The sequence below is a fragment of the Neisseria sp. HMSC075C10 genome, assembly GCF_001815615.1.
Taxonomy (GTDB): Bacteria; Pseudomonadota; Gammaproteobacteria; order Burkholderiales; family Neisseriaceae; genus Neisseria; species Neisseria subflava_A.
On record NZ_KV821259.1, the window covers coordinates 31,295 to 88,965 of the forward strand.

Here is a 57,671-nt window from a genome sequence, read left to right on the forward strand (position 1 = left end):
GGCCGTCTGAAATCTTTCAGACGGCCTTTTGCTATGCTTTCATTCTTCAAACAGATTGCCTTGTGCCAATAAGGTTTTGACCGGTGCGAAATCGCGGCGGTGTTCCGGCAATACGCCGTATTGTTTCAATGCGGCCAAATGTTGCGCCGTGCCGTAGCCTTTGTGGCGGTCAAACCCGTATTGCGGATAGCGTTTCGCCAATTCATACATTTCTGCATCACGCGCGGTTTTGGCCAAAACCGAAGCGGCGGAGATTTCAATAATTTTGCTGTCGCCTTTGACCACGGCCTCTGCAGGGACATTCAAATCTTTCGGCACACGGTTGCCGTCTATCCATACTTTGTCAGGCACGACCGACAACCCCTCGACTGCGCGCTTCATCGCGGCCATGGTTGCGTGCAGGATGTTCAGTTGCAGGATTTCGTCGGGATCGGCAAAGGCAATGCTCCATGCAACCGCCTGTTCCTTAATCATCTGCGCCAACATATCGCGCTTTTTTTCGCTCAGTTTTTTTGAGTCGGTCAAACCCGGCAGGTCAAAATGTTCCGGCAAAATCACTGCCGCCGCAAATACGCTGCCGACCAAAGGGCCGCGCCCCGCTTCGTCCACGCCTGCGCTTAAAACCGTCGCCATTTCTTCACCGCCTGTCTGATTCAAAGCCGCCATTATATCCGCTTGCGGCAGATAAAATCCGCAATAGGACAAGCCGTTTGGGAGCAGTTCAAATTTCATCTGCTTTACCAATCAGTTATAATTTACATCCCCACATACCCATACGTCTTACAACATGCCTGCCCAATCCGAACGCCTCCATTTTTCCGAACGCTGGCTCAACGCCTACGAACGCTACCGCTATCGCCGCCATATCCACGCCTTCCGCCTCGGCTTGGCAATCGTGTTTTCCACCCTGTTGGCCAAAGTCTTCCACCTGCAACACGGCGAGTGGATCGGCATGACCGTCTTTGTCGTCCTCGGCATGCTGCAATTCCAAGGCGCGATTTACTCCAAAGCAGTCGAACGCATGCTCGGCACGGCCATCGGTTTGGGCGTCGGTTTGGCCGTTTTATGGTTGAACCAGCATTATTTGCAAGACGGCGTTTTCTTCTATCTGATTATCGGTGCCGCCAGCGCGGTGGCCGGTTGGTCTGCGGTCGGCAAAAACGGCTACGTCGCCATGCTTGCCGGTTTGACCATGTGTATGCTCATCGGCGACAGCAGCCACCATTGGCTCGACAGCGGTCTGATGCGCGCCATGAACGTTTTGATTGGTGCCGCCATCGCCATTGCCGCCGCCAAACTTCTGCCCCTGCGCTCCACCCTGATGTGGCGCTTCATGCTTGCCGACAACCTCACCGACTGCGCCAAAATGATTGCAGAAATCAGCAACGGTAAGCGCATGACGCGCGAGCGTTTGGAGCAAAACATGATTAAAATGCGCAAAATCAACGCCCGCATGGTCAAAAGCCGCAGCCATCTGGCCGCAACATCCGGTGAAAGCCACATCAGCAACAATATGATGGAAGCCATGCAGCATGCCCACCGCAAAATCGTCAACACCACCGAGCTGCTCCTGACCACAGCCGCCAAACTGCGCGCGCCCACGCTCAACGAAAGCGAAATCCGCCTGCTCGACCGCCATTTCAACCAACTCCAACGCGAGCTTCGGCTGACCGTCCGCCTCATCAAAGGCCACTACGCCCGCCGCATTCGCATCGATACTTCGCTCAATACCGAACTAAGCAAACCGGCCGCCCGCCTGCATTACGACTGGCAAGGCTTCCTCTGGCTCAGCACCAATATGCGTAACGAAATCGCCGCATTGGTGATCCTGTTGCAACGTTCGCGCAATAAATGGTTGGACAAAAAAGAATTGCAACGCTTGAAAGAATACCTACGCAACGATACCGATCCGGAGTAACAATAGGCCGTCTGAAAAACGCAAACTCACAAAATAAAAGCGAATTAGCCGCTGATGACATCAGCACATAAAAAAGGCCGCCTGAAACCCAATGGTTCAGACGGCCTCTTTCAATCAATCCAAGCAACAATAAATACCGCATAAAGCAAAATCCCCTGCGATTGCAGGGGATTTTTATATTTGGTTGCGGGAGCAGGATTCGAACCTACGACCTTCGGGTTATGAGCCCGACGAGCTACCATGCTGCTCCATCCCGCGTCAGAAGTTGTAACTATACGGAAAGACGGAATCGCTGTCAAGCGTTTTTGACAGAAAATGCGAAAAACGCCGCTTTACAAAAAACCATCCGCATGGTTTAATTTTTCGTTAATAAAGAAACAGGGGTGCTGCTTTCAAACCGAGCGGCTGAGAAATACCCTTTACACCCGAACAGGATAATACCTGCGTGGGGAGTTTCGGCAAATGTGTTTTTAGACGGTTGATTGAAGATATCCACAAGGCCATCTGAAAAAAAAGCAATGCTCCTGTTTCCATTTCATAACCGAAAAACAGGAGCAATTTTTTATGACTACCGCTAAAAAAACCGGCGATGAGGCGCGCCGTCTTTCCGACTTGAGCGAAGACATCGGCATCCGCTTCCAATATCCCAATTCCAACCGCGTCTATATCCCGGGCAGCCGCGCCGACATCCGCGTGCCTTTGCGCGAAATCCGTCAGGACGATACCTACACGGCACAAGGTACGGAAGCCAATCCGCCAATTCCAGTGTACGACACCAGCGGCTCATACGGCGACCCGGCGGCACACATCGACTTAAAACAGGGTTTGCCACACGTCCGCACCGCATGGCTGGATGAACGCGACGATACCGAAATCCTGCCCAAGCTTTCCAGCGAATATGGCACCGAACGCGCACACGATCCGAAAACCGCCCATCTGCGCTTCAACCAAATCACCCGTCCGCGCCGCGCCAAAGCAGGCCGCAATGTAACCCAGCTCCACTACGCCCGCCAAGGCATCATTACGCCGGAAATGGAGTTTGTCGCCATACGCGAACGCATGAAGCTGGACGAACTTTTCAGACGGCCTGAATACGCCAAGCTCTTGAAACAACACGCAGGGCAAAGTTTCGGCGCGAATATCCCAACCCATCCCGACCAAATCACGCCCGAATTCGTGCGCCAAGAAATCGCCGCCGGACGTGCGATTATCCCTGCCAACATCAACCACCCCGAACTCGAACCGATGATTATCGGCCGCAACTTCCGCGTCAAAATCAACGGCAACTTGGGCAACTCCGCCGTAACCTCCAGCCTGACCGAAGAAGTCGAAAAAATGGTATGGTCGCTGCGTTGGGGCGCGGACACGATTATGGACTTATCCACAGGCGCGCACATCCACGAAACGCGCGAATGGATTATCCGCAACGCGCCCGTCCCCATCGGCACGGTGCCGATTTACCAAGCTTTGGAAAAAACCGGCGGCATTGCCGAAGACCTGACTTGGGATTTGGTGCGCGATACCTTAATCGAGCAGGCAGAACAAGGCGTGGACTATTTCACCCTGCACGCAGGTGTATTGCTGCGTTATGTACCGATGACGGCCGACCGCCTGACCGGCATCGTATCACGCGGCGGCTCCATCATGGCGAAATGGTGTCTCGCCCATCATCAGGAAAACTTCCTCTACACACATTTCGACGAAATCTGCGAAATCATGAAAGCCTACGACGTATCGTTCAGCCTCGGCGACGGCCTTCGTCCCGGCTGCATTGCCGATGCCAACGACGAATCCCAATTTGCCGAGCTGCACACCTTGGGCGAATTGACCGCCAAAGCATGGGAACACGACGTACAGGTTATGATCGAAGGCCCCGGCCATGTACCGCTGCAACGCGTGAAAGAAAACATGACCGAAGAGCTGCAACATTGCTTTGAAGCACCTTTCTACACCCTCGGCCCGCTCGTTACCGACATCGCCCCCGGCTACGACCACATCACCTCGGGCATAGGCGCGACCAACATCGGCTGGTACGGTACGGCCATGCTCTGCTATGTTACCCCGAAAGAGCATCTCGGCCTGCCCGACAAAGAAGACGTGCGCACCGGCATCATCACCTACAAACTCGCCGCCCATGCCGCCGACCTCGCCAAAGGCTGGCCGGGCGCACAGTTGCGCGACAACGCCCTGAGCAAAGCGCGTTTCGAGTTCCGCTGGCGCGACCAATTCCGCCTCAGCCTCGACCCCGAACGCGCCGAGAGCTTCCACGACGAAACCCTGCCTGCCGAAGGAGCAAAAATCGCCCACTTCTGCTCAATGTGCGGCCCCAAATTCTGCTCGATGAAAATCACGCAGGAAGTGCGCGACTACGCCGACAAGCAAAAAGCCCAGCGGCAGGGTATGGAAGAAAAAGCGATTGAGTTCGTCAAAAAAGGGGCGAAGCTTTACAGTTAAAACGTAACGCAAGAAAAGGCCGTCTGAAAATATTTCAGACGGCCTTTTTAGCGAATAGCCTTTAAGCCAAAGCAATACGCACTACGGCTGCTTATTTTTCCACCCTGCGGAAATGGTGCGGACGAAAACCGAGCGCGGCGAGGGAAACGAAGTAGAGGCCTCCGCCCAAGGCAATCAGGACGCAGAGTTGGCCTGCTTTTTTAAAGCCGCCGACGTGCACCCATTCAAACGGCAGATAATATTGCGCCAGCCACAAACCGCCGCCCATGACGACCAAAGAGATGGCCATTTTAACTAAAAACGCTGCCCAACCTTTGCCGGGGCGGTAGATGCCGTGTTTGCGCAAAAGGAAAAACAGCAAGCCTGCATTCAGACACGCGCCCAAACCAATAGCGAGGGACAGACCGACGTGTTTGAGCGGCGAAATGAAGGCAAGGTTCATCAGCTGCGTGCAAATCAGCGTGAAAATAGCGACCTTAACGGGGGTTTTGATGTTTTGGCGCGCGTAGAAGCCGGGGGCCAACACTTTAATCATAATCAGCCCGATCAAGCCAAAGGAATAGGCAATCAGCGCGTGTTGGGTCATTTGCGCGTCGTGCAGCGTAAATTCACGGTACATGAACAAGGTCGTAACCAACGGGAAAGACAACACGGCAAGGCCGACGGCGGCAGGCAGGGTCAGCAGCATGCACAGGCGCAAACCCCAGTCGAGCAGGCCGGAAAACTGCTCGGTATCCTGACTGGCGGCGTGTTTGGACAAGGTAGGTAGCAAGATTGTACCGAGTGCCACGCCCAAAACGCCGGTCGGCAATTCCATCAGTCGGTCGGCGTAATACATCCATGACACGCTGCCGGACTGCAAAAATGAGGCAAAAATGGTGTTGATAACCAAGGAAATCTGCGCCACGCTCACGCCCAAAATAGCCGGCGCCATCTGTTTCATCACGCGGTTGACCGCTGCGTCTTTAAAGCTGAGTTTGGGCATTTTCAAGAAGCCCAGTTTCGCCAACCAAGGCAGTTGGAACACCAGCTGCAACACGCCGCCGACAAATACCGCCCACGCCAAAGCCATAACAGGCGGATCAAAATACGGTACAAAAAACAGGGAAAAGACGATAAAGGAGATGTTCAAAAAAGTCGGCGTAAAGGCGGGAATACCGAATTTATGATAGGAGTTGAGTATCGAACCGACAAAAGACGACAAGGAAATCAAAAAGATATAAGGAAACGTTACCCGCAGCAGGTCGATGGAGAGCTGAAACTTATCGGCATCTTTGGCAAAACCGGGTGCAGAAACATAAATCACCCACGGCGCGGCGAGTATGCCCAGCGCGGTAACGATGACCAACACAAACGACAACATACCGGCTACATGACGCACAAACGCCTGCGTGGCTTCGGGAGAGCGGGTTTCTTTGTATTCCGCCAAAATCGGTACGAAGGCTTGGGCAAATGCGCCCTCTGCAAACACGCGTCGCAACAAGTTGGGCAGTTTAAACGCGACAAAAAACGCATCCGTCGCCATGCCGGCACCAAACGCACGGGCAATAATCGTATCGCGCACAAAGCCTAAAATGCGCGACACCATCGTCAGGCTGCCAACCTTGGCCAAGGCTCCCAATAAATTCATGTATTTTCCTTACTTGTCTTTCAGGCCGTCTGAAAATCCGGCTTCTTCCAATACTGCCGCCGCCGCCAATGCCGCCGTATCTTTTTTCAGCAGCAGATGCAAGGCGTGGAAATCTTGTTCCAACGCGGCCACGGCTTCAGGGTGGTCATACCAGTCTGCCACGGCCTGCGCCAGTTTTTCAGGGACGGCATCGTGTTGCAGCAGCTCGGGAACGGCGGCTTTACCCAACAGAATATTGGGCAAACCGACATGCGGCACTTTGATTTTATTTTTCACATACGCATAAGTCAGCGGCGAAATTTTGTAGCTGATGACCATAGGCCGTTTACACAAAGCCACTTCCAAAGTCGCCGTACCACTGGTAACCAATACCACGTCGGCAGCGGTGCAAACCGTATCCGACTGCTTGTCGGTCAACGTGATGGGAAGAGAGGCAAACTCGGGCTGCGCCAAAATTTCGCTAATGCGTTTGCGCGTTGCAGCCGTTGCCACAGGCAACAAAAACTGTGCCTGCGGATAACGTTTCAGCAGCAATAAGGCCATCTGAAAAAACACCGCCGCCATGTAATCAATTTCGCTCACACGGCTGCCGGGCAATATGGCAAACACGGGCACGTCCGCAGGAACGCCCAGCTTCTGCCGCGCCGCCGCCCTATCCGCTTCCACCGGCATGGTTTGCGCCATCGGATGGCCGACAAACTCAGCCTTGCCGCCGGCATCGATATAAAGCTGTGGCTCCATCGGAAACAGGCACAACACGCGGTTGACCTGATGCACGATTTTATTGACCCGTTCGCGCCGCCACGCCCAAACCGACGGGCTGACGTAATGAATGGTATGAATGCCTGCCTGCTTGAGTTTTTCCGCCACGCCGAGATTGAAGTCCGGCGCATCGATGCCGATAAACACATCCGGCTTGAGGCGGATTAAATCGTTCACCAGCCCTTTGCGGATTTTCAAAATCTGCGGCAGGCGTTTGATGACCTCAACAAAACCGCGCACCGCCAGCTTTTCCTGATCGTACAAACTCTCAAAACCCTCCGCCTTCATGCGCTCTCCGCCGATACCGGTAAACTGCGCATTCGGGCAACGCGCCTTAATGGCACGGATTAAATGTGCGCCAAGCAAGTCGCCGGAAGCTTCACCGACGCTGATGGCGATAAGGGGGGAAGAATTGGGGTTCATGTTGTTGAAGTTCGGAAGCTAAAAGATTTTGGGGCGGACATTTGCCCACCCGTTTTCAGACGGCATCGGCAGCAAACGGACAGGAAACCTGCCCTACGCGCGGATTTTTGCAATCCAAAGGCCGTCTGAAAAAGTTTCAGACGGCCTTCAATCCATCAATCAACGGATAATGCCGCGTGTGGATTGTGCAAAAAAGTCTTTAAATACCGCCAATTCGCTTTGGGTTTCGGCACGTTTCAGAATGTCTGCCTTGGCCTCTTCAAACGGAATGCCGCGATGGTAAATGGTTTTATACACATCTTTGACGGAGGCAATCTGTTCGGCCGTGAAACCGTTGCGGCGCATACCTTCGCTGTTGAGGCCGGCCGGTTCGGCGCGGTAGCCTGCAGCCATGAAGTACGGCGGTACGTCTTTGTGTACGCCGGCAGCAAACGCGGTCATGGCGTAGTCGCCGATTTGGCAGAATTGGAACACCAGCGTGTAGCCGCCCAAGACAACGTAGTCGCCGATGGTCACATGGCCTGCGAGTGAGGCGTTGTTGGCGAAGATGGTGTGGTTGCCGATGACACAGTCGTGCGCGAGGTGGCAGTACGCCATAATCCAGTTGTCGTCGCCGATACGGGTTTCGCCGATACCGGTAACCGTACCGAGGTTGAACGTCGTAAATTCGCGGATGGTGTTGCCATTGCCGATAATCAGCTTGGTCGGCTCGTCGCGGTATTTCTTGTCCTGCGGAATTTCGCCGAGGCTGGCAAATTGGAAAATGCGGTTGTTTTCACCGATGGTCGTATGGCCGTTGATGACGACGTGCGGGCCGATTTCGGTATTCGCACCGATTTGCACATTGGGGCCGATAATGCTGTATGGGCCGACTTTGACGCTGGAGTCGAGTTCGGCTTTAGGGTCGATGACGGCGGTCGGATGGATAAGGGTCATGCTGTCTCCTTGCTGTCTGATACAGGTATTGCCTGCAAGATGCCGTCTGAACTTTCAGACGGCCTGTCCCATTTTTACACCACGCGTTTGGCGCACATAATCACGGCTTCAACGGCAACTTGGCCGTCAACTTTGGCAACGGCGTTGAATTTGCCGATACCGCGTTTGTTGGTCAACAGCTCGACTTCAAAAACCAGTTGGTCGCCGGGAATAACTTGGCGTTTGAAACGGGCGTCGTCGATACCGGCAAAAAAGAAGAATTCGTTTTCTTTGCGGCCGCCTTCGCTGAGGATGGCGAGTGTGCCGCACGCTTGCGCCATGGCTTCGATAATCAGCACGCCAGGCATCACGGGCAGGTCGGGAAAGTGGCCTTGGAACTGCGGCTCGTTCATGGTGACGTTTTTAATCGCAGTCAGGGTTTTCATCGGTTCGAACGCAGTAATGCGGTCGAGTTGCAAAAACGGATAACGGTGTGGGATAAGTTTTTGAATGTCTTTGGCTTCGATCGGGAGTTGTACGTCCATGATGTTCGTCTTTCCTTATTTGTATTGGGTTTAAACGTATTCGGATGCGGGGCGCGGACTGTTTGCGCCGCCTTTAGGCTTCGTCGCTGTCGGCAAGCTGTTTTTCCAGCGTTTTGAGGCGTTTGTTCATTTCGCTCAAACGGTGGATATAAACGGCATTGCGCGCCCAGTCTTTGTAGCCCGACATCGGGAAAATACCGGCCAGATGCTGGCCGCTTTCGGTAATGCTGTGGGTAACTGATGTACCGCCGCCGATGGTGGTTTTATCGGCGATTTCGATGTGTCCGACCGTGCCGACGCCGCCGCCGATAATGCAATAATTGCCGATGGTGACGCTGCCGGAAATACCGGTTTTGGCGGCGATAACGGTGTGCGAACCGATTTTGCAGTTGTGGCCGATTTGGACTTGGTTGTCGATTTTGGTGCCGTTGCCGACGGTCGTGTCGCTCATTGCGCCACGGTCGATATTGGTGTTCGAACCGATTTCCACATCATCGCCCAGCGTGACTGCGCCGGTTTGCGGAATTTTAAACCATGAATCGCCGGCGAAGGCTAAGCCGAAACCGTCCGCGCCGATGACGGCGCCGCTGTGGATTTCGACACGGTTGCCCAAAGTGCAGCCGTAATAGATGACGGAGTTGGGATGCAATACGACTTCATCGCCCAACGTGCAATCGTGTTGAACAACGGCATTGGCCAAAATACGGCAGCCTTCGCCCAATACGGTATTCGCGCCGATATAGGCATTCGCGCCGATTTCGCAGCTTGCCGGTACTTTGGCGCTGGCCTCGATAACGGCAGTCGGATGTATGCCGCCCTGTGCTTTGACAATCGGCGAGAACAATCGTGCCACTTTGGCAAAATAAAGATAAGGGTCGGCAGCCACAATCAGGTTGCGGCCCGCAAATTCATCTGCGGCTTTCGGCGACACAATCACTGCGCCTGCTTGGCTGTCGTGTACTTCGGCTTTGTATTTCGGGTTAGCCAAAAAGCTGATGTGTTCTGCCTGCGCCTGATCCAACGGACGGACGGCGGTAATGGCGATGTCTTCGCCTTTCCATTCGCCGCCGAGTTGGGAAACGATTTGGGACAGGGTGTATGCTTGTGAAGTCATGATAATCTGCCGTCAAGATGTCAGGCCGTCTGAAAGATGCCGGTTTGGGTTTCAGACGGCCTTAGGTTTGTCTGTATGGTTACATTCGCTGCCGAGCAGGGTCAGTGAGCATTTAGGGCTTTAATAACGCTGTCGGTAATGTCGTAGCGGCCGTTGACGTAAATCACGTCCTGCAAGATGAAGTCATAACCTTCGCGTTTGGCTAAATCGACGATGACGCGGTTGGCATTTTGCTGGAGCGCGGCGAATTCTTCATTGCGGCGCAAGTTGTAGTCTTCAGCCAACTCGGTCTGCTGTTTGCGGAATTTTTGTACCAGATTGCGCCATTTTTGGGTTTCCGCTTCCCTTTGGCTGTCGCTGAGCTTGTCGCTGCTCAGTTTTCGCTCCAAAGCCTCGCCTTCCTGCTGCAGCTTTTGCAAGGCGGTTTGACGGCTTTTGAACTCTTTTTCCAAAGTCGTCTGAATGCTTTGTGCCTGCTTGGATTCCTGATAAACGCGCTCGGTATTGATAAAACCGATTTTCTGTACGCCATCTGCCGCCGCTTGCGGCAACAGCACGAAACCCGGCAGGGCTACGGCGAGGACACGGAGGGTGCCGGCTATTTTACTCATGATAAAAATCCTTGCTTGAAAACAGACGGGCGGTTGGCAATAAGCCTGCCGCCAATCTGCCATGAGGCCGTCTGAAACGGACAAACCCGGTTTCAGACGGCCTAAACATCATCAGAATGTCGTACCGAGTTGGAATTGGAAGCGTTGGATTTCGTCGCCTTCTTTTTTCTTAATCGGATAAGCATAACTGAACTTCATCGGACCCAGCGGAGAGAGCCAGGTCACGGCAGCACCGGCAGAGTAACGCAATTCGTTTTTGAATGTCGATTTGTGCGTTGTGCCTACACCGTACACGTTTTGGAGCGCGCCATTGGTGTAATAAGTATTGCTGCTGCTGTCGTTGTAGGTTTTATCGTCCCACACGCTGCCTGCATCGGCAAACAGGCTCAGACGGACGGTACGCGAGTCTTTAATGCCCGGCATCGGGAAGAGCAACTCTGCGGAAACGTTGGCTTTTTTGTTACCGCCGTAGCTGATTTTCTCGCCGTATTCGTCATAGACTTTCGGGCCCAGCGTACCGCTTTCGAAGCCGCGGACGGAGCCTAAGCCGCCGCCGTAGAAGTTTTCAAAGAACGGCATGGTTTTGGTTTTGCCGTAGCCGTTGCCATAACCGACTTCGCCACCCAGCATCAGCGTGAAATCTTTGCTCAACGGGAAGAACCAAGTTTGGTTGTGGGTCAGGGTGTAGTATTGCAGGTCGCTGCCCGGCAGTGCGATTTCGCCGTTTACGCCGGTCAGGTAACCGCGGGTCGGCCACAAGGCATTGTCGGTTTTGTTACGGCCCCAGCCGATGGTGCCTTTATACAACCAACCTTTGAAGTTACCCACGCCGTTGCCGTTGCCTTTACCGTATTGGTTGATAAAGTCGGCATAGCGTTTAGGCGCGCCTTTGTAGGTGTTCACGGTCAAGCGTTCTGCAGCCAAACCGAAGTTCACACGGTCATATTCGGTAACCGGAATACCGATACGCAAACCGCCGCCGAAAGTCGTGGTTTTATATTGTTTCGCGCTGGAAGAAGCTTTACGCGGGTCGTAAGTCTTGCCGTAAATATCGTAACCCAAGCTTACGCCGTCCGGTGTGAAGTATGGGTCGGTAAACGACAACGAGCCGTTTACTGTGGTTTTACTGCGGGACGCGCGCAGGGCAACGGATTTACCCGTACCGAACAGGTTGTCTTGAGCCACGCCGGCAGACATTACCAAACCGGTATCCTGAACCCAACCTGCGCTCAAGTCGAGCGAGCCGGTCGAACGTTCGGTCAGGCTCATGTTCAGGTCAACTTGGTCAGGGGTATTTGCCACAGGAACCGCATCAAATTGAACGTTGTCGAAGTAGCCCAACAACTCAACGCGCTCTTTAGAACGTTGCAGTTTGGCAGAGTCGTAAGGCGCCGATTCCATTTGGCGCAACTCGCGGCGGATAACTTCGTCGCGGGTTTTGTTGTTGCCGGTAATGTTGATTTCGTTTACATAGATTTTGCGGCCCGGTTGAACGGTCAGCACAAAATCAACGGTATGCGTTTCTGCATTTGGAATCGGTTGGACATTGATTTCGCTGAATGCGTAACCTGCCTGACCCATGCGGTTTTGAATGGCTTCGAGCGAATTGGACATTTGCGCGCGCTCGTACCATTTACCCGGCTTCATGGTCAGCAGTTTTTCCAAATCTTCTTTCGGCACTTCCAGCGTATCGCCTTCGATGCGTACATTGCCCCAGCGGAAGCGGTCGCCTTCGCTGACGGTTACTTTAATGGTCTGCTTGGTTTTGTCTTCGTTGGTTTGGATGTCGGTATCCAAAATACGGAAGTTGAAGTAGCCGTTGTTTTGGTAGTAATTGGTGATTTTTTCCATGTCCTGAGCAAATTTTTGCTCATTGAACTGGTTGCTCTTGGTCACCCAAGTCCACATGCCGCCTTCGCTCAGGGACATTTGTTTCAGCAGGCGGCGGTCGGAATAAACTTCGTTGCCTTCAAAGGAAATATCGGTAATCTTGGTAGATTTGCCCTCTTCGATGGCAATGTCGATAGACACGCGGTTGCGGGCGAGTTTGGTGACGGTCGGCGTGATTTTGACCGACTGTTTGCCACGGCTCAAATACTCTTCTTTCAAACCGGCGACGGCTTGGTTCAGTGTTGCTTGGTTGAAGTATTGGGATTGCGCCAAACCGAAGGCTTCAAGGTTTTTCTTGATGGCATCGTTTTGCAGCATTTTCGCGCCGGTAATATTGAGCGAGCTGATGGTCGGACGCTCAATTACGGTCAGCAGGACTTGATTGTCCATGGTCTCGACGCGTACGTCGTCAAAGAAACCGGTTGCATAGAGTTTTTTGATGATTTCTTCACTGCGCGCATCATTGAAATTATCACCGACTTTAACGGGCAGATAGTTGAAGACGGTACTCGGCTCGGTGCGTTGCAGGCCTTCGACGCGGATGTCCTGAATGGTAAAGTCAGCCAATGCCAGCGGAGACAGGCTCAATACCATTAAAGCGGAAGCAATCTGGTTCAGTTTCATAAATTATCCAAACAAACGGTTGATGTCATTAAAGAAAGCCACAGCCATCATCAAAAGCATGGCTGCCAGTCCGAAGCGCAGGCCGACTGCCTGTATGCGCTCGCTCAAAGGCTTTCCGCGTATCCATTCGGCAGTATAGAAAACCAGATGTCCGCCGTCTAAAACGGGTACGGGCAAAAGGTTCAACACGCCTAAGCTGATGCTGACCAAGGCCAGAAATTCGAGGTAGCTCTGCAATCCGAGTTTGGCGGATTGTCCGGCGACATCGGCAATGGTCAAGGGGCCGGAAATATGGTTCAAAGAGGCATTGCCTGTAACCAGTTTTCCGAAAAATTTGAGGGTCGTCCACGAATAGTTGACGGTTTTGTTCCAACCCAATTCAAAGGCTTGGGCAACGGAAGGCGTATAACGGTAGCGGATGGTTTTATCCCACTCTTTATCCGCCTGGGCGGCGAGCCCTGCTCTACCCACCAGCACACCTGCCGACTGCTCGACGCTGTCCGGCCGGATAGCGGTCGCCAGTATTTTACCGTCGCGCTCGTAAGTCAGTTCGATTCGTTTGCCGGGGCTGGCGCGGAAGAGTTCCGTCCATGCCTGCCAGCTTTCGATGGGCTTCCCATCGGCGGTCAGCAGTTTGTCGTTTTCCTTCAAACCTGCTTTTTCGGCCGGACTTTTGGCCAAGACTTTGCCGATGCGGTTAGTAATTCTAAAAGGCAAAAGGCCGATGTTGCCTTGGTTTTTCGCAACTTTACCTGCTTCAGGCGTGCCGGCGGCATCAATTATGCGGATGGCTTGGGTATTTGAGGCCGTCTGAACAGCAACTTTTACAGGACCGGCTTCAAGGTTCAACACCATCTCGGTTTGCGCATCGCTCCAGTCTTTTACGGAGATTCCGTTGACCGATACAATCTTATCGCCTGCCTGAAAACCTGCTTTGGCGGCAATACTGGCAGGCTCGACCATGCCAACATAGGGGCGCAACTCGGTCACGCCGAAGGAAAAGCTCAAGCCGTAAAGCAAAACGGCCAAAATCAAATTGGTCAAAGGGCCGGCGGCGACAATGGCGATGCGCTTGGCCGGATGCTGCTTATCAAAGGCGTACGGCAAATCTGCCTCTGCCACCTCGCCTTCGCGCGTATCGACCATTTTAACGTAACCGCCCAGCGGAATCGGGGCAAGACACCACTCGGTATCGCCGCGTTTTCGGGTGAAAAAGGGCTTACCGAAGCCGACGGAAAAGCGCACGACTTTAACGCCGCACCAGCGGGCAACAATATAGTGTCCGAACTCATGCAGGCTGACCAAAATCAGAATGGCGACGATAAAGGCTAAAAAGGTTTGCAAAAAAATCCCCTGAGTGGAATGTGATCATCAACGGATAAGGCCGTCTCAAAACCGATTATAAAGGCAGTTGTTCCATTTTGTCTGCCTAAATGCCAAGCGGTTGACGTTTCAGACGGCCTGTCATTGAAGCTTTATTGTTTGCCGATAAAGGCTTCTGCCTGCCTGCGTGTTTGCGCGTCTTGCGCCAGCAGGCCTTCGATATCGTGACGGCCGTCTGAAAAATCTTGGGCAAGGCAGTGGGCAACGACTTTGGCAATATCGGTAAACTTGATGCGTTTATCTAAAAAAGCGGCCACGGCAACTTCGTTGGCAGCGTTCAACACGCAAGGTGCGGCGCCGCCTGCATTCATGGCCTGATAGGCAAGTTTCAGACATAGGAAACGGTCAAAGTCAGGTTTTTGGAAGGTCAATGCGGACAACGCGCCGAAATCCAGTTCGCCCACGCCGGAATCGATACGTTCGGGCAGGCCCAAGCAATAAGCAATCGGCGTACGCATATCGGGATTACCCAACTGCGCCAATACCGAACCATCGCGATAACGCACCATGCTGTGAATCACGGATTGCGGATGGATGACGACTTCCAGTTTTTCCGGCGGACAGTTAAACAGCCAATGCGCCTCAATCAACTCCAAACCCTTATTCATCATTGACGCGGAATCGACGGAAATTTTGCGCCCCATGCTCCAATTCGGATGCTTGACCGCCTGCTCGGGCGTAATACTGTCAAATGTACTTAAATCTGTATTAAGGAAGGGGCCACCCGATGCGGTCAGGATAATCGAATTGATACCGTGCTCATTCAGATGGCCTGTGTAATCCCTTGGCAATACTTGGAAGATGGCGTTGTGTTCGCTGTCAATCGGCAAGACGGTAGCGCCGTTTTGGCGGGCGGTTTCCATAAACAATGCGCCAGAAACCACCAGCGTTTCTTTGTTGGCCAGATAAATAGTTTTGCCTTTTTGAGCGGCAGCTAAAGCCGACGGCAAACCGGCCGCGCCGACAATGGCACACATCACGCCGCTGACTTCATCAGCCGAAGCCACATCAATCAGGGCTTGAGCGCCATATAAAACCTGTGTATCGATGCCTTCTTGTTTGAGTTTCTTTTCCAGCTCGGCGGCATGGCCGGCATCGCCGACAACGGCATATTCCGGACGGAACTGTTTGCATTGCGCCGCCAGCTTGTCCACCTGCCTATGCCCTGCCAGCGCGAACACGCGGAATTTTTCGGGATGGCGGGAGACAACGTCTAAAGTGCTTTCGCCTATGCTGCCGGTACTGCCTAATATGGTCAGAACTTGTTGTGTCATGGTGTGTTCTTTATGTGCTGTGCAAACGGTATTCATTGTGTTTGAAATAGATTTCTTTGCCGTTTCCAATTTTCAGACGGCCTTTTGCCTCCCAGCTGAAAAGGCCGTCTGAAAGAATTACTCAATGCCGTATTCGATGGTAACAACCAATCGGACTTGTTTGCCGACGGTACTTTTATCGTAAGAACCGCCGTACTCGTCGTCCTCGCTGCTACCGGTGTCGGCATAGATATTGAACGAGCCTTGCGAAGCAGAACGCATGGCGCCCACTTTGCCGCCGCCGGTTTTGGCAAATTCGGCCGCGCGTTTCTGCGCATCCTCAGTCGCCTGCGTGATCAAATCGCGTTTGATGGTTTCCAAATTGCCCAGCAAATATTGCGGATTGTCGAAGCGGATAAATTCGTTTTGCGCACGGAAATTCAAAATGGCGCGCTGTGCTGCTTGGATTTTGTCCAATTTTTTGGTGTTGACCACAATATTGAGGTCGCCATCGTAGCCGTTGGGCGTGCGGGTTACGTTGCCCAATTCGTCTCGGGTTTCATTGAAAACGCGCGACACTTCAGGCAGGCCCACTTTCATTTCAGCCGCCGTAAAGCCTTGCTCGCCCAAAAACTTAGACAGCTTCTTGCGTCTTGCCGTCAGCAAATCCAAAACTTCCTGATAGCTCTCGCCGTGCGCGTTCACGCCCGTATTCCACGTTGCGCTGTCGGATTGGAAGTTTTTCTCCGCCAAACCTTTTACGGTAATCGTCCCCGGTTGGCGCAGATTCTTAAACTGCACGCCCAAAATAAACGCAGCAGCCATCAATCCCAGTGCCAACAATACGCCCAAGATCGATAAAGATGAAATCTGTTTTTGTTCGGACACAATCAGCTCCTCCAACCACGTAAGACAGGTGGTTTAAAACAAATATACAAAGGCGGCATAAATGCTGATAACGGCAATCAGACTGTCCACACGGTCGAACACGCCGCCGTGTCCCGGCAACAGATTGCTGCTGTCTTTAATACCGGCCGCACGTTTGAGCCAGCTTTCCAGCAAATCACCGCACACGCTGACAACGGTCAAAATCAAGCCGATCAAAATAGTTTTTAACCAACCGGCTTCAAAAGCCAGCCAACCGGCTTTCCATACGATAGTCATGTACACGGCAACGCACAATGCGCCGCCGATCGCACCTTCCCAGCTTTTACCCGGGCTGATGGTCGGCGCAATTTTGCGCTTGCCAAACGACTTGCCGCAAAAATACGCGCCAATATCGGCCACCCACACCAAACCCATAATCGCCAATAAAGACAGCGCGTCTTCAGGCTGAGGACGCAGGTAAACCAGTGCGAACCAAAACGGCATCACCAACAACCAACCGACCGTATAAGCCTGCCAGCCGCCGTTTAACTTCCATTTCGCCTTCAGCCACCAAGGCATGACAATCAGCCAAAACGCCAATACGACATACCAAACCAAATCAGGCAACTGCCAACCGCCTGCATAGGCAATCACGCCAAACACCAGCGTTGAAGCCAAATAATGATTGATTTTCAGCTTGTCCAAGCCGCTCATACGGGCATATTCCCACAAAGTCAGCATGGCAATCAGGCCGCAAAACGCCGCCCACAGCCACATAGGTGCATAAAACAGCATGCCCAGCATCAGTGGCAAAAGCCACAGCGCCGTCAAAATCCGTTGTTTCAACATAATTCTCAACCCCGTTGCTGCTCAACCGGCAGCTGTTCGGAAGTCCGCCCGAAGCGGCGCTCCCGTTGTTGGAACGAAGCAATCGCCTCGTTCAGCGATTTCTCATTAAAATCAGGCCACAGCGTATCCGTAAAATACAATTCCGCATACGCCATCTGCCACAGCAGGAAATTACTGATGCGCGTCTCCCCGCCGGTGCGGATAAACAAATCCGGCTCGGGTGCATCGCCCAACATCAAATAGCGCGACAACGCCTCTTCCGTAATCTCAGTTACTCCCTCGGCAATCAACTGATTTGCCGCCTGTAAAATATCCCAGCGGCCGCCATAATCGGCGGCAATGCTCAAAGTCAAACCGGTATTGTTTGCCGTTAACGCCTCTGCCGCCTCGATCCCCTTCAGGATTTCAGCGTTAAACCGCTCACGGCTGCCGATGACTCTCAAGCGCATATTGTTATCGTGCAAACGGCGCACCTGCTTTTGTAAAGCCTGCAAAAACAGCCCCATCAGAAAAGAAACCTCTTCCTCGGGGCGTCGCCAGTTTTCAGTCGAAAAAGCAAACACGGTCAAATACTGCACACCCAGCTCAGCACAATGCTTCACCATGTTCTCCAGCGCATCCAAGCCGCGCTTATGCCCCATCACACGGGGAAGAAAACGCTTCTTTGCCCAACGTCCGTTGCCGTCCATAATCACAGCAATATGTCGGGGGATGGCAGAGTGTTCCAAAATTGTCTGCGTACTGCTTTTCATGTCTGCCTTTCAGGGAGCAAACCGTCCAAAGGCCGTCTGAACGGTTTGCACACAGGATTAAATCGCCATCAAATCTTCTTCTTTGGCAGCCAAGAGCTTGTCTGCCTCAGCAATATATTTGTCGGTCAACTTCTGAACCGCTTCCTCGCCACGGCGGGCTTCATCTTCAGAAATTTCTTTGTCTTTCAACAATTTTTTGATGTGGTCGTTTGCATCACGGCGCACATTACGGATAGACACACGACCCTCTTCTGCCTCGCTGCGTACCACTTTGATCAGATCCTTACGGCGTTCCTCAGTCAGCATAGGCATAGGGACACGGATCAAATCGCCGACAGAAGCAGGGTTTAGGCCCAAGTTGGAATCACGGATCGCTTTCTCAACTTTTGAAGCCATATTGCTCTCGAAAGGTTTCACCCCAATCGTACGCGCATCCAAAAGCGTCACGTTCGCCACTTGGCTCACAGGCACCATGCTGCCCCAGTATTCCACTTCCACTTGGTCAAGCAGGCCGGTATGCGCACGGCCGGTACGCACTTTAGCCAAGTTTTCTTTCAACACTTCCAGAGAACGCTGCATTTTGCCTTCAGCTGTCTTTTGAATATCATTAATCATCTTATACTTTCAATTTCATAGGAATAAAACAGGATTAACCGAGAATAGTACCGTTAAACCGCCCCCACGACAAGGCTTTACGCCCCAACAGCCTTGTTTTCTAACCGATATTTAACATCAAACAAAATAAAGGCCGTCTGAAAATCTTTCAGACGGCCTTTTCCTTATTCAAATCCAAATCCTACTCTCTATTTCGCTCATTCCAAAAGTAACGCCATACGAAGCATGGGAAGGCAAAAATCAGGTAGAGGCAGACAACAGTCGCGTAAAACTCCCAATCTTGGGCATGTACGGCTCCAGCGCGTGATTCAAGGATATAGGCGAGAATCGCGGTAAGAAGGAAGCCTGCCAGCAATTCGATCAAGTGATGGCCGATGTGTTTGCGTTTCAGGGCGATGATGCCGAAGAATTTGGTGGTAATAAAGGGTGCGTTGGCAAAGATAAGTGCCAACAGCAAAAGAATGTACATGGATGCGGTCATGATGGTCTTTCTGTTTTCAGACGGCCTATGTGTGATTTTAACATGTTAAATGGGCATTCTTGCCCATCATTATCCGTGGAATATTCAATATCTTGATGATACCTGCTTGATGATTGTTCAAAGGCTTGAGGCCGTCTGAACTTTGGGTATATTTCATCCGAATGCGAATCCTAACAAAAACGGCGACTTTGGAACAGCCGCCGTTGGTTTTGTTTGACGCTTACAGGGTATTTTCCAATGCTTTGGCACACCAGTCGATAACGGTTTGCGGCATGATACCCCAGAGGAGCAGCAGGAAGGCATTGACCGTCAGGACAAATTTGGCGGCATAGCTGCTGCCGACCGGCTGGTCATGGTCAGGCGCATCGAAGTAGATGACTTTGACCACGCGAAGGTAGTAGAACGCGCCAATCAGCGACATGATGACGGCAAACACTGACAACCAAACATAGCCTTGTTTCAAGAGCGCCATAATCACGCCAAACTTAGCGTAGAAGCCCATCAGCGGCGGAATACCTGCCATAGAGAACATGGACAGCAACATCAGGAAGGCAAACCATGCATGGCGGTGGTTAAGACCAGCGAGGTCTTTGATTTCTTCACACTCAATGTCTTTGGTAGACAATACCATCAAAACACCGAAGCTGACTGCCGCCATCAAAGCATAGGTAATGGCGTAATACAAACCTGCGGTAAAGCCGACCGCACCTGCCATAAACGCCAACAAGATAAAGCCCATGTGCGATACGGTGGAGTAAGCAAGCATACGTTTGATATTGGTTTGCATAATGGCAGCAAGGTTACCGACCACCAAAGAAGCAACGGCAAGAATGGCCAACATCGGCGCCCAGTCTGAATGTATGGTACCCATGCCGGTAACAAGGATACGGAATGCAAAGACAACGGCGGCGATTTTCGGAGCCGTACCCACAAAGGCGGTAACAGAAGTCGGCGCGCCATCGTACACGTCGGGTACCCACATATGGAATGGAACCGCACCCAATTTAAATGCAATGGCTACTACAATAAACACCATACCCAATTTCAACAACCACTCATTGGCCTGCTCATTGAAAGCAGAAGCCAAGACGGAAGCAAAATCAAGAGAACCGGTGGCGCCGTAAACCATGGAAATACCATAAAGCAGCAAACCGGAGGCCAACGCGCCCAATACGAAGTATTTCAGCGCAGCCTCGGCAGAACGACCGGAATCGCGACGCAGGGCAATCATGGCGTACAGTGACAAAGACAACAATTCCAAACCGATATACGCAGTAAGGAAATGTGCCGAGCTGACCATGACGCTCATACCCAACAGGGCAAACAGCGACAGGGTATAAAACTCGCCTTTGAAGATTTGGCGGTCTTGGTTGTACGGTTTACTGTAAATAAACAGACCAAACGTCAGCGCATACAGCACCAGTTTTGCCAAACGGGACATGCCGTCTGCAATATACATACCATGAAAGGCATCGACACTGCCCTGCTCCCATACCGCCAATTGGGTAATAGCCACAATAATGACCGTTCCCAAACTCATCAGATGGGTCAGATAGCGGTTTTTATCGCAAATCCACAAGTCTGCCAGCAATACGACACCCAATAGCGCAAGCAGCACGATTTCGGGCATGGCGGGCATTAAATTCAAATCAGACCAGTTCATTTACACACCTCAAATCTTGCTTTGTGCCACATGGGCAATCAAATCGTTTGCCGCTTGATGCACCACTTCGATAAACGCTTGCGGATACAGACCCATGCCCAAAACAGCAACCGCCAAAATCGCCAAAATCGCAAATTCGCGGCAATTGATGTCTTTCATTTCGGCAACGTGCGGATTGTGGATCGCACCAAAAATAACGCGTTTATACATCCACAGGGTATAAGACGCACCGTAAATCAGGGTCATGGCAGCCAACGCGCCCACCCAGAAATTCACTTTAACCGCGCCCATAATCACCATAAACTCGCCCACGAAGCCGGAAGTCGCAGGCAGACCGGCATTGGCCATACCGAACAACATCATAAACGCCGCAAACTTAGGCATCACATTGACCACGCCGCCATAGTCAGCAATATTGCGGGTATGCAGGCGGTCGTACATCACGCCGATACACATAAACATCGCGGCAGACACAAAACCATGGGAAATCATTTGAATGATTGCGCCTTTCAATGCCCAGTCATTCAGTTGGCCGTTCACAAACAGGAACATACCCAAAGTGACAAAACCCATATGGCTGATGGAAGAGTACGCCACCAGTTTTTTCATATCGGTTTGCACCAAAGCCACCATACCGATGTAAATCACGGCAATTAGGCTCAATACGATGATCACAGGGGCAAAATAGCGTGCCGCATCCGGCATAATCGGCAGGATAAAGCGCAAGAAGCCATACGCACCCAGTTTCAGCGTAATTGCCGCCAACACCATCGAACCGCCGGTCGGCGCTTCAACGTGAGCATCCGGCAACCAAGTGTGCACAGGGAACATCGGCACTTTTACAGCAAATGACAGGAAGAACGCTACAAACAAAAGCTGTTGTACGCCCAACGGAATCTGCTTGATGTTTTGGAAATCGACAATAGAGAAGCTGCCTGTTTGATAGTACAGGTAAACCATGGCAACCAGCATCAAGAGCGAACCCATCAGCGTATAGAGGAACAGCTTGACCGACGCATAGACGCGGCGCGGGCCGCCCCATACACCGATAATCAGGTACAGCGGAATCAGCATACCCTCGAAGAACACATAAAACAGAATCGCATCCTGCGCGGCAAACGCACCATTAATCAAACCCGACATAATCAGGAAAGCGGCCATATACTGCGCCGGACGTTTCTGAATGACTTCCCAACCGGCCAATACCACCAACAGCGTAATAAACGCATTCAAGATGATAAAGAGCACTGAAATACCGTCTACGCCCAATGCGTAGTTGATTTTCAGAAGCGGAATCCACTCGTGGAACTCGGTAAACTGATAGCCGCCGCTCAAACGGTCGAAACCGGTAAACAGGGGCAGCGTTACCAAGAAACCGGCAAGCGCACCCATGAAGGCAAGCACACGCGCCAGCGGCGCACGGCTGTCTTTACCGGTCGCCAAAACCAGCACACCTGCGGCGATAGGTATCCATATTGCCAAGCTGAGTAGGTAGTTGGAAAACATAGTGGTTAACCTGTGGTTAAAATAAAAATGTGTTTATGTGGATATTTCTTCGTTTCAGACGGCCTGAAGGTTTAAGGCCGTCTGAAACCTTATTCTTATCGGAACAATCCCCAGAAGGTCATGCCGAGCAGTACCAATACGCCGAATACCATAGCGGCGGCGTAGGTATAGATAAAGCCGGTTTGGGCTTTACGCACTTGCGCGGCAATCGCGCCGACCAGTTTGGCAGAGCCGTTGACGATACCGTTGTCGATAATGGCGGTATCGCCGACTTTCCAGAAGAAAGTACCCAATGCGCGTGTGCCTTTGGCGAAAACGTTGAAATACAGGACGTCGAGGTAGTATTTGTTTTCAAACAAAACGTAAATCGGACGGAACGCCTGTGCAATTTTCGCTGGCAGGTGCGGCAGTTTGACGTACAGGAGCCATGCGCTCAAGACACCTGCGATAGCGAGGTAGAGTACAGGCGAATGCAGGCTGTGTGACACCATTGCCAATGCGCCGTGGAACTCTTCCTTCATGATGTGCATAGTCGGATGCGCGTCAGCATTAACAAAAATCACGTCTTTGAAGAAATCGCCGTAAAGCATAGGCTCGATGGCAACATAGCCGATGATGACGGACGGAATGGCCAGCAGAATCAAAGGCAGGGTAACAACCAGCGGGCTTTCGTGCGGATTGTCGTTTTTGCCCAAGCCGTGATGTTCTTCGCCATGGTCGTCTGAATGGTGTTCGGGCAGGCTGCGCCATTTTTCTTCGCCGTGGAACACCATAAAGTATTGGCGGAACGCGTAAAACGCGGTAACGAACACACTGGCGAGGACGGCAAAATAGGCAAAGCCGCTGCCCGGCAGGGTGCTGTATTTCGCTGCTTCGATAATCGAATCTTTGGAATAGAAGCCGGAGAAGAACGGCGTACCGATCAGCGACAAGTTACCGATCAACATGGTCAGCCAAGTAATCGGCATGTATTTTTTCAGGTTACCCATGTGGCGCATATCTTGGTCGTGGTGCATACCGATAATCGCGCTACCTGCGGCCAAGAACAACAAGGCTTTAAAGAAAGCGTGGGTCATCACATGGAACATCGCCACGGAATAGGCAGACGCGCCCAGAGCCACGGTCATATAGCCCAGTTGCGACAGGGTAGAATACGCAACCACACGTTTGATGTCGTTTTGAATCACGCCCAAGAAGCCCATAAACAGGGCGGTAATCGCACCAATCACCATGATTACTGACAGCGCAGTGCTGCTCATCTCATAAATCGGCGACATACGCGATACCATGAACAGACCGGCGGTAACCATGGTTGCGGCGTGAATCAATGCAGAAATCGGAGTCGGGCCTTCCATCGAATCAGGCAGCCAGACATGCAGCGGGAACTGTGCAGATTTACCCATCGCACCGACAAACAGGAGTAAACAGGTTACAGTAATCAAAGACCATTCCACACCGGGGAACAGTTGGATAGTTGCCGTCTGAACATTAGGCAGATAAGCGAATACATCTTGATAGCGCAGGCTGCCGCCGAAATAGGCAAGCACCAAGCCGATACCGAGCAAAAAGCCGAAGTCGCCGACACGGTTGATCAAAAAGGCTTTCAGGTTGGCAAATGTTGCGCTCGGACGTTTGAAATAGAAACCGATCAAGAGATACGACACCAAGCCCACAGCTTCCCAGCCGAAGAAGAGCTGGATGAAGTTGTTGCTCATAATCAGCATCAACATGCTGAAAGTAAACAAAGAAATATAGCTGAAGAAGCGTTGGTAACCGACTTTTTCATCATGCATATAGCCGATGGTATAGATATGCACCATCAGCGATACGCCGGTGACCACGACCATCATCATCGCCGTCATCGTATCGACCAAGAAGCCGACGGAGAAATCTAAACCGCCCATTGTCAGCCAGGTATAGACGTTCTCGTCAAACTTGGCACGGCTGCCATTGAGGAATCCCCACAGCACATAAGCCGACAGCACGGCAGACACCGCCACACCGAGTATTGTTACGGTATGCGCACCGGCACGTCCGATTTTGTTGCCGAACAAACCTGCAATCAGCGAGCCTGCCAAAGGCACAAGGGCAATTACCAAATATAAAGTCATGTCGTTCATGATTACCCTTTCAACTCATCCAAATCGGCAACGTTGATTGTTTTTCTGTTACGGTACACCAGCACCATAATCGCCAAACCGATGGCGGATTCGGCAGCGGCAACGGTCAGTACGAAGAATACGAAAATCTGTCCGGCAGTATCGCCCAAATATTGGGAGAAAGCGATAAAGTTGAAGTTCACCGCCAAGAGCATCAGCTCGATCGACATCAACAATACCAGCACGTTTTTGCGGTTCATAAAGATACCCATTGCGCTGATACCGAACAGGAGCGCACCCAATACCAGATAATGCGTCAAGGTAATCATGCTTTGCCCTCCCCTTCCGGCTTGAGGCCGTCTGAAACTTCGCTTTCTTCGGCAGATTCGACTTGCGGTTTGACCGCTTCCATTTTCACCAGACGCATACGGCCTTGGTCGGCGCGTACTTTAACTTGGTCGGCAGGATCCATGCGTTTCGGATTGGTGGTTTTACGGTGAACCAGCGCAATCGCGGCCACCATGCCCAACAGCAGCAATACCGCCGCCAATTCAAACGGCAACAGGTAGTCGGTATAAATACGGCTGCCCAAATCGCGGATATTGTTGTAATCGGCCGGAATGTCTTTCATCAGACCAAATGCGGCCAGGTCGGTTTTCGGGTTGACCAGAATCAGAATCAGGGCAACCGCCAACAATGTGCCGACCACACCGGCAACAGGTGCATGACGCCAGAAACCGGCGCGCATTTCTTCAATGTCGATGTTCAACATCATCACGACGAACAGGAACAACACCATCACGGCGCCGACGTAAACCACTACCAGCGTCACGCCCAAAAACTCGGCCTGCATCAGCATCCAAAGCATCGCGCTCACGCAGAAGGTCAGCACCAAATGCAAAGCGGCGTGAACAGGGTTTTTAGCAGTAACGGTACGAACCGCACCGTACAAAACGATGGCGGCAAGAATATAGAACAGAATCGCGGAAAAAGTCATTCGTCTGCTCCTTAACGATACGGCGCGTCAGCGGCTTTGCGTTTGGCGATTTCAGTTTCGTATTTATCGCCAATGGCCAAAAGAATCGGCTTGGTCATGTGCAAGTCGCCTTTTTTCTCGCCGTGGTATTCAAAAATATGGGTTTCCACAATCGCATCGGTCGGGCAGGCTTCTTCGCAGAAACCGCAGAAGATGCACTTGGTCAGGTCGATGTCGTAACGCTTGGTGCGGCGTGTGCCGTCTTCGCGTTCTTCCGATTCGATGTTAATCGCCATTGCCGGACAAACTGCCTCACACAATTTACACGCGATACAGCGCTCTTCGCCGTTAGGATAACGGCGTTGCGCGTGCAGGCCGCGGAAACGCACGGATTGCGGCGTTTTCTCTTCGGGGAAATAAATTGTGTCTTTGCGGGCAAAAAAGTTTTTGAGCGTTACGCCCAAGCCTTTTACCAATTCGCCAAGCAGAAAGGTTTTTACTAAGTTAGCCATATTATGTTCCCTCAAAACAGGGATTTCGTTAGGTATTCAAAATCGCTTTGTTTAGACGGCCTCAAGATGCCGTCTGAAACTTATTTCCACAAATTCAGCGGTGAAATCATCCACACGCCCAAAATCACGATGTAGGCGAAGCCGATCGGAATCAGCACTTTCCAGCCTAGGCGCATGATTTGGTCGTAGCGGTAGCGCGGGAAGGTTGCACGGATCCACAGATACCAGTACAGCACTGCCGCCATTTTCACGAACATCCAGAATGCGGAAGGCGTACCGATAAAGCCCCAGCTTTGAGGGAACGGAGACAGCCAGCCGCCGAGAAACATCAGCGATGTCAGCGCGGCAATCAGAATCATGAAAATGTATTCAGCAAGGAAGAACAGCGCGAATGCGAAGCCGGAGTATTCAACGTGGTGACCGGCAACGATTTCAGATTCACCCTCTGCCACGTCAAACGGCGCGCGGTTGGTTTCGGCAACGGCGGAAATCAGATAGACGATGAAGATGGGGAAGAGCGGCAACCAGTTCCAAGAGAATACCGAACCGCCGGCAATACCTTTGGCTTGTGCGGCAACGATGTCGGAGAAGTTCATGCTGCCCGATACCATCACAACGCACACCAGCGCGGCACTCATGGCAATCTCGTAGGAAATGCTTTGCGCGGAAGCACGCATTGCACCCAAGAACGAATATTTGGAGTTGGAAGCCCAGCCCGCGATGATCACGCCGTAAACCGACAGCGAGGTAATCATCAGGATGTACAAAAGACCGATATTGATGTTGGTCAGCACCCATTCTTCGTTGAACGGAATCACTGCCCACGCCGCGAAAGATGGGGCGAGTGACATAATCGGGCCGATGTAGAACAGGGCTTTGTTTGACAGCTTCGGACGGGTTACCTCTTTAAACAAGAGTTTGAACACGTCGGCAAACGGCTGGATCAGACCCCACGGGCCGGTTACGTTCGGGCCGACACGAAGCTGCATAAATCCAATGACTTTACGTTCGAAATACGTCAGGTAGGCAACGGTCAGAATCAGCGGAATCAGGATAATCACGATTTTGACGATGACGGATACCACCAAGCCTACGGTGATACCCAAATCGCCCAGACCGAGCGTTGCGGCAAAGAGGTTTTGGAACCATTCTTGCATGATCAAGCTCCCGCCAGTTCAATAGTGTCCATCAACGCACCCAGCGCGGCATTTTCGGTATGCAGCGGCAGATGCACCACGTTTTCAGGCAAACCGGCATCGGCTTTGACGGCAACCGATACGCTTGCGCCGTTTTGTTTGGCGACAGCGGTTTGTCCGTCTTGCAGGCCCAAGCGTGCCAATGTGTTCGGATTTACACGCGCGGCAGGCACGGCGGCATGGCTGGTTTCTTGCAACGGTGCGGAACGGCGCACAATAGAATCAGTGTGATAAATACCGACGCCGCCGACACGGACGAGGCGGTCTGAGGCCGTCTGAATGCCCTCCCCTGTCCATGTGCTACGGTTGTTCAGTTTGGACTGCAGGCTTTCCGCGTCTAACGCGTCTTTCAGAATCGCGGCAGTATCGTGGTATTCAAAGCCTTGCAGGTCAAACAGGTTGCCCAATACGCGCAATACTTTCCACATCGGACGCGAATCGCCGAAGCCTTGTACCACGCCGTGGAAAGATTGCAGACGGCCTTCCATATTGATGAAGCTGCCTGATGTTTCGGTAAACGGCGCAATCGGCAACAATACGTCGCACACGTCCAGCAGCGTTTCGCTGACAAACGGTGTAAACGCCATCACACTTTTCGCCTGTTTCAACGCGGCAACCGCTTTCGCACCGTCAACCGTATCGATTTCAGGCTCGACGTTGAGCAGCAAGACTGCCTGTTTCGGCGCGTTTGCCATTTCGGCAACGCTCTCGCCGGAGTTTACATTCAAGACATCCGCACCAACGCTGTTGGCGGCTTGCGGCAAAATGCCCAGCACTGCGCCGGTCGCGTCAGCCAGCTCTTGCGCGGCGGCATAAATGGCGGCGTAATCAGGATGGTTTTGCACTTCCGCGCCCAAAATCACTGCTGCTTTTTCAGCATTTTTCAGGCTGGCGGTAACTGCGTGTTCCGCATTGGCAGACAGGTTTTTCAGACGGCCTGCCCATTCGTCGGGATGTGCGGCTTCTTGAGACAGAAGCGGCATAAACAATTCTTCTTTACTGCTAGCCAATACGCTCAACGCCATACGGTCTTTGGCAGCGCGGCGCAGACGGGCGGTTAGGAGCGGCTGTTCTTTGCGCAAGTTCGCGCCGACTACCAATACGGCATCGTTGTCAGCCAAAGATTCAATGCTTTGTCCCAACCATTGCGCACCTTTAAGGCCGTCTGAAAGACGTTTGTCTTGTTGGCGCAAACGGGTTGCAAAGTTTTTAACACCCAAGCCGTCGGCAAATTTTTTGGCCAGATACAGCTCTTCAACCGTATTCATAGGATTGGCCCAAACGCCGACTTGGTTTTGGTTGCCGTCTTTGGCGATACATTCAATCGCGCTGCGGACATATTCCAACGCGGTTTTCCAATCCACGTCCATCCACTCGCCGCCCTGTTTGATTTTCGGGTTTTTCAGACGGCTTTCGTGATACAGGCCTTCGTAGGCAAAACGGTCGCGGTCGGATAGCCAGCATTCGTTGATGGCTTCGTTTTCCAGCGGCAACACGCGGCGGACGGTATGGTCTTTGGTTTGCACAATCAGATTACTGCCCAAAGCGTCATGGGCGGAAACGGACTTACGGCGGTTCAATTCCCAAGTACGCGCGTTGAAGCGGAACGGTTTGCTGGTCAATGCGCCGACAGGACACAAATCGATGACGTTGCCTGACAATTCGGTTTCCACTGCTTTGCCGATAAAAGGCATGATCTCGGAATGTTCGCCGCGGTTGGCCATGGCGATTTCTTGCACGCCGGCGATTTCTTCAGTGAAACGAACGCAACGGGTACAGTGGATACAACGGCTCATTTCCTCGGCGGAAACCAAAGGACCCATGTCCTTGCCGACGACGGAACGTTTTTCTTCGGTATAACGGCTGGTGGTTTTGCCGTAGCCCATCGCCAAATCCTGCAACTGGCATTCGCCGCCTTGGTCGCAGGTCGGACAATCAAGCGGATGGTTGATGAGCAGGAACTCCATCACGCCTTCTTGCGCCTCTCGGGCTTTTGCCGAATGCGTACGCACAATCATGCCGTCTGTAACCGGCGTGGCACAGGCGGGCAGAGGTTTGGGGGCTTTTTCCACGTCTACCAAACACATACGGCAGTTGGCGGCGATGGAAAGTTTTTTGTGGTAACAGAAATGCGGGATATAAGTACCGAGCTTGTGCGCGGCTTCAATTACCGTCGCGCCCTGCTCCACAGATACCTGTTTGCCGTCGATTTCGATTTGTAACATGGTTCGTTCCTAGTTACGGGTATTTAATAAATAATTCTTTTAGAGGCCGTCTGAAAACTTAGCACCATTTATTCGGTTTCATCGGTCCGCCGTGTTCGATGTAATGCACAAACTCATCACGGAAATGCTTGGTAAAGCTGCGAACTGGGAAGACAGCGGCATCGGCAAGGGCGCAGATGGTGCGGCCTGCCATTTGGTTACCGATAGAATCCAGCAAATCCAAGTCTTCCATGCGGCCTTTGCCTTCTACGATGCGGTGGACGATGCGGTAGAGCCAGCCGGTACCTTCACGACAAGGCGTACATTGACCGCAAGACTCGTCATAGTAGAAGTAGCTCAGGCGCTCAAGGGCTTTGACCATGCACACGTCTTCGTCCATGACGATAATCGCGCCGGAACCCAGCATCGAGCCGGCTTTGGAAATCGAGTCATAGTCCATATTGGTCTGCATCATGATATCGGCAGGCAACACGGGCGCGGACGAACCGCCGGGAATGACGGCTTTAAGTTTTTTACCGCCACGCATACCGCCCGCCATTTTCAAGACTTCGGCAAACGGCGTACCCAATGGCACTTCATAGTTGCCCGGACGCTCGACATGACCGGAAATACAGAACAATTTGGTACCACCTGCATTCGGAATACCTTTATCGGCAAATGCCTGTCCGCCGTCACGGATAATGAAGGGGACGGAGGAGAACGTTTCGGTATTGTTGATGGTAGTCGGTTTGCCGTACAGGCCGAACGAAGCAGGGAATGGCGGTTTAAAGCGAGGCTGGCCTTTTTTTCCTTCCAACGATTCGAGCAATGCGGTTTCTTCGCCGCAAATATATGCGCCGTAGCCGTGGTGGGCGAAGAGTTCAAATTCAAAATCCGAACCCAAAATATTTTTACCCAAAAAGCCTGCGGCACGCGCCTGCTCCAAAGCAGCTTCAAAACGTTGGTAACCTTCGAAAATTTCGCCGTGGATGTAGTTGTAGCCGGCTTTCGCACCCATCGCGTAACCGGCAATAATCATGCCTTCAATCAGGGCATGAGGATTGAACATGATGATGTCGCGGTCTTTAAATGTACCCGGCTCGCCTTCGTCGGTATTGCAGACGACGTATTTTTCGCCTGGGAAGGAACGGGGCATAAAGCTCCATTTCAAACCGGTCGGGAAGCCCGCACCGCCACGACCGCGCAAGCCGGAGGTTTTGACTTCGTCAATCACATCGGTTTGCGAGATGTTTTCGGACAGGATTTTACGCAGGGCGGAATAGCCGCCACGTTTGACGTATTCGTCCAATGTCCAGCAATCGGGATTGGCGGTATCCACTTGGTCAAAAATCACGCCTGATTGGTAAATAGCCATTTTTGGTGTGCCTGTTCGTTTTCGTATCGGTTGCAGCCGTTGTTTTCAGACGGCCTTTTATTTCAGTTCGGCAAGTTTCTTGTCAATCGCTTCTTCGGTCATAAAGCTGCACATGCTGTGGTTGTTGACCAGCATGACCGGAGCATCGCCACATGCGCCCATGCATTCGCCTTCGACGAGGGTGAATTTGCCGTCGGGCGTGGTTTCGCCGTAGCCGATACCGAGTTTTTTCTTCAGGTATTCGCCGGTATCCATGCCGCCACGCAGAGCGCAGGGCAAGTTGGTGCAGACGGTCAGTTTGTATTTGCCGACGGGCTCAAGGTCGTACATATTGTAGAAAGTAGCGACTTCGTAGGCTTGTGCAGGCGAGATGCCGATATAGTTTGCGACAAAGGCGATGGTCTCAGGAGCAAGCCAGCCTTTTTCGGTCTGGGCAATACGCAGCGCACCCATAATGGCGGAGCGGTGGCGATCAGCTGGGTATTTGGCCAGTTCTGTGTCGATTTGTTGCAACGATTGTGCGGATAACATGGTTTTATTCTCGATAAAATGATGGGCAGGTTTCAGACTGCCTGAAGACTAATTTAAACGGTTAAATCCACTCTTCGTTTTGCAAATGATTTCACTACGGCTTCATACCATTGTTTAATGGTTTGAGTGGTTTCCACATCATCATTGGCGCAGCGGTTTAGTGTACCGCGCGGCTGTTTTAATATTTTTGGGTCAATCGCCCAATCCAATACGCGGATAGGACGGCGGTTCACAATCCATGCAGTTTCCGGATTTGCATCATCGGTAACCTTATATGCTCCGCCGGTAACTTGGACAAGCGCAATCAATTCTTGACCGCGTTTTAGCGCAACAATGTCATTAACCTGAATTTCATTGATAAATGCGGCAATTTGACCTTCTCCGCCTTTCCACTGTCCCAAACCGATGATTTTTTTGTGTTCTAAAATCCAATCAATGTTTTCAGAAAATTCCATTTCGCCAGTTGGATGCATCTGCATATGCCAAAAATTCATTTCTAATATTCCTCGTATTTGTTTGCCCAGCTTTCAGGCAGCCTGAAAAGTGCAGGCTGTTTTTTTTGCGGCTTACCTGTCCACTTCCCCGAATACGATGTCTTGCGTGCCGATGATGGCAACGACGTCGGCCAGCATGTGGCCTTTTGCCATTTCGTCCATACCTTGCAGGTGGGCAAAGCCGGGTGCGCGGATTTTCAGGCGGTAGGGTTTGTTTGCGCCGTCTGAAATGATGTAAACGCCGAACTCGCCTTTCGGATGTTCGACAGCGGTGTAGGTCTCGCCCTCAGGAACGTGCATACCTTCGGTAAAGAGTTTGAAATGGTGAATCAGGTCTTCCATACCTGTTTTCATTTCGGTACGTTTGGGCGGAGCGAATTTGTGGTTTGTGGTAATGACCGGACCCGGATTGACACGCAACCACTCGGAACATTGTTTGATGATGCGTACGGATTGACGCATTTCTTCCATACGGCAGAGGTAACGGTCGTAGCAGTCGCCGTTGACGCCAACGGGGATGTCGAAATCCATTTTGTCGTACACTTCGTAAGGTTGTGTCTTACGCACGTCCCATTCCACGCCTGAACCGCGCAACATAACGCCAGTAAAGCCTTTTTGCATGGCGCGCTCAGGAGTGACAACGCCGATGCCGACGGTACGCTGTTTCCAAATACGGTTGTCGGTCAGGAGGGTTTCGAGTGTATCGATGTTTTTCGGGAAACGTTCGCAGAAGGCGTCGATAAAGTCGAGCATGGTGCCTTCACGGGATTCGTTGAGCTGCTTCAATACTTTGGCGTTGCGGAATTTGCTGCTCTCGTATTTGGGCATGAAGTCGGGCAGGTCGCGGTAAACGCCGCCAGGACGGAAGTAGGCTGCGTGCATACGTGCGCCGGACACGGCTTCGTACAAGTCCATCAGCTCTTCGCGATCGCGGAAGGCGTAAAGGATGGCGGTCATCGCACCGATGTCGAATGCGTGCGAACCGATGCCCATCAAGTGATTGAGGATGCGCGTTACTTCGGCGAACATCACACGAATATACTGGGCGCGGATAGGTACATCAATGCCGGCGAGTTTTTCTACCGCCAAGCAGTATGCCTGCTCGTTGACCATCATGGAGACGTAGTCCAAGCGGTCCATATAGGGCAGGGCTTGCAGATAGGTTTTGGTTTCAGCCAGTTTTTCAGTACCGCGATGCAGGAGGCCGATATGCGGGTCGGCGCGGACGATGGTTTCGCCCTCCAACTCCAAAATCATACGCAATACGCCGTGCGCCGCAGGGTGTTGCGGGCCGAAGTTGATGGTGTAGTTTCTTAATTTATTGGCCACCGTAGTTCTCCTCACGGACGATACGCGGCGTGATCTCGCGCGGCTCAATGGTAACAGGTTGGTAAATCACGCGTTTTTGCTCTTCGTCGTAACGCATTTCCACATAGCCGGAAATCGGGAAGTCTTTGCGGAACGGATGTCCGACAAAGCCGTAATCGGTCAGGATGCGGCGCAAGTCCGGGTGGTTGTTGAACATGATGCCGTACATATCGAAGGCTTCGCGTTCGTACCAATCCGCGCTATTGTAAATATCGACTACGGATTCGACTACGGGGAAGTCGTCGTCTGAAACCCAGACGCGTACGCGGATGCGTTGATTGTTTTTAACGGAAAGCAACTGACTGACGACGGCAAAGCGTTTGCCCTGCCATACTTCGTTTTTGTAAGTGCTGTAATCGACACCGCACAAGTCAACCAGAAGCTCGAAATGCAGCTCTTCATGGTCACGCAATGCGGTCATGACTGAAATATAGTGTTCGGGCAGACACTCGACGGTAATCTCGCCCAAAGCTGAAATGACTTTGCTTGCCTGATCGCCAAGCACGCCGATGACGGTCTCGTATAAGTTTTGAATGCTTGCCATATCGTCCTCTCCTTACTCGTCACGCGCGATGGTGGAAGTGCGCTTGATTTTTTGTTGGAGCTGAATCAGGCCGTAAATCAGGGCTTCCGCAGTCGGCGGACAACCCGGCACATAAACGTCTACCGGCACGACGCGGTCGGCACCGCGCACAACGGAATAAGAGTAATGATAATAGCCGCCGCCGTTGGCACATGAGCCCATAGACAATACCCAACGCGGCTCGGCGAGCTGGTCGTATACGCGGCGCAGGGCAGGCGCCATTTTGTTGGTCAGCGTACCTGCCACAATCATCAGGTCGGCCTGACGTGGGGACGGACGGAAAATGATACCGAAACGGTCAAGGTCATAACGCGCCATACCCGCATGCATCATTTCCACGGCGCAGCAGGCCAAGCCGAAAGTAACCGGCCACAATGAACCGGTACGCATATAGTTCAACACCGTATCCGCGCTGGTGGTGATGAAACCTTTTTTCAAAACGCCTTCTATTCCCATTCCAGCGCACCTTTTTTCCATTCGTAAATAAAGCCTACCGTCAGAACGACGATAAACACCAGCATAGACCAGAAGCCGTATGCGCCCAAATCTTTGAACACGACAGCCCACGGCAACATGAACGCGACCTCCAAATCGAACAGGATGAAGAGGATGGCGACGAGGTAATAGCGCACGTCGAACTTCATCCTTGCGTTTTCAAAGGCTTCAAAACCGCATTCGTAAGGCGCGTCTTTTTCGGCGTAGTGGCGTTTCGGGCCTAAAATCGTGCCGAGCAGAATAAACAGCACGCCGGCCGCAAGGCCGACGAGGATGAATACGAGGACGGGGAAATAACTGGCCAACATGGTCGTACCTAACTGGTTGACAGACAAATCTTAAAAATAGATTACCATTTTATCGAATTTCAAAAGCCATTTAAAGGTAAATATCAGCAAATCAGCAAAAAAACCTCAATAAATTCAATAAAGTTGTGAGAACAATTATTATTCTTATTTAATATTTCACAATTTTAATTTCAGTTTAATCATGTATCATTTCATTCGGATTCTCCGCCTATCCGATTTATGCCCCGAATCCGCCCTCTTTCCAATTCCCAATAAAACATGAGGCCGTCTGAAATAGATTATTTTCAGACGGCCTGTATACATCACATCCATTTAAATGGACAAATCAATCGACACCTTTGAGCATGCGGTTCAATACCGGGGCGAGTACCAACAGGATACCGCAGGTTACTGCGCCGATGGTGGCCAGCATCCAGTAGAAATCCAATGGCGACTGAGCATTGTAGTAGTCTTTAAACAACACTCCGCCCAAAGTAAAGCCGATGGACAATGCCAAAAAATTCAAAGCAACCATTTGTGTTTTAAACATGCTCGGTGCGATTTTGGTAGAAAACGACAGCGAAATCGGTGACAGCATCAGCTCGCCTATCGTAATCGCCAGCAACACCAGCATAAACACGATAATCGGCATCGGGGTTCCGGATGAAATATACGGAATAAAACTCAAATAAGAGACGCCGGTTACCAACATGGCCAGTGCAAACTTCAACGGCGTTTTAGGTTGGCGTTTGCCCATTTTCGTCCACACCGCCGCCATCACGCCGGAAAAGAGGACCACCCACATGGCCTGTATCGAATCTTTCCATGAAACAGGCACGGTAAAGCCGAAGAAAGTACGGTCAACCGTTTCGTCAAAATAAACCGTTGCAACGGTGTACACCTGAAACCAAACCGCCCAGAACATACAAATAGTCAAAAACAGCGGAATATAGGCCATGATGTAACGTTTATTGGCTGCCTCAACTTGGCTGCTGCCCAGCAAGCGTGCAAAATAAGCGATAACGGTGATAATGACCACGCCCAAAAGCCAGCGTGAAAAGTTCTCAAGATTGAGCGCGCCGGAAGCAATCACGCTGCTCAACACCAAAACCAGCAACACGCCGACAGCTATTGCAGTCTGTATCTTTTCAGGACGCAACGGATTCGGAGCCGGAGTATGCGGCAGGTTTTTACGGCCGCGCGAATACCACAGCAGGCCAAATGCCATACCGACGGCCGCTGCGCCGAAACCGTAATGGAAACCCATTCTGTCTTGCAAAATACCGGTCAACAAAGGGCCTAAGAAACCGCCGATATTGATGGAAATATAGAAAATGGAGAAACCGGCATCGCGTAATTCGCGCAGGTCTTCCCGTTCATACAAAGAACCGACCATCGAACCGGCAGACGATTTCACGCCGCCGCTACCCAGCGCGATAAACACCAAGCCCAGCAGCAATCCCATCAAACCCGGTACGATCGCCAATAAAATATGGCCGGTCATCACGACGATGCCGGCGATAAACAGGGTACGCTCCGCACCCCAAATGCGGTCGGCCAACCACGCACCGAGAATGGTGGACAGGTAAACGCTGCCACCGTACGCGCCGACAATGCCGCCGGCCAAGGCTTTATCCATACCCAAACCGCCTTGATTCGCGGCGTAATACAGATAAATCAGCAGGATGCCCTGCATACCGTAGAAGGAAAAACGCTCCCACAGCTCAATATGGAATAGGGTGGATAATTGCAAAGGATGGCCGAAGAAAGTTTTCTCGGCAGAAGACAGCTTTTGACCGGACATTTAATAAGTTCTCCTAATTATATTGGACAGGATCAGGCTTCAGACGGCCTATTGCACCTACCAATCATTTTTATAGAAACTATATATTACCGCCAATCTTTGCATTTGCAAAACATTAAAAAGCATATTTTTACAGAAAGATTAAGATTCGTATCTAAAAAGAACTCAATAGCTACATAACAAGGATATCGCGGCCATCTCCGTCATGCCCTACATATTCAAAAACCCATTAATTTTTAGATTTTCTATATTGTATTTTTCATGTGGCCGAAAACAGATATATTTACTGCGTTCGGTATTCCATTTAGGCTGATAAGACTTTAGAGTAGTTTCAGGCTGCCTGAAAACTATGTGATACAAATAACAGATAAAATAAAGCCCTACTTAAAAAAGTAGGGCTTAAAGAAATTGTTTATTTTTTGCCCCCACCAGATTTTCCGCTACCTGACGGGGGATTGTTACCACGTCCGCCGCCTGACGGATTACCTGTTTTGCTTGGCCAGTTTGGGTTACTGTTGCCTGTCTGATTATTTGCCATTATTGCTCCATTCTATACTTAAGTTTTCAGATACACGGACTTTTATTTCCGTTTCTATATTTTATAGATTTAGATTTTTTTTCAATTTAATTTTTTCAGTAGTCGTAGGTATAGTTACTAACAAACAGGCCGTCTGAAATCTTTCAGACGGCCTGTTTATCTCTTACGGTTTACACACCTTGTTTCAGGCTGGCTTCGATGAAGCCGTCCAAGTCGCCGTCCAATACGGCTTTGGTGTTGCCGACTTCGTAGCCTGTGCGCAAGTCTTTAATGCGCGAGGAGTCCAAGACGTACGAACGGATTTGGCTGCCCCAACCCACATCGGACTTGCCTTCTTCCAACGCCTGTTTCTCTTCGTTGCGTTTGCGCATTTCCAATTCGTACAGTTTGGATTTCAACATTTCCATCGCGGCGGCTTTGTTGGCGTGTTGCGAGCGGTCATTTTGACATTGCACCACAATCCCTGTCGGCTCGTGGGTAATACGCACGGCGGAGTCGGTTTTGTTGATGTGCTGACCGCCGGCACCGGATGCGCGGTAAGTGTCGATACGCAAATCGGCCGGGTTGATTTCGATTTCGATGGAATCGTCGATTTCGGGGTACACAAACACGGATGAAAAAGACGTATGGCGTTTGTTGTTCGAGTCAAACGGCGAATAGCGCACCAAGCGGTGAACACCGGTTTCGGTACGCAGCAGGCCGTAGGCGTATTCGCCTTCCACGCGGATGGTGGCGCGGTTGATGCCCGCGATTTCGCCGTCGTCTTCTTCAAGGATTTCGATTTTAAAGCCTTTGCGCTCGGCGTAGCGGCTGTACATGCGGAACAGCATGCCCGCCCAGTCTTCGGCTTCGGTACCGCCCGCGCCTGCGGTGATGTCGATAAAGCAGTTGTTCGGGTCGGCAGGCTGGTTGAACATTCGTTTGAATTCGAGGTCGGCCATTTGTTTTTCCAAACCGGCCACATCTTCCTGCACGGCGGCGAAACCTTCTTCGTCGTTTTCTTCGACGGCCATTTCAATCAGCATGCGGTTGTCTTCAATGCCTGATGCGATGTTGTCGAGCGTCAACACGATACCTTCGAGGATTTTGCGCTCTTTGCCAATTTCTTGGGCGCGTTTGGGGTCGTTCCAGAGTTCCGGGTCTTCGGAGAGGCCGATGACTTCTTCCAATCGGTCTTTCTTTCCCTGATAGTCCATATAGACGCGGATGTCTTCGCTGCGCTTCTCCAAGTCATTTAGGGTGTTGTTAAGCTGGTTGATTACTTCGGCTTCCATGATTCTTGTGTTCTTTCAAAATTTTAGGGGCGTATTGTAAGGGATTTGCCTGTTTTTTTCCATGACCGGGCCGTCTGAAAATGTGCGGTTTGGGTTTTCAGACGGCCTCGGTTTTGAATTTTTCCAACCAAATCCGCCAGTCGTTGTCTATCGGTGCTTGCACGGTCATCCGGCTGCCGTCTTCTATGCTTTGAAAACTGAGGCTTCGCGCGTGCAACATCAGGCGTTGCGTGCCGATATGTTCGGCAACGGCATGGTTTTGGCGCAAATCGCCGTAGTTGGTGTCGCCGACGATGGGGTGGAAAATGTGTTTCATATGGCGGCGGAGTTGGTGTTTGCGGCCGGTGTGCGGCGTAAGTTCGGCCCACGAATAACGCGAGGTCGGATAACGCAGCGCGGATTGGAACGGCAACTCGGTTTGCGCCAGACAACGGTAGGCGGTTTGCGCTTCCTGCAAAGTGGCTTCGGTCTGCGCTTCGGCGATTTTGTCGGGCATATATTTGAGGGCGTAATCAATCAGGCCGTCTGAAGGCAGATGGCCGCGAACAATCGCCCAATAAATTTTTTCGATGGTTTTGTTTTCAAACTGCTGCGTCAATAATCGTGCGGCTTCCGTATCGAGGGCAAACAGCAAGACGCCGGAAGTCGGACGGTCGAGGCGGTGGACGGGATAGACGTGTTGCCCGATTTGGTCGCGCAGGGTTTGCACGGCAAAACGGGTTTCGTGTTTGTCTAACCAGCTTCGGTGCACCAGCATTCCGGCAGGTTTGTTGACGGCGATGGTGCGGCTGTCGCGGTGGATAATGTCGAGCATGGCGGAGCAGTCGGAATAAAAGCAGATATTGTAACGGGCTTTTGAAGATGTGGCAGGCACACTTGCCGCCGAAACCCAACTTTCAGACGGCCCGCCCCTTTCGGGTTACAATACGGCACACAAAACACGAAGGAAAAGCCGTGAGCCTGCTCAAAAAACTGCCCAAACCCATGCTGCCCGACGAAACCCGCCGCGATATTCAGGCGCGCGAGTCGTATCATGTATTGAAGATTATTTCCGAATTTGTCGAAGCCGGCGAAGAATTACGCGCCATTCAGCCGGCCGTCAGCATTTACGGCAGCGCGCGCACGCCCGAAAACCATCCCGACTACGCGTTCACATTGCGCTTGGCACGCAAACTGTCGGATGCCGGATTTTCCGTGATTTCCGGCGGCGGACCGGGCATTATGGAAGCAGCCAACAAAGGCGCGTTTGCAGGCGCAAGTCCGGCGGTGGGACTGAATATCGTGTTGCCGCACGAGCAAAAAGCCAATCCGTATCAAGATTTGTCGATTAAATTCCAACACTTCTTCCCGCGCAAAGTCATGTTCGTCAAACACGCCGTGGCGTATGTCGTCATGCCCGGCGGTTTCGGCACGTTGGACGAATTGTTTGAAAGCCTGACTTTGGTGCAAACCGGCAAAACGCCCGACCGACCGATTATCTTAGTGGGCAAAGCATTTTGGGCGGGTCTGTTGGACTGGATACGCGAGCAATTGTTGGGCAGAAACCTGATTTTGGAAGAGGATTTGAACCTGATCCGCGTCATCGACGACGAAGACGAAATCATCGAAGAAATCTTCGCCCATTACGAAAACCGCTTGGAAGATTTGTCCGAACACCAAAATGCTTGGTCGCTGGGGCTGTAAAAAACTAAGGCTTCAACTGACAAAGGGCGGTTATCCCGCCTGTCCTTTGATTCATTAATAAAGGCCGTCTGAAAATGTTTTCAGACGGCCTTGAGATTTATCTTTTTCGACCTTTCTTCTTATCCATTTTATCCAACGCTTTTCCCATATCTTCTAAAGCATTCGGATTACCGCCAAAATCATGGCCGCCGACACTACACACAGTAGCAGATAGAATACTCATCGTCGAAATCTCTTTCATTTCAAACCGTTCAGATTCCATTGGGATCTCATGCAATAATTTCCCTTTCCCGAAATGACGACTGTATAGTTTTGCCGGCTCCGGATTCATAATATCAATCCTGTTCAGACAATCCAGATAGTGCTTCTCTATCATGGAAGTACCTGCCAAATTTTTATTCGTATCATCAAAATTAGTTATCACATCATATACTAACAAATTTGGGTTGTGAGGATGATTCTTGATACTTTCCATATCTGCATAAACACGACTCTGAGCACCATCCAGCATTGGCAAAAATCTTGGCCTATCAGCAAATACTGAGATTGGCAAACAAATTGTCATCAAAAAAACAGCTAACTTTTTCATTTTACTTTCCCCCGATTAGATCAAGTCGTTCACGACGAATCAATTTGTCGTTCGGATAACCCTGAATAGTGCAGTAGAGAGAAGTTTTACCATTACTCTCTTCCAAGATCAGCAATTTTTCTACTGTATTTTTCGCCGGTATCGAACCAGTCGTTGCTTGCATATTAGGTTGCCAGCGTACAGACTGGTGACTGTTAATAATAATTTGTGAAGGCGTTGCGAAGTTTTTACCCATCGGTTTCAACCCCCATTGCGGGAACTTGACCACCAAATCAGCAGCCCGTGCTTCTTCGACCTCAAACCCCCAGAAATAAAAAACAGGATTTTTACCGGTCTCATTAAATGGAAATTCCGAATATATTGTATCGAAACTAACAAAACGTATGCCGTTTAATATTATCGGTTTATTGAAGATGACCTGTCTTTTCCCATCTTCATCGGCACTACCTAACTGAAAACGTGCAGTCTTGCCTACTTTTTCAATCGGAGCATATTTGCTCAATGGCTCCTGTTTGTTTTTCAAGATATCAAACATAGATGCATCACATTTTACAAATGCGTTCAGCAACTCTTCTTCTGCACTTCCTGCCCATGCATTGGTTGTAAGTGCAAGTACAGCCATACTCAAATATTTGATAGATCGTTTCATATTGCCTTTCTAAAGTTAGCGTAGATTATCGTTGAATTACCCAACCATTTTAATTCATGACATCAAATTAAGCACGATCTAAATTATTGTTTTTTTCAGACGGCCTGTTATCTTCTTTCAAAGCGTTTAATTGTTTTCCCACTCGACATGCTCACTCAAGAAACCGCCGCTTTGGTGCGCCCAAAGTTTGGCGTACAGGCCTTGTTTCGCGAGCAACTCGGTGTGGCTGCCTTCTTCGATGATGCGGCCTTTGTCCAAGACGATGAGGCGGTCCATCGCGGCGATGGTGGAGAGGCGGTGGGCGATGGCAATCACGGTTTTGCCTTCCATCATTTTGTCGAGGCTTTCTTGGATGGCGGCTTCGACTTCAGAGTCGAGCGCGCTGGTGGCTTCGTCAAGCAACAGAATCGGCGCGTCTTTGAGCATAACGCGGGCGATGGCGATGCGTTGACGCTGACCGCCGGAAAGTTTCACGCCGCGTTCGCCGACGTGTGCGTCATAGCCGCGCCGGCCTTTGGCGTCGGAAAGGTTAGGGATGAAATCGGCGGCTTCGGCGCGTTCGGCGGCGGAAATCATTTCGGCGTCTGTGGCGTCGGGGCGGCCGTAGATAATGTTGTCGCGCACGGAGCGGTGCAGCAGAGAAGTGTCTTGCGTTACCAAACCGATTTGGGCGCGCAGACTTTCTTGGGTTACGCTGTCCACGTTTTGGCCGTCGATCGAAATCGTGCCGCTTTGCGGTTCGTAAAAGCGCAGGAGTAGGTTGACGATGGTGGATTTGCCCGCGCCGCTGCGGCCGATCAAGCCGACTTTTTCGCCGGGTTTGATGTTCAGGTTAAAGCCGTTGAGGAGCGGTTTGCCGGCTTCGTAGGAGAAATCGACGTGTTCAAACTTGATTTCGCCCCGGGTAACTTTCAGCGGCAGGGCTTGCGGCTTATCGAGGATGGTGTGGGGTTTGGACAGGGTGGCCATGCCGTCGTTGACGGTACCGATGTTTTCAAACAATCGGGCGGATTCCCACATGATGTATTGCGACAAACCGTTCACACGCAATGCCATGGCCGTGGCGGTGGCTACCGCGCCCACGCCGACTTGGCCGTGATACCAAAGCCAAATACCCAAGGCGGTTGTGCCGACGGTCAGTGAGCTGTTGACGATAAAGCTGCAGGTGTGCAGCAGCGTTGCCAAACGCATTTGGGCATGGACGGTTACCATAAATTCTTCCATCGACTGCTTGGCATAAGCGGCCTCGCGTGCGCCGTGTGAGAAGAGTTTGACGGTGGCGATATTGGAATAGGCGTCGGTAATGCGGCCGGTCATCAGCGAGCGCGCATCGGCCTGACGCGCAGCGGTTCTGCCGAGCTTGGGAATCAGGAAACGCATAATCATCGCGAATCCAATCATCCAGCAGATAAACGGCACGATAAGCCAGGCATCGAATGAGGACAGAATCACGCCGGAAGTGATGAAGTACACCAGCACATACACAACCATATCGGCAACGGTCATCACAACATCACGCAGCGCCAGCGCGGTTTGCATGACTTTGGCGGACACGCGGCCGGCAAACTCGTCCTGATAAAAGCCCAGGCTTTGACCCAGCATCAGGCGGTGGAAATTCCAGCGCAGGCGCATGGGGAACACGCCTTGCAGGGTTTGCAGGCGTACATTGGAAGCGAAAAAGGTCCAAACGGCAAAAAATGCCACCATGGCCATCATGCCGATTAATGCATGGCCTTTTTCAACAAAAAGCGTTTGCGGCGTATAAGCGCCGAGCCAGTCGACCACCTTGCCCATAAACTGGAACATCAAGGCTTCCATGATGCCGACGCCGACCGTAAACACGGCCAACACGGCAATCCATTTGCGCACGCCTTCAATGTTGCTCCAAATAAACCGCCACAACCCTTTTTCTGGCGTTTTCGGAGCGGCTTCTGGATAAGGGTCGATGCGGGACTCGAACCATGAGAATATTTTTTTAATCATTGTTTTTGCAAATTTGATAAGACGGCCAGGCCGTCTGAAAAGGATAACTCAAATACATTCAAGACTGTATTTTACGGGAAAAATCCGACTGATGACAGCGGATACCGTCAATCCGACCAAACCAATCTATCGATTTGACCATCTAAAAATCCCTTTGCTTTGCATAAAACAAAGGCCGTCTGAAACTTTTCAGACGGCCTTTGCTGGATTTAGGCTAATCCTAAAAATTACTCTTTACGTTGACGACCCAAATCGGCAGCGGCAGTAAACAAAACGTCGGTGGAAGAGTTCAACGCAGTTTCTGCAGAGTCTTGAATCACGCCGATGATGAAGCCGACGGCAACCACCTGCATAGCCACATCGTTATCGATACCGAACAGGCTGCACGCCAAAGGAATCAGCAGCAATGAACCGCCGGCCACACCGGATGCGCCGCACGCGCTGACGGTAGCCACCAGGCTCAGCAGCAATGCAGTGGCGAAGTCAACCGTAATGCCTTGTGTATACGCCGCAGCCATTGCCAAAACGGTAATGGTGATGGCCGCACCGGCCATATTGATGGTTGCACCCAATGGAATGGAGATAGAGTAAGTGTCTTCGTGCAGACCCAGTTTTTTCGCCAATGCCATGTTCACAGGGATATTGGCGGCGGAAGAACGGGTGAAGAAGGCATACACGCCGCTTTCGCGCAGGCAGGTAAACACCAGCGGGAAAGGATTGCTGCGGATTTGCGACCACACAATAATCGGGTTGACCACCAACGCAATAAACAGCATACAGCCGAGCAATACGGCCAACAGCTGCATATAGCCGGCAAGCGCTTCAAAACCGGTTTCCGCAATGGTAGAGGACACCAAGCCGAAAATACCCAACGGCGCAAAACGGATAATCCATTTCACAACTGTCGAAACGGTATCGGCCAAGTCGGCCACCACTTGGCGGGTCGTATCCGAACCGTGATGGCGCAAAGCCGCACCCAATATCAGGGCCCAAGCCAAAATACCGATATAGTTGGCATTGGCCAGAGCGTTAATCGGGTTGGCCACCAAATTCATCAGCAGCGTTTTCAACACTTCGATAATGCCGGAAGGCGGCGCAACGGATACATCACCGGCCGTACGCAGAATCAGCGTGGTCGGGAATGCCATACTGGCAATGACTGCCACCACTGCCGCTGCAAACGTACCCAAAATATACAAAATCAAAATCGGTTTGATGTGGGCCTGATTGCCTTTTTGGTGTTGCGCAATGGCGGCAGTCACCAAAACAAATACCAAAATCGGCGCGATAGCCTTAAGCGCACCGACAAACAGGCTGCCCAGCAGTCCTGCGCTGATACCGACTTGCGGCGCAACTGCGCCCACAAGAATACCTAAAACCAAGCCGATGGCGATTTGTGCCACCAGGCTGACGCGATTGAGCGCGTTCAAAATCGGATTGCCACTTGCCATATCCGTTCCTTCACAATTTAAAGATATGTTAAAAAAGTCTTACATTCTAAAATAAAAAATCATTTGTCGGCGAGGTTTTCATGCACACCTCACAAAAACGGCATTAAAGTTTAACATTTATGACACAATTGGCACTTTATGCCAAGAATACAGTGAAACCTGCTCAAACCCTACTTTAAGAATATACCCATACCGTTGCTTTACTTCTCTATATCTTGCTTTCAGACGGCCTGAAATCTGCGCCATAAGGCCGAATACAAAGGCAACTTCACCAGTAAAAATACAAAAACATAAATATTACAATCAGATAGAAATAAACCAAAATCCGCCCTTTAAGTCGCATTTTGCAACGTTATCGCGCTAAATTTCCGTTTATAACCATAGCCTGAAACCTTGCAGAAATAATGTTAAAATCCCCAAACTGAAGAATTGTCGCTGTCGAACACACATCATGACCAAACTGACCTACCCTGTTTTATTTGCATCATTGGCGCTCGCCTACGGACACGCGTTGGCAGTAGATACTTCCGTTCCCAAAGCGGAAGACTACGAGGCCGTTCCCGAATCCGAAATGCCCAAACAGCCCAAAGACGACCAAACAGGCAAACTCAAGCCCAAATTCCCCGTCAAAATCGACACCCAAGACAGCGAAGTCAAAGAAATGCTTGAAGAATACCTGCCGCTGATTACCCAGCAGCAGGAAGAAGAGCTGGATAAAGAGCAGGTCGGCTTCCTCGCCGAAGAGGCACCCGACAACGTCAAAACCATGCTCCGGACCAAAGGCTACTTCAACAGCAACGTCAATATTCAAGACCACGGCGAGAGCTATACCGTCAACGTCACCCCCGGCCCGCGCACCAAAGTCGACAACGTCAGCGTGGCCATCCTCGGCGACGTATTGAATGACGACAACTTGGCCGAGTACTACCAAAATGCGATGGAAAACTGGCAGCAGCCCGTTGGCGAAAACTTCGACCAAGACGGCTGGAGTGCAAGTAAAACCTCCGTCCTCAGCGCGGTAACACGCAAAAAATATCCTTTGGCAAAACTCACCACCACTCAAGCCACCATCAATCCCAATACCCAAAAAGCCGACTTGAACGTCATCGTGGAGAGCAACCGCCCCATTTACTTCGGCGATTTCCAAATCACCGGCGCACGTCGCTACCCTGAGAGCGTGGTTTCCGGTATGGCGCGTTTCCACCCTGGTTCGCCTTACGACTTGGACAAAATCCTCGACCTACAACAGGCGCTCGAGCAAAACGGCCACTACTCCGGCGCGTCCGTACAAGCCGACTTCGACCAACTGCAGGGCGACCGCGTTCCCGTCAAAATCAACGTGACCGAAGTCAAACGCCACAAACTGGAAACCGGTATCCGCTACGACTCCGAATACGGAATCGGCGGCCGTATCGCCTACGACTATTACAACCTCTTTAACAAAGGTTACATCGGTTCCATCGTTTGGGACATGGACAAATACGAGACCACGCTGGCCGCCGGTATCAGCCAACCGCGCAACAACCGCGGCAACTACTGGACCAGCAACGTTTCCTACAACCGCTCGACCACGCAAAACCTTGAAAAACGCGCCCTGACCAGCGGTATTTGGTATGTCCGCGACCGCAACAATATCGATGCCCGCTTCGGCCTCGAATTCATTACCGAAGACCGCAAAGTCCCCGACACCAGCTACGATTTGGGCCGAAGCCATGCCACCATGCTGACCGCCTCATGGAAACGACAAAGCATCGAAACCGAGCTGCACCCTCAAAACGGCTACTACCTCGACGGCAAAATCGGGGCAACTTTGGGCAAATTCCTCTCCTCCACCCAAATGGCACGCGCCACGGCACGCGCAGGCTATTTCTTCACACCTGAAAACAAAAAAATCGGTACATTCATCGTACGCGGACAAGCAGGCTACGTTTATGCCCGCGAAGGCGAAGAAGTACCGTCCAGCCTGATGTTCCGCACCGGCGGCGCAACTTCCGTACGCGGTTACGAACTCGACAGCATCGGCTTGGCCGGCCCCAACGGCTCCGTCCTGCCGCAACGCGCCTTGGTGGTCGGCAGCCTCGAATATCAATTCCCGGTTACCAAAAGCTTCTCCGGCGCCATCTTCCACGATGTTGGCGATGCGGCAAGCAACTTCAAACACATGACCTTAAAACACGGTACCGGCTTGGGTGTACGCTGGTTCAGCCCGGTTGCACCGTTCTCCTTCGACATTGCCTACGGCCATCACGACAAAAAAATCCGCTGGCACATCAGCTTGGGCACAAGGTTTTAACAAACATACACCATCCATTCTTTCAGACGGCCTCAGCCATTTCAGGCCGTCTGAACAACAGACAAACAGAAAAATATCATGACCGATACTGCAAACACTTCCACGCCGTCTGAACAACAGCCCGCCCCGCCAAAGCGCAAAAAACGCCTGTTGCGCGGCTTTGTCCTGTCCGCCTTGGGCGTATTGACCGTTTCCGCCGGCGCAATCGGCTGGCTGGTCGGTACGGAATCGGGTTTGCGTTTCGGTTTGTACAAGATCCCGTCATGGTTCGGCGTCAAAATCTCTTCGGATACGCTGAAGGGTACGCTGATTGAAGGTTTTGAAGGCGACAAATGGTTGATTGAAACAGAAGGTGCGGATGTCAAAATCAGCAGCTTCCGCTTTGATTGGAAACCGTCCGAGCTGACCCGTCCGTCCTTGCACATTACCGAAGTCGTGGCCGGCGACATCGCCATCGTGACCAAACGCACGCCGCCCAAAGAAGAAGAGCCTTCAAAAGGCCTACCCGACAGCATAGACCTGCCCGTTACCGCCTATCTCGACCGTTTGGAAACCGGCAAAATCAGCGTGGGCAAGCGTTTTGACAAGCAGACCGTCTATCTCGACCATCTGCACGCGGCCTATCATTACGACAAAAAAGAACACCGCCTCCACATCAAAACCGCCGACACGCCTTGGAGCAGCTCGACAGGCGCGGTGGTGGTCGGTTTGAACAAACCCTACGTCCTCAATACCGCCATCTATACCAAAGGCCAGCTTGAGGGCGAAACCCTACATGGTACGGTGCGCCTATGGGGCAGCCTGCAAGACGTATCCACTGACCTGCTGCTCGACGGCGACAACGTTCATTTGTCTGCCAAATCCACCATCCACCCATTCGCCGACAGCCTCAATGAAACCGTCGGCGAAATCCTGGTTAAAGGTTCCAACATCAATCCGCAGGCCTTCCTGCCCAGCCTGCCCAAAGCGCGCCTGAATTTCGATGCCACCACCATTCCGTCCTTTACCGACGGCGTTGCGCTGGAAGGCTCGATTGACTTGGAAAACGACCAAGCCGGTTTTGCCGATGAAAACCATATCCCCGTCAAACGCATCCTCGGCGAATTCATCGTTGACGATAAAGGCACGGTCATGATTGAAGACATCGGTGTCGACCTGCTCAAAGATGGCAGCATCGACGTATCCGGCTCAATCGACACCGCCCAAGACCAGCTCAAACTCGCACTGGGCATCAACAATACCGGCGCAGACGACTTCGTCCGTCAAAACATCGCAGGCCGTCTGAACGGCAGTATCGACGTCAAAGGCGAAACCTCCTCCCCCGTTGTCAACTGGAATCTCGACAGCGGATTTGCGCGTACAGACGGCATGCTGTTTTTCCAAACCGACAAACAGCTCGGCCAGCGCACGCTCAAGCTCGACAAAGTCCGCCTGGTTCCGCAAAACGGTGGCGAGCTCAACGCCAAAGGCTCGCTCGAACTCTTCAAAGACCGCAAACTGCAGCTGGACATCGTCAGCAAAGCCTTCAACCCTGCGCGCATCGATCCGCAGCTTCCGCAAGGCAGCGTCAACGGCAACATCAACTTGACCGGCATACTGGCGCAAGAAAAATTCGCCGGCAAAATGCAGTTTGCACCGAGTACGCTCAACGGCGTTCCGCTCAGTGGCAAAGCCGACGTCGCCTATGAAAACAAACACCTCTCGCGCGCCCTGACCGACCTGACCCTCGGCAGCAACGTCATCAAAACCAACGGCAGCTTCGGCAAAAAAGGCGACCGCCTCAACCTCAACATTACCGCCCCCGATTTGTCGCGTTTCGGCTTCGGCTTGGGCGGCCTGCTCAACGCGCGCGGCTACATCTCCGGCAGTTTTTCAGACGGCCTCAAAACCCTTGAAGCCGATTTGAACGGAGAAGCGCGCAACTTCAAAGTCGCCGATACCGTCAACATCCGCACCCTCGACTTCAAGCTTAAAGGTTCGCCAGATATCAACCGTCCGTTGAGTGCCGATATTAAAGGCGAACACATCGCCGTCTCCGGCGGCGCGGCCATGATTGACAACGTCAACCTGCTCATCAGCGGCACAGGCTCGCACCACCACATCCGCGGCAACAGCAGCATGGCGGTGGACAACAAACGCTACAAGCTCGACCTCGACGCCACCGGCGGCCTCAACAAAGACCAAACCCAATGGAAAGGCACGGTTGACACGCTCGACATCAACGGCGCGTTCAACCTCAAACTGCAAAACCGCCTCAACCTCGAAGCCGGCAGCGAACGCGTTTCCCTCAGCAGCGCGCGCTGGGCGGCCATGGGCGGCAGCCTCAACCTGCAAAATTTCGTTTGGGACAAGAAAGCCGGCATTACCAGTAAAGGCAGCGCACAAAATCTGCACATTACCGAATTGCACAACTTCTACACTCCGCCTATCGAACACAACCTCGTCTTGGGCGGCGACTGGGATTTGGCGTACAGTCAAAACGCGCGCGGCTTCCTCAATATCAGCCGACAAAGCGGCGACATCATCCTGCCGAGCAAAGACCCGAAAAACAAACAACCTTTGGGACTTTCCGCACTCGCCCTGCGCACCCGTTTCCAAAACGGCCGCATCGACAGCACGCTGGAAGGCAACACCCGCTTCGGCAAAGTTAACGGCACGCTCGGCATCGCCCAACAGTTCGGCAACAACATCAACAACGCTCCCGTCAGCGGCAAAGTCAATATCAACGTTCCCGATTTGGGCTCGCTCAAATCCTTTATGCCGGCTACAGCCCAAGGTATTGCAGGCCGTCTGAACGCGACCGCCACCATCGGCGGCCGACTCGGTTCGCCTACCGTCAACAGCAACCTCGACCTCCAAACCAATTACGGCCGTGCCGACGGTACCGTCAACATCGGTCAGGGTACCAGCTTCGATACCGCCCCTCTGAGCGGCAAACTCAACCTGAACGTTGCCAACCTCGAAGTCTTCCGCAACTTCCTGCCCGTCGGCCAAACCCTCAAAGGCCGTCTGAACGCCGCCGTCAACTTGGCAGGCCGTCTGAACGATCCGCAACTGAGCGGCCTGATTAACGGCGACAACCTCTATTACCGCCATCAAACCCAAGGCCTGATCCTCGACAACGGCGTATTGCGTTCACGCCTGCAGGGGCAAAAATGGGTGATCGACAGCCTCAAATTCCACCGTGGCGGCACGATTGAGCTCAAAGGCGCGGTCAACCTTGCCAACGCCAACCCCGATGTCGACGTGGACATCATCTTCGACAAATACCGCACCCTCTCGCGTCCAAACCGCCGACTGCAGCTCTCCGGCACGGCCAAAGTCCTCTACAATCCGGAAAAAGGCGTATCGCTCAACGGCACGCTCAATACCGACTACGGTATGTTCGGTTCGCAAAAATCCTCCATGCCGACCCTCGACGATGACGTGGTCGTCCTAGGCGAAACCCCAAAAGAAGCAACGGCCACCACGCCGATTAATATGAATCTTGTCTTGAATATCAACGACAATGTCCGTTTTGTCGGCTACGGCGCAGACGTTACCATCGGCGGCAAACTGGCCATCACGTCCCGTCCGGGCGAAGCCGTACAAGGCGTCGGTACCGTTCGCGTTGTCAAAGGCCGCTACAAAGCCTACGGCCAAGACCTCGACATCACCAAAGGATCGGTTTCCTTTGTCGGCCCGCTGACCAATCCAAACCTCAACATCCGTGCCGAACGCCGTCTCTCCCCAGTCGGCGCTGGCGTCGAAGTCCTCGGCAGCCTCAACAATCCGCGCGTAACCCTGGTTGCCAAGGAAGCCATGAGTGAAAAAGACAAACTCTCCTGGCTCATCCTCAACCGTGCCAGCAGCGGCAGCGACGGCGACAATGCCACACTCTCCGCTGCCGCCAGCGCACTGCTTGCCGGCCAAGTCAACGACCGCATCGGCCTTGTCGATGATTTGGGCTTTACCAGCAAACGCAGCCGCAACGCCCAAACTGGCGAGCTCAACCCTGCCGAACAAGTCCTGACCGTCGGCAAACAGCTCACCAACAACCTCTACGCAGGTTACGAATACGGTATTTCCAGCGCCGAACAATCCGTCAAACTCGTGTACCAACTGACCCGCGCTATCCAAGCCGTTGCCCGCATCGGCACGCGCTCCTCCGGCGGCGAGTTGAAATACACCATCCGCTTTGACAACTGGTTCGGCAAAGACGAACCCGAGCCGGAAGAACAACACTAAAAGCCGTGAAAAAGGCCGTCTGAAATTCATCTTTCAGACGGCCTTTATCTTGTTCTACCGTATTAGAATCTTCAGCCATACCTCAAAAAACAAAGGTCAACGGCGCAAGTTTGAAAATAAATGCAGCTAAAAAAGTGAACGGCAAACCATGGCTTATTCAAGGTTAGCGATAAATCAAACAGATACAAAAAGGCCATCTGAAACTGACAGGGGTAGGTTTCAGACGGCCTTTTTTAATCATCGAAATATCTTGTGCATGGCGTTGCTGATTAATTCGAGCTGTTTCTTATATTCGCGGCAACGGGGGCAGAGCGACAGGTGCACGGCAAGGGCAATGCGGTTAAAAAGACTGAGATGCACTTGGTCTTGCTGTTTGGAAATCAGATCGGTTATTTTGCGGCATTTTTTCATGGCGTTTTCCTGTCAGACATGGGAGAACCATTTGATTTGCAGGCACTGGCGCAAAGTTTCACGCGCGCGGTGCATGATGGTGTGATAGTTGGCATGGCTGATGCCGCATTGCTCGCGGATTTCATCGCTTGAAAAACCGAGAATTTCTTTCATGGTAAACACGCGGGCGGTGTTTTCCGGCAGATGGTAGAGGCAGGTCTGCAAAACTTGGTAGAACTCTTTATTGTTCAAACTGGCTTCGGGCGAGTCCCAACCCTGGGGCTGTCCTTCGTCCGTCCAATGCCCGTCAGCGGCAAAATATCCTTCAAAGGCTTCATCCAAGGCTTCCTCGTCGCGCGTGACGAAAACTTGGCGTTGCCGTCCGATTTGGCGCAGGCAGTCGGTAATTTTGTTTTTTAAGATTGCAAACAGCCAGCTGCTCACTTGGGCGTCGCCTTTGAAACCCTCGGCCGCACGGTAGGCAGAAAGCATGGTTTCCTGTACGAGGTCTTCCGCCAAATCGGGGCGGTCGGGCAGCTGGATATGAGCAAAGCGCAGCAGCAGTTTGCGGGATTCGGCAAGCTCGGCATCGGTCAGTTCGGGTAGAGCCATAATGTATCAGTATGAAATGAATGATCAATATGCTTCTGATTTTACGCTGATACGGAAAGAGCATGCGATTGAATCTATAAACGATTTCAGTAGTATTTTTGTTTTACCGAAACCGACTGCGTCCGTTTCAGACGGTCTTGGTTTATGCCGCAACCAAAATGCCCTGTTCCCGCCAATCTGTCCATTTCTGCCTTAATGCGTCCTGCCAAGCATTTTCAGACGGCATGAACTCTGCCAGCATGGTTTGCAGGCCGTTTAGGGAAGTGGGCGTTTCTGCCAGCGTTTCCAGCAATAAGGCATCGAAATCGTCGAGCGTTTGGTACATCACGTCGTCTTCCTTATCTCGCCACACCAAAACGGCAGTTTCCGCCTCCTGTAATTCGTCGGTCACGTCATACTGATAACGGCGCACAAAGGCGGCAGGAGAAAGGGTGTACGCTAAATCGTCTGAATCTGTATGGACTGCTTGACTGTCGGTTTGAGCGGTTTCGGTGAGCAGCTGGGTGTGTTCAAAGTCCATCAATGCCAAGAGGTCGTCTGAAAGCGGCAGGCTTTGGCAATATCGGAGGAACTCGCCGGGGATTTCTTGAAAATAGGGCGTTTGGGCACGCGCGTCGCGGACGAAACCTTCTTTCAGACGGCCCCATTCTTCGCTGTCAAAGTATTGCAGCGTTTCGGTATAACAGCGGTCGATAAAGCTGTGAATATTGTTGCGTATCAGGCGGATATAGACATTCAACCGCTCTTGCGGCAATCCATCTGCGGCTTTGCCTTCGCGTATAGCTTGGGCAAAGCGGTGTTGGTATTGGGCGGAAGATTCAGGCTGCACGGCGGTATTCCTTTCCGGCACGCGTTTGATATTCGGCGATTTTGGCGACTTCGGCTTCGAGTTCGGCAAAGGGCGGAAAATTGAAATCGCGTTCCAACAGGGTGGGCGGAATCGTCGGCAGTTTGGCATAGGCGAGTTCGAGCAAATCCCAAACGGTCGGCAAAACCGCCGCGCCATGCGTATCAATCAACAATTCCGGCGTTTCCACGTCATGCCCGGCAATATGGATATAGCACACGCGCTCTGCGTCCACATTTTCTAAAAAGGCTTCGGGCGACAACAGGCCGTGATTGACGGCGTTGACGTAAATATTGTTCACGTCCAAATGAATGCCACAGTCGGCTTCACGGGCAACCGCGTTGAGGAACTCGACTTCGTTCATCTCGGCAAGCGGAGAATGCAGGTAGTAGGAGGTGTTTTCCACGGCAATACGGCAGCCCAACCGATCCTGCACTTCGCGGATACGGCGCGCGGTATGTTGTACCATTTCTTCAGTGAAAGGCAGTGGCAACAAATCGTAAAGATGACCGCCGTCGTGGCAGTAGCTCAAATGGTCGGAGAAAAACGTGCAGTCATAACGGCGCATCATTTCTTTGATTCCGTCTATCAAGGCGGTATCCAGCGGGGCTTGTCCGCCCAACGACATGGATAATCCGTGCAATGCCAGCGGCAGCCGCTCCGCCACGCGGTCAAACTGTTTGCGCGCCCTGCCGCCCATTTTCAGCCAGTTTTCGGGGGCGGCTTCGATAAAGCGTATCGGGCTGTCGTCTGAAAGCGAGAGGAAGTCTTCCGCCAAGTCGCGGCGGTAGCCCAAGCCTGCGTGTTGAATCATGGTGATGTCCTGTTATGATGCCGTATGAACGACAAAGTCGCATTTTTGTTTATAAAATGCGACTTTGTTAAAGGTATGTTGCAGGATTATTTAGAACCGCATTTACCTTCGCCGCATTTACCTTCTACTACTTTGGCAGCTTTAGCTTTAGATGCTTTGCCTTTTTTAGCGTGTGCTTTTTTCATGGCTGCGCCGCAAGACCCTTCACCGGCTTTGGCAGCCGCGCCGCAAGTACCTTCGGCAGCTTTAACAGTTTTCTCAACGGCCACGTCGCTGGCAGCTTTATCAGCGGCAACAACACCGGCAGCCAAAGACAGGGACAGTGCACCGGCCAGAGCAGCAGCTACATTTTTTTTCATTTCAACTTCCTTTTTAAAATATGGGTTTTAAAACAAATCAAGGGATAATATCGGGCATTTAAAGTCGGCCCGCGACCGTGAATCCTTAAAGAAAATGCTTGATACGGCAACAGCGTTTCTTCAGCAGGGCATCCAAAGACAAACGGCCTGCGCCCTGCAATAGGACAGGAAATAAAACCACCAAATAAATCAGTGCCATTTTATAACCGTTGTCGCACACATTGTACCCTAAGCCGGCATGTACCGCAGACCATGCGACAGCCGTCACGACCATCAATCCCAACGCGGACAGCCGCGTTGCCAAGCCGACAATGAGCAGCGCAGGTAAAACCAGTTCCGCCCACATGGCCAAATTCCAGTTGACCGTATCCGACAACAAATTGAACGGAAAGGGAAATTGACTGTTTATTTCTGCAAACCAGTTTTCCCCGTTCCATTTTTCCAAGCCGGATTCAAGAAATTCATACGCGGCAAAAAGCCTGAGCGTCAACAAACCGAAAGCGGCCTGCCAAGAGGGGTTGGATGAGGTGTTCATTTATTTTCCTAATCGATGTGTGTGTCGAATGGGATGGGACAAAAAATCCATCGGTACCATCCCATCTTTCATGCCTGTTTAGACGCGGCAGCTTTAAAAAACTGACAAAACAAATGAAGATATCTTCTTATTCATTGTTTTATAAAGATTAAAAATTCAAAAAGGCCGTCTGAAACACCACGCTTGATTGGGTTTCAGACGACCTTTGATGATAATCGCGGTCAATTAATCCGCTTGTTTACACAATTCGACAATTTCCGCGCCGTATTTGTCGGTTTTCTCCTCATTCATGCCGTGGATTTCCGCCAACTCCGCCAAATCTTGCGGCCGTCGGGCGGCAATCGCGCGCAGGGTAACTTTGCTGCATATCTGATAAGCTTCGAGGCCTTCATGGCGGGCAGTATCGATGTTCCACTGAAGCAGACGACGCATCAATCGGCGTTTGCGTTTGTCCTCTTCACTCAGGCCGTCTGAAAACGGGCGGCAGATGTTTAAAATGCCCTCGCCGTATTGTTCGATACGTTTTTCGCCGAGTTTATACACACCTAAAAGGTCGATGGGTTCGGCAGGCGTATTGGTCAGCAAATCGTCCATGCTCTCGTTGGAGAACACCGTACCCAGCGTTACTTGATCGGCACTTGCCTGCTGCTCGCGCCAAGTTTCCAAAGCCTGTTTTAAGGCCTGTTCGCGCTCGTCTAAGTTGTGGATAACTTGTGTACTGTCTGTGGAAACTGTACCGGCTTCAGCCGTTTCGCAAACGTCGAGTATCTCCAAACCGAATTTATTGATTTTTGCCTCACCCAAGCCGTAGATTTGATGTAAATCTTCCAAACTTCGGGGCATTTTTTCGACAATATCGCGCAGGGTTTTGTCGCCGCAAACCACATAGGCCGGCACTTCCTCTGCCCGGGCGCGTTGTTGCCGCCACTGGCGCAATGCCTGCCACAAACGCTCTTCGCGCTCGGTACGCAACCAATCGTCTTTCGGTTTTTGGGTGGCCGTTTTTTCTCGGCGCAGGGGGCGCAGCATGACTTCGGTTTCGCCCTTGAGGACTTTTTTTGCCGCTTCGGTCAGCTGCAGGGCTTGATGTTGCACGACATTGACGGTGAGATAGCCCAAGCTGATGCACTGGCGGATGACGCTGCGCCATTCCTTGTCGGTCTGTTCGCTGCCGATGCCGAATGTGGATAACTTGTCATGGCCGTTGCGCTGTATCCAATCGTCACTTTTGCCGCGTAAAAGGTTGGTGATGTAACCGGCGGCAAAACGTTGTCCGGCGCGGTACACGCAGCTGAGTAATTTTTGCACCAACACCGTGCCGTCAAACCGTACGGGCGGATGCAGGCAGTTGTCGCAATGGCCGCAGGGTTCGGATTCTTCGCCGAAATGTTTGAGCAGCAGTACGCGGCGGCAGGAGGCGGTTTCGCAGACGGAAAGCATGGCGTCGAGTTTTTGCATTTCGATTTGCTTTTGCACCTCGTCGCTGTTGCCTTCGGCAATCCGTTCACGCAGCAACACCCAATCGTTCAAGCCGTAACACAGCCAGCTCACGGCAGGTAGCCCGTCCCGGCCGGCGCGCCCCGATTCCTGATAGAAATGTTCGACACTCTGGGGCATATCGAGATGGGCGACAAAGCGCACGTCGGGTTTGTCTATGCCCATACCAAACGCCACGGTCGCCACCACAATAATATTGTCTTCATGCGTAAAGCGGCGTTGGTTTTCCTCGCGCACATCCATGATCAAACCGGCATGATACGGAATCGCCTCCAAGCCGTTTTCACACAAAAACTGAGCCACATCCTCGACTTTTTTGCGGCTTAGGCAATACACAATGCCGCTTTGCCCATGCATCTGCTTGCGGATGAAATCCAGCAATTGTTTTTTGCCATTATTTTTTTCGATAACCTGATAATAAATATTCGGGCGGTCAAAGCTGGAGATAAATTCGGGCGCATTGTCCAAGTGCAGATAATGCTTGATGTCGGCGCGCGTGGCCGCATCAGCGGTAGCGGTCAGGGCGATGCGCGGGATGTTCGGATAGCGTTCGGCAAGCATGCCGAGCTGTTGATATTCAGGGCGGAAATCGTGTCCCCATTGGCTGACGCAATGCGCCTCATCAATGGCAAACAGGCTGACAGTTTGTTGGTCGAGAAAACGCAGAAAGCGGTCGGTAACCAAGCGCTCCGGAGCGACATAAAGCAGTTTCAGACGGCCTTGGGCAAGCTTGTCGGCAATATCGCGCGCCTCATCTGCCGATGTGCTGCTGTTGACTGCCGCCGCTTCAATCCCGGCTACATGCAGGCTGGCCACTTGGTCGTTCATCAACGCAATCAGCGGCGATACGACAACCGCCACGCCTTCGCGCATCAGCGCCGGAATCTGGTAACACAAAGACTTGCCCCCGCCCGTCGGCATCAGCACCATCAAACTCTCGCCGCCGGCCAGAGCATTGACGATAGCCTCCTGCTTGCCACGAAATTCGGGATAACCGAATACTTCGTGCAAAATCTGTTTGGCGGTCGGCTGAGGCATAATGGTTCCGTAGAATAGGGGAAAGCGTTATTTTAACGTTTTTGCACCCGCGTATGTGCGGAACATTTTTCCGCCGCTTTTTCAGACGGCCTGAAATTCAACTCTATTGAATTTATTTAATTTTAAATAAAGATTTGTTTTATTTTGAATGAAATATATAAAGGCCGTCTGAAACCTGATATTAGGGTTTCAGACGGCCTTTCAAAAATAAAATCTTTAGGCTTTTTTGACGAACTCAGATTTCAAGTTCATCGCGCTGCCATCGATTTTACAACCGATATTGTGGTCGCCCTCTTGCAGGCGGATGCCTTTGACTTTGGTGCCTTGCTTGATGACCATAGAGCTGCCTTTGACTTTCAAATCTTTAATCAAGACAACCGTATCGCCATCTTGCAAGACTGCGCCGTTAGCATCTTTGACTTCCAAGGCATCATCGCCGGTAGCGGCAGCATCGGCCTCGTTCCACTCATGGGCGCACTCAGGGCAAACGTATTGAGCGCCGTCTTCGTAAGTGTATTCGGAGTGGCATTTCGGGCAGGGAGGTAGGGACATGAGGTTTCCTTATAAAGATGATAAAAGAAGCGTAAAACGCAAATAATACAATGTCTAAATTATTGCTTCGCCTTGCTGCCGCCTACGCCGTAAACGGCATTCCAAGCCGCGTCCAACATTTGGCCGGCTTGTTGCAGCTTGGCATTTTGCTGCTCTTTCTG

51 protein-coding genes, 1 tRNA gene and 1 riboswitch (1 of these 53 cut by a window edge) are annotated in these 57,671 nt (G+C 51.8%); of the genes, 5 read left to right on the plus strand and 47 right to left on the minus strand.

The features are described 5' to 3' along the window. Positions 1-39: 39 nt before the first annotated feature. Positions 40-633, minus strand: coding sequence for a ribonuclease HII (gene rnhB, locus HMPREF3047_RS04915; RefSeq protein ID WP_063068644.1), 594 nt, complete (start codon positions 631-633; stop codon positions 40-42). 154 nt (positions 634-787) lie between these two features. On the opposite strand from rnhB, the gene HMPREF3047_RS04920 reads away from it, so the two are divergent. Beyond that, on the plus strand, positions 788-1,918 hold the full coding sequence (locus HMPREF3047_RS04920; RefSeq protein ID WP_070584389.1) for an FUSC family protein: 1,131 nt from the start codon (positions 788-790) through the stop codon (positions 1,916-1,918). Between the two features lie 181 nt (positions 1,919-2,099). On the opposite strand, the gene HMPREF3047_RS04925 is transcribed toward HMPREF3047_RS04920, so the two are convergent. Next, a tRNA-Met gene (locus HMPREF3047_RS04925) sits at positions 2,100-2,176 on the minus strand. Positions 2,177-2,287: 111 nt separating this feature from the next. Further along, positions 2,288-2,387: riboswitch (TPP riboswitch) on the plus strand. 95 nt (positions 2,388-2,482) lie between these two features. On the opposite strand from HMPREF3047_RS04925, the gene thiC reads away from it, so the two are divergent. Further along, the gene (thiC, locus tag HMPREF3047_RS04930; RefSeq protein WP_070712371.1) at positions 2,483-4,372 is read left to right on the plus strand and encodes a phosphomethylpyrimidine synthase ThiC; all 1,890 of its coding nucleotides are present in this window, start codon (positions 2,483-2,485) and stop codon (positions 4,370-4,372) included. 91 nt (positions 4,373-4,463) lie between these two features. On the opposite strand, the gene murJ is transcribed toward thiC, so the two are convergent. The 32 genes from murJ to truC all read right to left on the minus strand — a co-directional run bounded on the left by murJ (position 4,464) and on the right by truC (position 38,805). Next, positions 4,464-6,002, minus strand: a complete 1,539-nt coding sequence (gene murJ / locus HMPREF3047_RS11275) for a murein biosynthesis integral membrane protein MurJ (protein ID WP_070712372.1) — start codon at positions 6,000-6,002, stop codon at positions 4,464-4,466. A gap of 9 nt (positions 6,003-6,011) precedes the next feature. Further along, the gene (gene lpxB / locus HMPREF3047_RS11280; protein WP_070712373.1) at positions 6,012-7,187 is read right to left on the minus strand and encodes a lipid-A-disaccharide synthase; all 1,176 of its coding nucleotides are present in this window, start codon (positions 7,185-7,187) and stop codon (positions 6,012-6,014) included. A 159-nt stretch (positions 7,188-7,346) separates the two neighbouring features. Continuing rightward, on the minus strand, positions 7,347-8,123 hold the full coding sequence (lpxA, locus tag HMPREF3047_RS04945) for an acyl-ACP--UDP-N-acetylglucosamine O-acyltransferase (RefSeq protein ID WP_070712374.1): 777 nt from the start codon (positions 8,121-8,123) through the stop codon (positions 7,347-7,349). A gap of 74 nt (positions 8,124-8,197) precedes the next feature. Further along, entirely contained in the window at positions 8,198-8,647 is a 450-nt protein-coding gene (gene fabZ / locus HMPREF3047_RS04950; RefSeq protein WP_003681704.1) for a 3-hydroxyacyl-ACP dehydratase FabZ, read from the minus strand. A 73-nt stretch (positions 8,648-8,720) separates the two neighbouring features. After that, positions 8,721-9,761 (minus strand): UDP-3-O-(3-hydroxymyristoyl)glucosamine N-acyltransferase, encoded by a 1,041-nt coding sequence (lpxD, locus tag HMPREF3047_RS04955; RefSeq protein WP_070584396.1) that lies wholly within the window; start codon positions 9,759-9,761, stop codon positions 8,721-8,723. A 101-nt stretch (positions 9,762-9,862) separates the two neighbouring features. Continuing rightward, positions 9,863-10,372 carry an OmpH/Skp family outer membrane protein gene (locus HMPREF3047_RS04960; RefSeq protein ID WP_070712375.1) on the minus strand — a complete coding sequence of 170 codons (510 nt, stop codon included), beginning with the start codon at positions 10,370-10,372 and terminating at the stop codon, positions 9,863-9,865. Between the two features lie 111 nt (positions 10,373-10,483). After that, entirely contained in the window at positions 10,484-12,886 is a 2,403-nt protein-coding gene (gene bamA, locus HMPREF3047_RS04965; RefSeq protein ID WP_070712376.1) for an outer membrane protein assembly factor BamA, read from the minus strand. A gap of 3 nt (positions 12,887-12,889) precedes the next feature. Then, positions 12,890-14,230, minus strand: coding sequence for an RIP metalloprotease RseP (rseP, locus tag HMPREF3047_RS04970; protein WP_070712377.1), 1,341 nt, complete (start codon positions 14,228-14,230; stop codon positions 12,890-12,892). 131 nt (positions 14,231-14,361) lie between these two features. Then, complete coding sequence (gene ispC / locus HMPREF3047_RS04975) at positions 14,362-15,543, minus strand: 1-deoxy-D-xylulose-5-phosphate reductoisomerase (RefSeq protein WP_070712437.1); 1,182 nt, start codon at positions 15,541-15,543, stop codon at positions 14,362-14,364. 117 nt (positions 15,544-15,660) lie between these two features. Further along, positions 15,661-16,410, minus strand: coding sequence for an SIMPL domain-containing protein (locus HMPREF3047_RS04980; RefSeq protein ID WP_003747899.1), 750 nt, complete (start codon positions 16,408-16,410; stop codon positions 15,661-15,663). 33 nt (positions 16,411-16,443) lie between these two features. Then, a complete protein-coding gene (locus HMPREF3047_RS04985; protein WP_049332974.1) occupies positions 16,444-17,238 on the minus strand; it encodes a phosphatidate cytidylyltransferase in 795 nt (264 codons plus the stop codon). A gap of 5 nt (positions 17,239-17,243) precedes the next feature. Further along, positions 17,244-17,990, minus strand: a complete 747-nt coding sequence (locus HMPREF3047_RS04990) for an isoprenyl transferase (protein ID WP_070712378.1) — start codon at positions 17,988-17,990, stop codon at positions 17,244-17,246. 57 nt (positions 17,991-18,047) lie between these two features. After that, on the minus strand, positions 18,048-18,605 hold the full coding sequence (gene frr / locus HMPREF3047_RS04995; RefSeq protein WP_070712379.1) for a ribosome recycling factor: 558 nt from the start codon (positions 18,603-18,605) through the stop codon (positions 18,048-18,050). Between the two features lie 181 nt (positions 18,606-18,786). Then, positions 18,787-19,086: a DUF2818 family protein gene (locus HMPREF3047_RS05000; RefSeq protein ID WP_003686671.1), complete on the minus strand. Its 300-nt coding sequence runs from the start codon at positions 19,084-19,086 to the stop codon at positions 18,787-18,789. Between the two features lie 220 nt (positions 19,087-19,306). Continuing rightward, a complete protein-coding gene (gene nuoN / locus HMPREF3047_RS05005) occupies positions 19,307-20,749 on the minus strand; it encodes an NADH-quinone oxidoreductase subunit NuoN (RefSeq protein ID WP_070712380.1) in 1,443 nt (480 codons plus the stop codon). Positions 20,750-20,758: 9 nt separating this feature from the next. Further along, positions 20,759-22,255 carry an NADH-quinone oxidoreductase subunit M gene (locus HMPREF3047_RS05010; protein ID WP_070646485.1) on the minus strand — a complete coding sequence of 499 codons (1,497 nt, stop codon included), beginning with the start codon at positions 22,253-22,255 and terminating at the stop codon, positions 20,759-20,761. Between the two features lie 95 nt (positions 22,256-22,350). Continuing rightward, entirely contained in the window at positions 22,351-24,375 is a 2,025-nt protein-coding gene (gene nuoL / locus HMPREF3047_RS05015; protein ID WP_070712381.1) for an NADH-quinone oxidoreductase subunit L, read from the minus strand. A gap of 2 nt (positions 24,376-24,377) precedes the next feature. Then, positions 24,378-24,683 carry an NADH-quinone oxidoreductase subunit NuoK gene (gene nuoK, locus HMPREF3047_RS05020; protein ID WP_003747881.1) on the minus strand — a complete coding sequence of 102 codons (306 nt, stop codon included), beginning with the start codon at positions 24,681-24,683 and terminating at the stop codon, positions 24,378-24,380. After that, a complete protein-coding gene (locus tag HMPREF3047_RS05025; RefSeq protein WP_003750564.1) occupies positions 24,680-25,351 on the minus strand; it encodes an NADH-quinone oxidoreductase subunit J in 672 nt (223 codons plus the stop codon). Before HMPREF3047_RS05025 ends, nuoK begins: the two co-directional genes overlap by 4 nt. Before the next feature lie 11 nt (positions 25,352-25,362). Next, the gene (nuoI, locus tag HMPREF3047_RS05030; RefSeq protein ID WP_019272040.1) at positions 25,363-25,842 is read right to left on the minus strand and encodes an NADH-quinone oxidoreductase subunit NuoI; all 480 of its coding nucleotides are present in this window, start codon (positions 25,840-25,842) and stop codon (positions 25,363-25,365) included. Between the two features lie 80 nt (positions 25,843-25,922). Further along, positions 25,923-26,999 carry an NADH-quinone oxidoreductase subunit NuoH gene (gene nuoH, locus HMPREF3047_RS05035; RefSeq protein WP_002216340.1) on the minus strand — a complete coding sequence of 359 codons (1,077 nt, stop codon included), beginning with the start codon at positions 26,997-26,999 and terminating at the stop codon, positions 25,923-25,925. Positions 27,000-27,001: 2 nt separating this feature from the next. Next, positions 27,002-29,263 carry an NADH-quinone oxidoreductase subunit NuoG gene (nuoG, locus tag HMPREF3047_RS05040; protein WP_070712382.1) on the minus strand — a complete coding sequence of 754 codons (2,262 nt, stop codon included), beginning with the start codon at positions 29,261-29,263 and terminating at the stop codon, positions 27,002-27,004. Between the two features lie 58 nt (positions 29,264-29,321). Further along, positions 29,322-30,617 (minus strand): NADH-quinone oxidoreductase subunit NuoF, encoded by a 1,296-nt coding sequence (nuoF, locus tag HMPREF3047_RS05045; protein ID WP_070712383.1) that lies wholly within the window; start codon positions 30,615-30,617, stop codon positions 29,322-29,324. Between the two features lie 57 nt (positions 30,618-30,674). Then, the gene (nuoE, locus tag HMPREF3047_RS05050; RefSeq protein ID WP_070712384.1) at positions 30,675-31,148 is read right to left on the minus strand and encodes an NADH-quinone oxidoreductase subunit NuoE; all 474 of its coding nucleotides are present in this window, start codon (positions 31,146-31,148) and stop codon (positions 30,675-30,677) included. Between the two features lie 53 nt (positions 31,149-31,201). Then, a complete protein-coding gene (locus HMPREF3047_RS05055) occupies positions 31,202-31,642 on the minus strand; it encodes a hypothetical protein (protein ID WP_049335747.1) in 441 nt (146 codons plus the stop codon). Between the two features lie 72 nt (positions 31,643-31,714). Then, on the minus strand, positions 31,715-32,971 hold the full coding sequence (gene nuoD, locus HMPREF3047_RS05060) for an NADH dehydrogenase (quinone) subunit D (protein WP_049332998.1): 1,257 nt from the start codon (positions 32,969-32,971) through the stop codon (positions 31,715-31,717). Beyond that, a complete protein-coding gene (locus HMPREF3047_RS05065) occupies positions 32,961-33,554 on the minus strand; it encodes an NADH-quinone oxidoreductase subunit C (protein WP_002258030.1) in 594 nt (197 codons plus the stop codon). The genes nuoD and HMPREF3047_RS05065 overlap by 11 nt, the downstream gene beginning before the upstream one ends. A 12-nt stretch (positions 33,555-33,566) precedes the next feature. Next, positions 33,567-34,049 (minus strand): NuoB/complex I 20 kDa subunit family protein, encoded by a 483-nt coding sequence (locus HMPREF3047_RS05070; protein ID WP_002215610.1) that lies wholly within the window; start codon positions 34,047-34,049, stop codon positions 33,567-33,569. After that, entirely contained in the window at positions 34,040-34,396 is a 357-nt protein-coding gene (locus HMPREF3047_RS05075) for an NADH-quinone oxidoreductase subunit A (protein ID WP_003708115.1), read from the minus strand. The genes HMPREF3047_RS05070 and HMPREF3047_RS05075 overlap by 10 nt, the downstream gene beginning before the upstream one ends. Positions 34,397-34,721: 325 nt before the next feature. Continuing rightward, positions 34,722-36,179: an oligopeptide:H+ symporter gene (locus HMPREF3047_RS05080; protein ID WP_070712385.1), complete on the minus strand. Its 1,458-nt coding sequence runs from the start codon at positions 36,177-36,179 to the stop codon at positions 34,722-34,724. 708 nt (positions 36,180-36,887) lie between these two features. Continuing rightward, on the minus strand, positions 36,888-37,991 hold the full coding sequence (gene prfB / locus HMPREF3047_RS05085) for a peptide chain release factor 2 (RefSeq protein WP_039407069.1): 1,104 nt from the start codon (positions 37,989-37,991) through the stop codon (positions 36,888-36,890). 97 nt (positions 37,992-38,088) lie between these two features. Further along, on the minus strand, positions 38,089-38,805 hold the full coding sequence (gene truC / locus HMPREF3047_RS05090; RefSeq protein WP_070712439.1) for a tRNA pseudouridine(65) synthase TruC: 717 nt from the start codon (positions 38,803-38,805) through the stop codon (positions 38,089-38,091). Between the two features lie 140 nt (positions 38,806-38,945). Between truC and HMPREF3047_RS05095 the strand changes: the two genes are divergently transcribed. Beyond that, positions 38,946-39,674, plus strand: a complete 729-nt coding sequence (locus tag HMPREF3047_RS05095) for an LOG family protein (protein ID WP_003747857.1) — start codon at positions 38,946-38,948, stop codon at positions 39,672-39,674. Positions 39,675-39,771: 97 nt separating this feature from the next. On the opposite strand, the gene HMPREF3047_RS05100 is transcribed toward HMPREF3047_RS05095, so the two are convergent. From HMPREF3047_RS05100 to sstT, 4 genes are all read right to left on the minus strand, one after another. Then, entirely contained in the window at positions 39,772-40,263 is a 492-nt protein-coding gene (locus HMPREF3047_RS05100) for a surface-adhesin E family protein (RefSeq protein WP_070712386.1), read from the minus strand. 1 nt (position 40,264) lies between these two features. Continuing rightward, complete coding sequence (locus HMPREF3047_RS05105; RefSeq protein WP_070712387.1) at positions 40,265-40,912, minus strand: hypothetical protein; 648 nt, start codon at positions 40,910-40,912, stop codon at positions 40,265-40,267. A gap of 126 nt (positions 40,913-41,038) precedes the next feature. Beyond that, complete coding sequence (locus HMPREF3047_RS05110; RefSeq protein ID WP_049349253.1) at positions 41,039-42,895, minus strand: ABC transporter ATP-binding protein; 1,857 nt, start codon at positions 42,893-42,895, stop codon at positions 41,039-41,041. Between the two features lie 227 nt (positions 42,896-43,122). Continuing rightward, the gene (gene sstT / locus HMPREF3047_RS05115) at positions 43,123-44,346 is read right to left on the minus strand and encodes a serine/threonine transporter SstT (RefSeq protein WP_070712388.1); all 1,224 of its coding nucleotides are present in this window, start codon (positions 44,344-44,346) and stop codon (positions 43,123-43,125) included. Positions 44,347-44,797: 451 nt separating this feature from the next. On the opposite strand from sstT, the gene HMPREF3047_RS05120 reads away from it, so the two are divergent. Together HMPREF3047_RS05120 and HMPREF3047_RS05125 are read left to right on the plus strand one after the other, a co-directional pair. Beyond that, entirely contained in the window at positions 44,798-46,639 is a 1,842-nt protein-coding gene (locus HMPREF3047_RS05120; RefSeq protein WP_070712389.1) for an autotransporter assembly complex protein TamA, read from the plus strand. 78 nt (positions 46,640-46,717) lie between these two features. Next, a complete protein-coding gene (locus tag HMPREF3047_RS05125; protein WP_070712390.1) occupies positions 46,718-50,866 on the plus strand; it encodes a translocation/assembly module TamB domain-containing protein in 4,149 nt (1,382 codons plus the stop codon). 237 nt (positions 50,867-51,103) lie between these two features. On the opposite strand, the gene HMPREF3047_RS11285 is transcribed toward HMPREF3047_RS05125, so the two are convergent. The 9 genes from HMPREF3047_RS11285 to HMPREF3047_RS05165 all read right to left on the minus strand — a co-directional run. Next, positions 51,104-51,277 carry an anti-sigma factor family protein gene (locus tag HMPREF3047_RS11285; protein ID WP_141756554.1) on the minus strand — a complete coding sequence of 58 codons (174 nt, stop codon included), beginning with the start codon at positions 51,275-51,277 and terminating at the stop codon, positions 51,104-51,106. Between the two features lie 12 nt (positions 51,278-51,289). Next, positions 51,290-51,868 (minus strand): sigma-70 family RNA polymerase sigma factor, encoded by a 579-nt coding sequence (locus HMPREF3047_RS05130; protein WP_070712391.1) that lies wholly within the window; start codon positions 51,866-51,868, stop codon positions 51,290-51,292. A gap of 142 nt (positions 51,869-52,010) precedes the next feature. Beyond that, on the minus strand, positions 52,011-52,697 hold the full coding sequence (locus HMPREF3047_RS05135) for an HvfC family RiPP maturation protein (protein ID WP_070712392.1): 687 nt from the start codon (positions 52,695-52,697) through the stop codon (positions 52,011-52,013). Then, a complete protein-coding gene (locus HMPREF3047_RS05140) occupies positions 52,687-53,529 on the minus strand; it encodes an HvfB family MNIO-type RiPP peptide maturase (protein ID WP_070712393.1) in 843 nt (280 codons plus the stop codon). The genes HMPREF3047_RS05135 and HMPREF3047_RS05140 overlap by 11 nt, the downstream gene beginning before the upstream one ends. Positions 53,530-53,615: 86 nt before the next feature. Further along, positions 53,616-53,888, minus strand: coding sequence for a hypothetical protein (locus tag HMPREF3047_RS05145; RefSeq protein WP_049333024.1), 273 nt, complete (start codon positions 53,886-53,888; stop codon positions 53,616-53,618). A gap of 85 nt (positions 53,889-53,973) precedes the next feature. Next, positions 53,974-54,423, minus strand: coding sequence for an HvfX family Cu-binding RiPP maturation protein (locus tag HMPREF3047_RS05150; RefSeq protein ID WP_070712394.1), 450 nt, complete (start codon positions 54,421-54,423; stop codon positions 53,974-53,976). A 225-nt stretch (positions 54,424-54,648) separates the two neighbouring features. Beyond that, on the minus strand, positions 54,649-56,958 hold the full coding sequence (gene recQ / locus HMPREF3047_RS05155) for a DNA helicase RecQ (RefSeq protein WP_070712395.1): 2,310 nt from the start codon (positions 56,956-56,958) through the stop codon (positions 54,649-54,651). A gap of 216 nt (positions 56,959-57,174) precedes the next feature. After that, positions 57,175-57,510, minus strand: coding sequence for a zinc ribbon domain-containing protein YjdM (locus HMPREF3047_RS05160; RefSeq protein ID WP_049349236.1), 336 nt, complete (start codon positions 57,508-57,510; stop codon positions 57,175-57,177). A 59-nt stretch (positions 57,511-57,569) separates the two neighbouring features. Continuing rightward, positions 57,570-57,671, minus strand: partial view of a hypothetical protein gene (locus tag HMPREF3047_RS05165; protein ID WP_070712396.1) — the end only. The gene runs 237 nt beyond the window's last position; the window shows 102 of its 339 coding nt (coding positions 238-339); its start codon lies off the right edge, out of view; the stop codon is at positions 57,570-57,572.

Excerpts from the sequence above, each read along its gene's own strand:
- HMPREF3047_RS04985 (WP_049332974.1), bottom strand. The coding sequence starts at position 17,238 with ATGTTGAAACAACGGATTTTGACGGCGCTGTGGCTTTTGCCACTGATG.
- HMPREF3047_RS04920 (WP_070584389.1), top strand. The coding sequence starts at position 788 with ATGCCTGCCCAATCCGAACGCCTCCATTTTTCCGAACGCTGGCTCAAC.
- nuoG (WP_070712382.1), bottom strand. The coding sequence starts at position 29,263 with ATGTTACAAATCGAAATCGACGGCAAACAGGTATCTGTGGAGCAGGGC.
- HMPREF3047_RS11285 (WP_141756554.1), bottom strand. The coding sequence starts at position 51,277 with ATGAAAAAATGCCGCAAAATAACCGATCTGATTTCCAAACAGCAAGAC.
- murJ (WP_070712372.1), bottom strand. The coding sequence starts at position 6,002 with ATGAATTTATTGGGAGCCTTGGCCAAGGTTGGCAGCCTGACGATGGTG.
- HMPREF3047_RS05105 (WP_070712387.1), bottom strand. The coding sequence starts at position 40,912 with ATGAAACGATCTATCAAATATTTGAGTATGGCTGTACTTGCACTTACA.
- truC (WP_070712439.1), bottom strand. The coding sequence starts at position 38,805 with ATGCTCGACATTATCCACCGCGACAGCCGCACCATCGCCGTCAACAAA.
- lpxA (WP_070712374.1), bottom strand. The coding sequence starts at position 8,123 with ATGACCCTTATCCATCCGACCGCCGTCATCGACCCTAAAGCCGAACTC.
- HMPREF3047_RS05065 (WP_002258030.1), bottom strand. The coding sequence starts at position 33,554 with ATGGCAAGCATTCAAAACTTATACGAGACCGTCATCGGCGTGCTTGGC.
- HMPREF3047_RS05130 (WP_070712391.1), bottom strand. The coding sequence starts at position 51,868 with ATGGCTCTACCCGAACTGACCGATGCCGAGCTTGCCGAATCCCGCAAA.
- recQ (WP_070712395.1), bottom strand. The coding sequence starts at position 56,958 with ATGCCTCAGCCGACCGCCAAACAGATTTTGCACGAAGTATTCGGTTAT.
- HMPREF3047_RS05150 (WP_070712394.1), bottom strand. The coding sequence starts at position 54,423 with ATGAACACCTCATCCAACCCCTCTTGGCAGGCCGCTTTCGGTTTGTTG.
- HMPREF3047_RS05125 (WP_070712390.1), top strand. The coding sequence starts at position 46,718 with ATGACCGATACTGCAAACACTTCCACGCCGTCTGAACAACAGCCCGCC.
- HMPREF3047_RS05055 (WP_049335747.1), bottom strand. The coding sequence starts at position 31,642 with ATGAATTTTTGGCATATGCAGATGCATCCAACTGGCGAAATGGAATTT.
- nuoL (WP_070712381.1), bottom strand. The coding sequence starts at position 24,375 with ATGAACGACATGACTTTATATTTGGTAATTGCCCTTGTGCCTTTGGCA.
- HMPREF3047_RS05010 (WP_070646485.1), bottom strand. The coding sequence starts at position 22,255 with ATGTTTTCCAACTACCTACTCAGCTTGGCAATATGGATACCTATCGCC.
- nuoN (WP_070712380.1), bottom strand. The coding sequence starts at position 20,749 with ATGAACTGGTCTGATTTGAATTTAATGCCCGCCATGCCCGAAATCGTG.
- lpxD (WP_070584396.1), bottom strand. The coding sequence starts at position 9,761 with ATGACTTCACAAGCATACACCCTGTCCCAAATCGTTTCCCAACTCGGC.
- HMPREF3047_RS05145 (WP_049333024.1), bottom strand. The coding sequence starts at position 53,888 with ATGAAAAAAAATGTAGCTGCTGCTCTGGCCGGTGCACTGTCCCTGTCT.
- HMPREF3047_RS05160 (WP_049349236.1), bottom strand. The coding sequence starts at position 57,510 with ATGTCCCTACCTCCCTGCCCGAAATGCCACTCCGAATACACTTACGAA.
- HMPREF3047_RS05110 (WP_049349253.1), bottom strand. The coding sequence starts at position 42,895 with ATGATTAAAAAAATATTCTCATGGTTCGAGTCCCGCATCGACCCTTAT.
- sstT (WP_070712388.1), bottom strand. The coding sequence starts at position 44,346 with ATGGCAAGTGGCAATCCGATTTTGAACGCGCTCAATCGCGTCAGCCTG.
- lpxB (WP_070712373.1), bottom strand. The coding sequence starts at position 7,187 with ATGAACCCCAATTCTTCCCCCCTTATCGCCATCAGCGTCGGTGAAGCT.
- rnhB (WP_063068644.1), bottom strand. The coding sequence starts at position 633 with ATGGCGACGGTTTTAAGCGCAGGCGTGGACGAAGCGGGGCGCGGCCCT.
- nuoF (WP_070712383.1), bottom strand. The coding sequence starts at position 30,617 with ATGGCTATTTACCAATCAGGCGTGATTTTTGACCAAGTGGATACCGCC.
- HMPREF3047_RS05100 (WP_070712386.1), bottom strand. The coding sequence starts at position 40,263 with ATGAAAAAGTTAGCTGTTTTTTTGATGACAATTTGTTTGCCAATCTCA.
- HMPREF3047_RS05140 (WP_070712393.1), bottom strand. The coding sequence starts at position 53,529 with ATGATTCAACACGCAGGCTTGGGCTACCGCCGCGACTTGGCGGAAGAC.
- HMPREF3047_RS05080 (WP_070712385.1), bottom strand. The coding sequence starts at position 36,179 with ATGTCCGGTCAAAAGCTGTCTTCTGCCGAGAAAACTTTCTTCGGCCAT.
- HMPREF3047_RS04990 (WP_070712378.1), bottom strand. The coding sequence starts at position 17,990 with ATGAAAAGCAGTACGCAGACAATTTTGGAACACTCTGCCATCCCCCGA.
- HMPREF3047_RS05000 (WP_003686671.1), bottom strand. The coding sequence starts at position 19,086 with ATGACCGCATCCATGTACATTCTTTTGCTGTTGGCACTTATCTTTGCC.
- nuoK (WP_003747881.1), bottom strand. The coding sequence starts at position 24,683 with ATGATTACCTTGACGCATTATCTGGTATTGGGTGCGCTCCTGTTCGGT.
- HMPREF3047_RS04960 (WP_070712375.1), bottom strand. The coding sequence starts at position 10,372 with ATGAGTAAAATAGCCGGCACCCTCCGTGTCCTCGCCGTAGCCCTGCCG.
- HMPREF3047_RS05075 (WP_003708115.1), bottom strand. The coding sequence starts at position 34,396 with ATGTTGGCCAGTTATTTCCCCGTCCTCGTATTCATCCTCGTCGGCCTT.
- prfB (WP_039407069.1), bottom strand. The coding sequence starts at position 37,991 with ATGGAAGCCGAAGTAATCAACCAGCTTAACAACACCCTAAATGACTTG.
- nuoE (WP_070712384.1), bottom strand. The coding sequence starts at position 31,148 with ATGTTATCCGCACAATCGTTGCAACAAATCGACACAGAACTGGCCAAA.
- nuoI (WP_019272040.1), bottom strand. The coding sequence starts at position 25,842 with ATGGCTAACTTAGTAAAAACCTTTCTGCTTGGCGAATTGGTAAAAGGC.
- frr (WP_070712379.1), bottom strand. The coding sequence starts at position 18,605 with ATGATTAATGATATTCAAAAGACAGCTGAAGGCAAAATGCAGCGTTCT.
- HMPREF3047_RS05120 (WP_070712389.1), top strand. The coding sequence starts at position 44,798 with ATGACCAAACTGACCTACCCTGTTTTATTTGCATCATTGGCGCTCGCC.
- bamA (WP_070712376.1), bottom strand. The coding sequence starts at position 12,886 with ATGAAACTGAACCAGATTGCTTCCGCTTTAATGGTATTGAGCCTGTCT.
- fabZ (WP_003681704.1), bottom strand. The coding sequence starts at position 8,647 with ATGGACGTACAACTCCCGATCGAAGCCAAAGACATTCAAAAACTTATC.
- nuoH (WP_002216340.1), bottom strand. The coding sequence starts at position 26,999 with ATGCAAGAATGGTTCCAAAACCTCTTTGCCGCAACGCTCGGTCTGGGC.
- HMPREF3047_RS05025 (WP_003750564.1), bottom strand. The coding sequence starts at position 25,351 with ATGACTTTTTCCGCGATTCTGTTCTATATTCTTGCCGCCATCGTTTTG.
- HMPREF3047_RS05070 (WP_002215610.1), bottom strand. The coding sequence starts at position 34,049 with ATGGGAATAGAAGGCGTTTTGAAAAAAGGTTTCATCACCACCAGCGCG.
- ispC (WP_070712437.1), bottom strand. The coding sequence starts at position 15,543 with ATGACACAACAAGTTCTGACCATATTAGGCAGTACCGGCAGCATAGGC.
- thiC (WP_070712371.1), top strand. The coding sequence starts at position 2,483 with ATGACTACCGCTAAAAAAACCGGCGATGAGGCGCGCCGTCTTTCCGAC.